The following is a 57,671-nucleotide window of genomic DNA, read 5'->3' as shown; positions in this document are numbered from 1 at the left end:
TAAAAATTCGATGTCAGCAGGAATAACACCGCCTTCACCCTGGATCGGCTCAACAATAACTGCACATGTTTGTTCATTAATGACCGCTTTTGCAGCTTCTAAATCATTAAAGGCAACATGGTTGATACCATTTGGAAGTGGTGCAAAGTCTTGTGAATATTTAGGTTGACCACCCGCCGAAACGGTAAATAAGGTACGGCCGTGGAACGCATTGTTAAATGCCACAATGCCGCTTTTGCCAGCAATACCGCTGTCTAGACCAACTTTACGAGCCAGTTTTAATGCTGCTTCGTTCGCTTCAGCACCTGAGTTACAGAAGAATACTTTATCTGCAAATGTATTTTCAGTGAGTTGTTTTGCAAGACGTAGAACGGGTTCATTTGTATAACCATTGCCTACATGCCAAAGTTTTGTTGCTTGTTCTGTTAAAGCATTTACTGCCACTGGATGCGCATGACCTAATGCGTTTACTGCAATCCCGCCTGCAAAATCGATATATTCTTTATTTTCTTGATCCCAAATACGTGAACCTTCGCCACGTACCGGAATGAAATTTGCCGGTGCAAAAACTGGAACCATCCAGTCGTTAAAGTTGCTTCGAGTTACAGAAATTGGCTGTTCCATGCTTACCTCAGTATTTATTTAATATATTCGATAACACTTAAATTTGAATAATTCAGAAAAAGGGAATGAGCAAATAAACCCTATAACATCCTTTATATTTGCTCAAACCACTTTTTCTAAAGTAATTTCCGCAGATTAGCCTGGGAAAATACCGCGTTCTTTACGAGCTTTTAAGATACGCTCACATGCCAAGATGTAAGCTGCTGTACGTAAAGTACAAGCGTTGCTGTTCGCTGTATTCCAAACGTCATCCATAGCTTGAACCATCAACTTGTCTAAACGTTCGTTGATTTCTTCTTCGCTCCAGAAGTAGCTCGCCATGTCTTGAACCCATTCGAAGTAACTTACAGTTACACCGCCGGCGTTACATACCACGTCAGGAACTACAACAATGCCACGCTCAACCAATACGTCTTCAGCTTTAGGATATGTCGGGCCGTTTGCGCCTTCTAAAATCAACTTAGCTTTAAGTTTTTGAGCACGTTCAACAGTAATTTGGCCTTCCAATGCAGCTGGAACAATAATGTCAACTTCAGCTGTCCAGAAATCTTCGTCAGCAATTGATTGCGCGCCGGCAAAGCCACCAACACCTTGATTTGCATTTACGTGATCACGTAATGCTTCAAGATCAATACCATCAGCATTGAAAATTGTGCCAGTGTGGTCTTGAACGTGTGTAACTTTCGCTTTTGATTCAACAAATAAGAAAGCTGCTTCACTACCTACGTTACCAAAACCTTGAATAGCAACTTTCGCGCCTTCAATTGGTAAATTAATTTTTGCTGCTACTTCACGACCTGTAACGAATACGCCACGACCAGTTGCTTTCACACGACCTAAAGAACCGCCTAAGTGGACTGGTTTACCAGTTACAACACCAGTTACAGTGTGACCTTGGCTAGTAGAATAAGTATCCATCATCCAACCCATGATATTGGCATTCGTACCAACGTCTGGAGCAGGAATATCTTTTTGAGGCCCAATAATATGACCAATTTCAGTCGTATAACGACGAGTCAAACGCTCTAATTCACGAGTTGATAATTTACGTGGATCAACACGGATACCACCTTTTGCACCACCAAATGGCAAGTTCAAAACAGCAGTTTTAATTGTCATCCATGCAGACAATGCCATTACTTCATTCAAATCAACATTCGGATGGTAACGAACACCGCCTTTACCCGGACCACGAGACAAGTTGTGTTGTACACGGTAACCTTCAAAGTGCTGAATAGAACCGTCATCCATCACGATTGGCACGTCAACAATAAGGGCACGCTTAGGACGTTTTAAAGTATCGATATAATCAGCTAAGTGTTCTAAATATGGCGCTACACGGTCAATTTGTGCCAAGTAAGTTTGCCATGCATCGCTATGTTCGTTTACGTATGAAAGATCTGACATCTTTTTTCCTATATACCTTCATAGACTCAGATTTGATAAATCTGTAGTCTTTATTATTCAGCAACCAAAACCTTGCAATAACAAAGTCTTAGTTTATTTACTAAACCTTCTGCTCTTCTAAAGCATTAGATTTTTTAAATTCCATTTGTTGATACTAAAAGTATGATCTACTTTTATATATCGATATCTTTTACAAGCTTTCTTTCATGTAACTTACTGTTTATAAAGCTATCTTTATAAAAGCAAAGTTTAACCACAACCCACTTAATCCAGTCGGCTGAAATATAAATACAAAAGAAATGGCATAACCGTTTGGGAGTTAAAAAGAACGATGATTTATAAAAAAATCATATGTCCATAAAAATTATTTTGACTAATCGATAGATCCCTCCATTAGTCTTTTTAAAAATAAACATTGTTCAATAATGCTACAGATTAATTATCTCTACACATACCGCTTAAAATTAAGCCGGAACATAGCTATAAAATCTTCCAATAAATATAGCATAGAGCACACTCATTTAGAACATTTTAAAATAAATAAGCAGAGAAAAAATAATCAAATCGCACTAATCTTTATAATAAAAAAACAACAAATATTAAAAAAAGCTTAACTTTAATAAAAAAATTTATAGAAAACATAAAATCATAATTTAAAAAAATACACCAAATTAAAATTATAAATAACAATAACTTAAAAATTAATCACCTTCATGAATTTGTCAAAAAATTATACCACCTCTACATTAAATCTATAATAAGTCCATTTCTAATTCATATTTTATAAAAACCCAAAAACCTCTTTATCAAATAACCAAGCTAAACATAGACTTAATCAACTATTAATAATAAATAAATATTAATAAGAATCCGATAAATGGTAATTTTATAAAACAATATTTGTTTTCATGATTAAAAATAAAACTTCATTTTTAAAAAAAATACAGAAATTCTTTCTTTTGCAGTTCCTTTAAGGCACAAAAAAGGCCCCTTTCGGGACCTTTAAAAACACATTTCGACTAAAAAGCTTAGCTTTACACTAGATCTTTCTTTCGATAAAAAATGAAGTAGCTTGCATAGCATAAAATGATAAAAATAATGCAGCAGATAAAACCAACTTGCATAGATGGGTCAAACACCATACTGATACAGGTAACGATACAGAACAGCCCACCTACAATTGGAGTAAGAGGGAAAAGAGGTGCCGCGAAGCGTAAATCTTTTGCTGTTTTACCCGACTTATACCACTGTCTACGGAAGTTAAACTGTGAAACGCAAATCGCAATCCAAACCACAACCATTGTAAAAGCTGCAACGCCCAACAAATTCTTAAAAATTGTTTCTGGCGCGAATTGTTCTGAAAGCAATCCAGGAATTGCACCAAACATAGTTACAGTAATGGCAACAATCGGTGTTCCAGAAGGAGTTAATTTAGAAAATATTTTTGGTAATTGATTTTTCGCCGAAAGCGACCACATCATACGCGAAGCAGCAAACAACCCAGAATTTGCAGCAGAAAGTAAAGCCGTAATAATTACAAAGCGGATAATATCTTCTGCGTATGGAATACCAATATAGTTAAATACCGTCACAAAAGGACTATTACTTACTTCATTTGCACTAAGGCCTGCAAGCTGGAACGGCAGTAATGAACTAATCACCACAATTGTACCAACAAAGAAAATCAGTAAACGCCAAATAGCCGCATTGATTGCTTTAGGAACTGTCTGTGCTGGATTCTCAGCTTCCCCCGCCGCTACTCCAATTAATTCTGTGCCCGAAAAAGCAAAGTTAACAATCAGCATAGTAGCAAAAATTGGGAAGAGACCGTTTGGGAACCAACCGTGAGCAGTCAGGTTACTAAATAATGGCGCTGTTTCATGTCCGTGGTAAGGAATAAAACCAAAAATTGCCAGCAAACCTAAACCAATAAAACAGATGATTGTAATAACTTTGACGAGTGCCAACCAGAATTCAGATTCGGCAAATAATCGAGTTGAACTGATATTAAGGAAAAAAACTAAGGCGCCAAAAAAAAGAGTCCAAGCCCATACCGAGGTAGATGGAAACCACTCCTGCACCAATAAAGCTGCCGCAGTAAACTCAGTCCCCAAAGTTGCAGTCCAAGTTAACCAATAGAGCCAAGTAATCATATAGCCCGTACCCGGACCAATATAACGGCGGGCGTATTCACCAAAAGAACCTGATTCCGGTACATGAACCGCAAGCTCACCAAGACATAACATCACGGTATAGGCAATTAAACCGCCCAAAAAATAAGAAATAATTGCGCCAATTGGGCCTGCTTGGGAAATTACATCACCAGACCCTAAAAAAAGACCTGTACCTATGGCACCGCCAAGGGAGATCATCACCAAATGTCGAGTACTCATTGCTCGTTTCAAAGGTGCAGAACTTCCATGTTGCGATGCATCATTATTCCGATAATTTAATGATTGCATATAAAAAACTGTAACGACAATTTAGTAAAAAATCATTTTAGGAGAAAAAAATAAATATGCAATTATCTTTGAATAGTGAACTTATTTTAACCAAGCTCTTCAGATAAAAATAAAATATATAGTAAAAACATTTAGTTATATTTTTTTGTAGCTATAACTGTATTTTAATTAATCTTATATTATTTCTATAATTTATGTATTAGAAAAACCCATTTATTTTCAAATATAATATTTATATACATTACTGGTTATGTCTACTTTAAATACAGCAGATCACCATATAATAAACCTACTATTTATTTAAATAATGAATTTTAAAATAATATACAAATAAGTTTATAAAAAAATATTTTTTAAGCAAAAAATAAAGCCCAAACCTAAAGGTCTGAGCTTTATTTAAACACTATAAAGTTTTAATAGCTGATGGTGGTCAACTGTTCTGTAGGTTGAATTGAACCTTCCGTAAATTCACACAGCCCTTGTTCATCACAAGATAAATTTAGTTGCTTATAGCTAATCGCAAAGCAGTCGGAATATTTTTTGATTACAAATGGGCTCATATCAGATGTTAAAGGCTCTTCACTCTTGAACAATTTAATGACTTTGCGATCATTCATCGCTAACAAATAAATTTCATTATTTAATTCAATATTCACTACACCAGTTTGCTCAGCCACAATTGGAACCAAATAAGGTTTATTCGCCAGTAGAGTGTCTACCGTGTAACTTTCAAATTTTGAGTTGATGAGGTTGAATACCAAAATTAAACCAAAGCTAGTCTGCAAGCCTTCTTTGTAATTTGCATCTTCTTGAATTCGTTGTACTTTAACCCCAAGCTTTTGAAAGTCCAATTCAGTTGCTTGCTTTGTTTTTATCAGACTACGTGTAATAGCCTGTTTAAGTGGGTTATCAAAATAACGTTCATCTAGCTGAAAATCATTTTGACGTAATATTTTTAACAACATTTCATCATGTTGGGTAAGAACATGCGCAAGTACATTACGGAAGTAAAACTTACTTTGTTTTTTGACCTTACGAACTTGCTGATAAAAATAGATTTCATCGAAATCATGTTCAATAAAATCATGTAATAAACTTGAACTAGCCAATACAGACAATGCTTCATGACCAGTAAATGGCAAATGAATCGTATGTAAGCTTGGTAACAGTTCTTTTATTTTTAAGTAATGTTCACGGTCAATCGAGAAATATGGGTCATAAACAATAACGTATTCACGCGCTGCATCGACATCTTGCGGCTGAATCTGCATGTCTTTATTTGCTATAGCATCAAAAAACTCAGCATAGCGTCGGTCTTCAACGTGTTCAGGGTCAATTGAATATTGAGGCACAAATGCAATCACACGGTTCATATTCAATAAATTAGAATATTTGATTGCCGCATAGCCGCCCATTGAACCGCCATAACCCACAATATTTTTAAAGCCTTTTAGAATAGGCGAAATTGCTTTTGCCAGCTCAATCATGCTTGCTTGAGGAAACCATGATTTTTGTTTTGGCATTACCCCAATAACATTATATTGGTATTTAATTAGAGACTTTTCAGCATTGATAGATAAGCCACTCGCTCGGGTAATCAAATCGCCAAAAGAGAGAACCAATGTATTAGAATCGCCTGGTAAAAAAATGGCTCTAATGTGTTCGTCTTCAAAAATAATTTGCTTATCCATGCTCACACCGAAAGAAAATTTACTCCCACATACAACGTCAAAAATGAAACAAAATAGGTGTTTTGCCAATTTATGATTGCGGAGTATCTTATTTTATAGATGCCAGTCAGATTAAAAAGCGCAAAATATGACACAATCCTTACATCCTGCCGCTCAAAAAGGCTTCAGTTCAGCTGCTGAACTATATCAGCAAGTTAGACCCAATTATCCCGCAGAAATAGTAAGTTGGCTGCAAAATTGCCTACAAATACAGGAAAAATCTACTGTTATTGATCTTGGATCGGGTACTGGCAAATTCTTACCCTACTTAAAACAAACACATGCTGATGTTATTGCAGTTGAGCCAATTGGCGAGATGTTACAGCAGCTTCAACAAGTTTATCCTGATATCAAAACATTACAGGCTTTTAGCAATTCAATTCCTATAGCAGACCATAAAATTGATGCCATTATTTGTGCGCAATCTTTTCACTGGTTTGACAACCTCGATACCCTAACAGAAATGCATAGAGTATTAAAACCAAAAGGACATTTAGGGCTAGTCTGGAATCAACGTGATGAACGTACAGATTGGGTCAAGGCTTTAGCTGACTTCCTACTTCCTCTTGAAGGTGACACACCTCGTTACCATAGTGAAAAGTGGAAACGCGTATTTGAACAACAAGATTTATTTTTATTTGATAGCCTACAAACATTCACACAGTCACAACACGGTTCTGTCGAACAAGTCGTGAGTAAACGTTTACTCTCTACGAGTTTTATTGCTGCAATGACTGAAAAAGATCAATTACAACTCAAAGCACAGTTTGAAAAAATTGTTTATGATTTTACGGGATTAGGTCCTCAAGATCAGATTGATTTTCCATATATTACGTATGCATATCACTTTCAAAAAAGTACGTTACCCGTTAAATAATTAGTGAATAGGTTTGGTTGAAAGTTATGAACAAGAAAACACCTCAAATCATATTAATGTCTTTGCTTTGCTCTAGCCTATTTCTGACTGCTTGTAAAAAAGCGGAAGAGCCTGCTAAGACGGAGCAACCTTCTGCCACCTCATCTACCGATCAGGTTTTAGAAAAACTGAATGAAAGACCTGTTAAGACGTTCTCTGCCACTGCTGATGATGCACACGATATTGCACTGTTAGAGGATTATGATCGTCGCTTTACAGAAATGAGTGACGAGATGGAAAGTGAATTAGCAAAAATGCATGAAGCTGGAACCCTCACTACAGAGTTTGAGCAACAGCGTACTCTCGATAATGTGCGCTCTGCTCTAACCATGTTAAAAGATTTAGATCTAAAAACTGAGCAAGGCCGTTACATTCAGGGTCTACTTTATCAGTATTGGGAAAACCAAGAAAAACACTTGAGTGATAAGCAAGCCAATAAAGATGAACAGATCAATGATCTTGCCGACTATTTACAAGCACAAAATCAATTAAAATATTGGAAAGCATCGCAACAGAAATAAGCAATGTAGTGCTTATAAAAAAGCCTTCAAACTTATGAAGGCTTTTTTTCAAATTATATATTTTGCTTTTCAACCCAATGAATTGCCTGAACGCGAAATAACTCACATGCACCATCACCCGTATCAGTCGGCGTAAGTGAAGATTTCCAGACCAAATTTTTGTCCTTAATCTCGACAAGATCACCTTTTAGATAAACTAAATCACCGCGTTTAACCTGTTTAATCTGCTCTGCAATTTTCGGGTTGGCAGGAATGATGTGCATGTTAGACACCATTTGCATTGCTTGCTCTGCTGGAACAGGTAATTTAGGAATCTTCCAGTTTAAATAACGGTCATATTGTTTCACTGAAATATGACGTGCGATTTCAGGCTGTGCAAACAATCCCCAACTTACGGCATAGTCAATAGGAGAAAATTTAGCTTGTTCATCATTTTGATAAACTTTTGAACCCAAGATTCTGAAATTGCCTTGAAAAGGTTGTAATACAGAAATAGATTGATCTTTTTCTATCGGGCTCAAACCATTGGCAATATTATATTCACTTGAGGTCGATGCAAATGTTGAACTCATGCCAAGCGCGGCGAGTAAGCCCATCATCAAACTTTGTTTTTTCATCGTGTTACACCTCAAATATTGCTAGATCAAAGTGAATAGATCTTCAATTTATAATAGCTTTAAGCGATGAAAAAAATATCGAAATTTAGTAACAATACAGATCAATTTCGTCTATTTTTGTGCTGAATTAAACAGCTTGTTAATCTTCGAAATCTATTCTCAACGTTTCAAAACGAACCTTACCTTGGTGGACCGCTTGTGCAATTGCCTGTTGACCTTTCGTAAGTCTAGCTCCACCACTTTTTACATCGAGTAAAATAATATTGATGTCTTCTGCCGTACCATCGCCATCGCGAAAATCGGTATATCCATCAAAAATAATATAGTCCACCGGATCGCCCATGAATTTTGCATCGCTTGGTAAATACTGAAATTCAGGTAAAACCGGAGCAAATTGTTCTGCCATTTTTCCTTTCAACACCGCACGACTTGTATTTACACTTCTCTTTTGTGCTTGAGTAAGCGCTTGTTGATGCTCTAATTCAAGTTCAGCAATATATTGCTCATATTCAGCCTTAATTCGTCCATTACGTGTATTTGATAAAATAAGAGTAGTGATAATGATGCCAATTCCAGCACCAATAAGCATGGCAAGCCATACAGACATAAATTTTCCTTAAAAAGCACGAATTAAGATTACAGATCTAATCATATCTAAAATAACGAAACAGCTTAAACTTTTGTCAAATGTGGTCATCTCCTTCACATAAAAAGATGCTAAGGTATAAAACATAAACAAATGTGCTGCTGAAAATAATTGGATTTATGAAAACGATACTTATTGCAAATCAAAAGGGCGGATGCGGAAAAACCATGACGGCCATTACGTTGGCAACAGCATTGGCACAAAAAGGATATAAAGTAGCATTAGCAGATTCGGACAATCAAAAATCGGCTTTACAATGGTTAAAACAGCGCCCTAATACCGTTGTAACGATTCAAAGCCTAGACTGGCGTCATGAGAAATCAATTGGTGATGCACCCAAGAATCTGGATTATTTAATTATTGATGCGCCTGGTGCTCTGTCAGGTGAGCATGCTGAACAACTTATTAGTGAAGCTCATGCCATTATTACTCCGCTTCAGCCATCTTTTTTTGACATAGATAGTACTCGTCGCTTTTTGAAGCATTTACAAGATATTAAACGTATTCGCAAAGGCAAAGTACAGATTTTGCTTCTTGCTAACCGTGTAAAACCAAACAGTGCAAGCTCAAAAGATATCCAGCAGTTCTTTGAAAAAATTGAACAGGAACCTGTTGCATGGATTGCTGAACGCACTGCCTATGGCAGCTTAGCAATGCAAGGTTTAAGCATTTTTGATAAACCGCAAAAGAACTTTATTAATATCCAAAATCAATGGCAACCTGTGCTAAACAAGTTGATTGAAGATAAAGCTGAGTGGTTTTAAAGGAATTTTAGCCTTTGAAACTGGATGTATAAGGTTCTTTACATTACGGCCTTAAAATTTGCCTCAGGTTATTTTTCAGTTAATATGACTTTATTCTATGTAGAAAATTAGAGAAATATTGTTCGTGCATCCATACGCTCCTAATTTACAGCGCGTTTTATTGTTTGGGCTGTTTTTTATTTTGATTTTTTTAGGATTTAATATCCTGAAATATTTTATTGTTCCTGTACTTTGGGCTGCCATCATTGCATATATGACTTGGCCTATTTATTTAAGAATTCAGCGTTTTTTTGGAGAATCACGTAATACTTTAAACGCAACCCTAATGATTAGTCTGGTCATTTTGGTAGTTGGTATCCCCTTTACATGCGCGGTTTTTATTTTGCAGCATGAGGGACGTAACTTATATTTTGATTTACAACGTCAGGTTTTTTCGGGTCATTTAAGCGTTCCAGATTTTATTCGTGATCTTCCTTTTGTAGGAAAAGAGATTTCTCGTACACTCAATGAGTTAAATAACGATCCTAATAGTACGATTCAAAATATCGCAGCTTGGGTACAAAGCCATTTAAGTTATGGCCGTGTGCTGCTTGGTGAAATTAGTAAAAATATTGTCAAACTTGGCTTTGCAGTATTTAGCCTATTTTTCTTCTATCGTGATGGTCAAATGATTTTATCTCAAGTGAGTAAAGCTTTAGAAATGGTCATTGGCCCTCGTATTCATCATTATCTCGATACAATTTCTGAAACAACTCGTGCAGTCGTATATGGTGTGGGTTTAACTGCAATTGCTCAAGCCGTTTTAGCTGGATTAAGTTACTTCGTAGCAGGTGTACCAAACCCTATGGTACTCACGATTGTTACTTTCTTATTGGCTTTAATTCCATTTGGTACTCCAATTTCTTATTTAGGCGTTGGCTTATGGTTGTTCTCTCAGGGACAAACCATGGAAGCAATTGGTGTTGTGGTTTGGGGTGTGCTGATTGTTAGTAGCTCGGATAATGTGATTAGACCACTCGTCATTTCTGGTGCCACCAAAATTCCTTTCTTATTAATTATGTTTGGTGTATTAGGCGGTATTGCGAGTTTTGGCTTAGTCGGTTTATTTATTGGCCCTGTAATTTTGGCTATTTTACTGGCAATTTGGCGTGAATGGTTACATGAAACGATTGAACCTGAACCTATGCCAAAAACGACCATGATTTATGATTCTGAGAGTGAATCCTCCAATGACAAAGGGTGACATAGTTATTTAATTTAAAAATGTTTCTAGATACAAATTAACTATTTAAATTAACTTGTAGGTCAGACCTCTGTTTGTTTGAATCAAACGATCATATATATTTATAAGGACATCCAATCATGCAGATGTTTAATAAAATTGGCGCAGTCTGTGCGCTTACAGCCCTTTTTACCGTTGGCTGTAGTTCGGTAACTAAAACTGTATCTGACACAGCCCAAGCATTAACCTCAATGCATACTAAAAAAGTGGTCGACGTAAATGAAGTGACAGCTAACGGTATTGGAAAAAAAATAGGTACGATTAGCTTTCAAGATAGCGACAAAGGTTTAATTATTACCCCTGCTCTTGCTGACTTACCAAGTGGTACTCGTGGTTTCCATATTCATGAAAACGCTTCTTGCGCACCTGCTGTAAAAGATGGAAAACCTGGCGCTGCTTTAGCTGCGGGTAGCCACTACAACCCGAACCAAGCCCCTCATCACGGTACTCCAACGACTGGCCATTTAGGCGATCTACCTGTTTTAGTTGTCGATAATACAGGTGTTGCAACAACTGCCGTAATCGCACCTCGATTAAAACTTGCTGATATTCAGGGTCGAGCGATTATGATTCATGCGGGTGGCGACAATTATTCAGACTCACCTCAACCTCTTGGCGGTGGTGGAGCACGAATTGCATGTGGTGTGATTAAATAATTTATGTATTTTACAAATTGTGGGTATCTAAAAAGATATCCACAATTCTGTTAATTTATTGATCGTTACAACTTGGTTTAAGTCTAATAAAATCTTAAAAAACGACTGACTTTTGTAGATAAAAAGAATAATATTTTTGAAGTAATAAAAATTTAAAGTTACATACTGCTTTCTCACGTATTCTCTAATTTAGAACAAAAGCCGTGAATTATCTGACCCAAATATTTAATAGCTTTAAGACAAACTCTATTTTAATTTATTGCCTGCAAATTCTGATTGTACTCACTGGCACAACTTTAGGTTTGCTGTGGCTGGGCTATAATCAACTTATTGTTCCTGTAACCTTAGGCGCAATTGCAGCAGCATTAACAGACTTTGATGATCGTTTAAGTATTCGATTACGCAACTTGGTCTATGTCTGCCTGCTCTTTTTTACAGTCAGTAGTATTCTTGGCTTTTTAGCTCCTTACAAAATTTTCTTTATTTTATATCTCTCTATCTCAAGCGCTTTTTTCATATTACTAGGCGCCTTAGGGCAACGTTATGCCACGATTTCTTTTGGCACGATTCTGCTCTCTATTTATAGTATGTTCGGTTTAAGCGAATACGCACATTGGTATCAACAACCTACTTATTTTGTTTATGGTGCTCTGTGGTACGGTTTAACTTCTATTTTATTTTTTATTATTAAACCGACACTTCCCTTACAAGATAAGCTCTCACAAATTTTTAAAGAAATTTCTGTTCTACTACAAGCAAAAGCTCGTTTGTTTGATCCGGACAATAAAGAGAATGTTGAGCAGCTTTTATATGAATTATCGCTACAAAATACGCAAGTTGCCCAAAGCCTCAATCAAATACGCAGTTCACTACTTACTCGGCTCAAAGCTTCCAGAGTCAGTAATAAAAGTATCTATTGGCTAAACCTATATTTTTTCGCACGAGATATTCACGAGCAAGCCACTTCAAATTATTTACATTACGAACATATTCAACAGAATTTTAGCCGTAGTGATCTTATTTTCCGTTTCCAAAAAAACCTGCGTCTACAAGCACAAGCATGCCAAGACTTAGCTCAATGTATTTTATATAACCAGCCATATCAGCCTTCGCAAGAAAGTCAGAAAGTATTAGGACATTTGGAAAGTTCTTTAAAAGATTGGATACAACAACATCCACAAAATTTTGAAGTTAAGAATTTAAAACTTATTTTTGATAATTTGAAAGGAATGCATGAACAGTTTGAACAACTGCAATATGCCCAACCTGTTCCTGAAAATAACACTCAAACAAGACAAGAACACTTAAATTTACTTGATGATGATATTCAAGGATTTTCAGATCTTATCTTAAAACTTCGGCAACAACTTACGCCACAGTCAGCACTGTTTAGGCATGCCATACGAATTGCTGTGGTTTTCGCCGCAGGTTATGCAATTTCATTATTACCGTTTGCGCAGCATGGTTACTGGATTTTACTGACCAGTTTGTTTGTTTGTCAGATTACTTATTTTGCGACTAAAAGCCGTCTTAAATTAAGAACGATTGGTACCCTACTCGGCGTTTTATTAGGAATACCAATTTTATATTTTGTACCGAGTATTGAAGGCCAGCTCATCATTACAATTATTTGTGGAGTCTGCTTTTTTTACTTACGTCAAAAGAAATATGCTTTGGCTACGCTCATGGCCACCCTTATGGTGCTATTAATTTTCAACTTAAAAGGCGCTGGCTACAGTATTATTTTGCCTCGACTGATAGATACCTTATTAGGCTGCTTTATTGCATGGCTCGCCGTAAACTTTATTTGGCCCGACTGGAACTTTCGGAACATCCCCAACAATATTAATAAAAGCAGCAAAGCGACCTTAGATTATTTCAATGTGATTGTTGAGCAATATCAATATGGCAAAAATCAGGATATAGAGTACCGCCGAATTCGTCGTGCTGCGCATAACGCTCAGATTGAGCTATCCAACATGATTTCAAGCTTAAGTGCTGAACCGAACCCGAACCCTCAACTCATCCATTATGCTTTTCGTTATCTGGTTTATAGCCACAGCCAACTAAGTTACGTGGCAGCGTTAGGAAGTCAGCGTCAAAAAATTGATGATCAACAAGTATTACAACTCTTACTGGATTGTCAGCAAATTCTTAAACAGAGCTTATTTGATCCGGCTTATATTGATTTCAATTTCCTTGAGCAGACTTTAGCGCAAATTCAAAGCCTAACTACTCATGAGCACTTTTCAGAGAATTACACACTCGTGTTAAAACAAATCAGTTTATTGCTAGAAACCTTGCCAGAATTATTAATTCTCAAGGGTAAACTTTTAGAACAAGAGATTAAATAGACATAGATTTTTATTGAGGATAAAAATGCATTTCCCAAAAATTCCTTCGATTCTTTCCGTGATTTTAATAATGCTGAGTAGTAATTCTTATGCGTTTGAAAGGAATGATTTAAAAAAGATTATCGAGTGTCAATCTGATTACGCGACCTATTCAGATTTTGGTTCCGAATATGACGAGAACTTAACAGCGCTTGGTTTTAAAAGAGTTGAAGATTCAGACCAACCTTTCATTTATTTGTATAAAACCAATCAACCTATTGAGCTATTTGGCTTAAAGACAAACGAGATTGCTTTGGCTGGTCAAGGTATAACTGCTGTTTTTCGTAATGTAAATGTTCAACAACTTTCAAAGAAATTTGATATCCCACAACATCCTGATTTTACAATGCTGCCTCTGTTTAGAGGGGTACGTACAATTAAAACAGAACCCGCTACTTCAGATTCGGTTACTTTTTACCATAATTTGAACTTATCAGAAATGAAAGGGAAAAAACCAATGGTACTGTTAGGTTGTACCTATGAAGCAGACCGTGAAGAAATGGAAAAAATGTTACAAGAATAAAAAAATACCGGAATATCAATTCCGGTATTTTTTTATTTAATTGTTGCCTTGTTGCAGTCTTTCTTGCATTTCCTGCTTCAAAGCACTTCGCGGTTGGCTAAACCAAAGAGCAATAAAGGTAAATGCAGATAATGCAAAAGCCCATAAATGAAATTGTGTATAGAGATAACGTACAAGTTCAATCATTGCAAAGAAGCTCATCATCAGTAACATTGAAACTGCTGCTGCCACAGTTCCTTTTGATACCTCAGATGACATGAGTGCAAAGCGATATAAGACTGAAAAGCTAATTCCCTCACCAAAACAGATGAGCGTCATCCCTGTAAGCAAACAAGGTATGAGATAGGTTTGCCACACTACACCTAATATTAAAATGAGTGTACCGGTTAGCATAATCGGCAAACCCATCATGACGGTTTTACCCAAAGGCAAACGGTCAATAATTTTGATTAAGACAATGTTGCCTACAATCAAACCCCAAAATACAGGGAATTGAGCTAAGCCATATTGCACACTGGTGAGCTTTAACTCATCTACTAAAATGATTGGAGACAAAGCAATCCATAGCATTAAAGGCATACCCACTAAAGGTAATGCAAGGCTTAAACCTAAAAACCGGCGGTTGGTAAACACCTTTTTAAAATCATCAAAAAGATAACTAAAAGGTTGCTTGGTTACACTGACTTGCTGGCTCGGCATCTGTTTTTTCAACCCGATCCAACTGAGTAATGCCAATACAGCGATGGCGACAAAGCCCCAGTGCCAAGACACATAATCAATTAAGAAAGCGCCAAGTACAGGTCCTAGCAAAGGTGCAAGTAATGAGATATTTGCCATGAGTGCCATGACTTTAATCGCATCACGTTCAGCAAAACTTTCTTGAATAGCCGCATAACCAACGGCTGAAATTACGGTTAAGCCAATTCCCTGCAAAAATCTTAATGCTAAAAATTGCTCCATTTGCCTCGTAAATAAAATTAAAAAACAGCATAGAGCAAAGAATAAAACTCCTGCTAATAGTACTTTTTTACGTCCGAGACGGTCCGACAAAGGACCGAGTAACCATGCAACAGATGCGCCACCTAACAAATAAAATGACATCGAAGATGGTGCCCAAGTTGCACTTACACCAAAGTCCTCAGTAATTGCCAACATAGCTGGCTGAATCAGGTCATTACCAATATAAACCGCAAATTCAAATAGCACTAAGGCCAACGGAAACATCAACGTTGTAAGGTTCAACGTTGTCGTTTGAATATTTTTCATGAGTTGTACACTTCAAAATAGCGGCCATATGTCTGTACGACTATCTATAAAATAAGATGTAGTCATGACGATGATATGTATGGTCAATCAATCTTTAGTTAAGTTGTTATATGCCGTGAGAGTGCATGTTTAGAATGTGAAACACCGTATTCACAAGGTGTCTAAAACGAGAAAAAATATATGACGTGAGATTCGGTAATTTTTACCAATTGGCACAATTGCCGAGCGCAACAATAGCACTTTTTAAATTGATCAGCAATCATGCAATTTCAAGAAGCTTAAATTTTAGTTTTTACACAAAAAGGCCTGCAAATTATGGTTGTGCACAAACTCAAAGTTATCCACATATTCGATAAAAAATTAAGCATTATGGACAGGGGTTAACTTGAAAGTCTGTGATTTCCTCTCCTTTTGTACATTGATAGCTTTGTTTTTTATTCACAATTTTCCAGATTTGCTGATCTCGTTTTAATAAATATTCAGTACGTGTTTTCGACACCGCATCTGGACTAGGCTCTGTTTGCAAAATAGTAACTTGCGCATTGGAAGGATCATCCGAAGCATTCATTTGCTGTGAAATATCTAAATTGCTTGCATTATTTAAAAGATCAGGTTGATCGAGTAATACAGCCTGTATAGGACTATCGGCGAGTTGAGCAGAAGAATTTTGAGGTGGAGCACAAGCTGTTAATATGCTTAAGCTGAAAATAATCAACAAACCTTTCTTTTTCATCACTCTTCCCCTCTATTTACTCAAAATTAATGCTAAAGATAATAGGCCACTTTTTCCTTTTGAGCTTTGTAAATAGACATAAATTTATTAATATTAATGAGATAGATTAATTTTAAATAGAAAACCCACAATAATTATTGATTTTTTATCAACAATATTTTTCCTATTCATGCATTTTTCTACAACAGTAAATCTCATAGAGTATGCGTCAAATACAGGAATTTAATGAGAGCAACCTCCATGAGTAAGATTTTAGTGATTAATGGTGCTAAACAATTTGCCCACTCAAACGGTGAATTAAATGACACATTAACCACCCTAGCAACCACACATCTCACGGAACTCGGCCACGAAGTTCAAGTCACCCGTGCAGACAGCAATTATGACGCTGACAGTGAAGTTGAAAAATACTTATGGGCAGATGTTGTTATTTATCAAATGCCAGGCTGGTGGATGGGTGCACCTTGGACAGTCAAAAAGTACATTGATGATGTCTTTACCACTGGTCATGGTTCACTTTATGCAAGTGATGGTCGTAGTCGTTCTGATGCCTCAAAAAAATATGGTTCAGGTGGTTTAATTCATGACAAAAAATATATGCTGTCTTTGACTTGGAATGCTCCAATGGAAGCATTTGAAGATGCAGATCAATTCTTCCACGGCGTAGGTGTAGATGGCGTTTATTTACCATTTCATAAAGCCAATCAGTTCTTAGGCATGAGCACTCTTCCGACATTTATTGTAAATGACGTGATTAAAATGCCTGACGTTGATAGTTATGTTGAAGAATATAAAGCACACTTAAATACTGTATTTGCAGCAGCCTAATAAGGAGAAATCCATGCTAACCATTATTGCGGAAATTCGTACTAAATCGGGTGGACAGCATCGCCAGAACGTATTGGATGCCTTTCAAAAAATCATTCCAACTGTTTTAGCAGAAGATGGTTGTCATGGTTATGAACCTTTAGTTGATCACAAATCAAATGCGAGCTTCCAAACCCAAGAGCCTGATACGATTGTCATGCTAGAAAAATGGGAAAGTGTTGCTCATCTTGAAGCGCATTTAGCGACGCCTCATATGCAAGCGCATCATGCAGCCGTTAAAGATGATGTAGTTGACGTCAAAATTAAAATTTTAGAAAGCGGCGTATAATTTAGACTATAAAAAAGACGATATATTTATCGTCTTTTTTATTTTTAAGAGCAAAGTTGTGTTTGGAAACCTCTAGAGCCTTTCCCTCTCGCACATTGGTAGCTCTTTTGCTTATTTTGCAATTGCCACTTTTCATCAACCAGCTTAAATGAATATTCTGTTCGGATTGCAGAAACAGAATCATCCATTAAACCTGTTTGGATAACGGTAATACGGGAAACTGTTGGAGATTCTACTTGGTTAAATACTTGCTGAACTGAGGTATTATTGTGCTCTTTTACAATCTCAGGCTGGGCTTTAAGTACTTGTTGCATCGGGGTTTCAGAACCCACAAAAGGAATTAATTTACTGGTCGTCGCACACCCAGTGAAAAGTCCAGCACAGAGCGCTGAAATTAAAAATAAACGTTGCATTTTTATCACCAAAAACAAAAGCCATAGCTTTATGATGCTATGGCTTTGTTGGTTACTCTGTAGAAACTATGTAGTTCTACAAAATAGATCTAATTTAAAGATCAAACAATTTACCTGGGTTCATTAAACCATTCGGGTCAAATACTTTTTTCAAAGCTTTCATATATTCGATTTCTTCAGGCGAACGTGAATATTCCAAATATGGCTTTTTCGTCATGCCTACACCATGTTCAGCAGAGATTGAACCATCGTATTTTTTAACGGTATCAAACACATATTTATTAACCACCTGACATTTCGCAAAGAACTCATCTTTGGTTAAGTTTTCAGGTTTTAAAATATTTAAGTGTAAGTTACCGTCACCGATATGTCCGAACCAGCAAATTTCAAAATCTGGATAGTTTTCTTGAACAATCGCATCAATTTCACGAATAAATGCAGGTACGTGAGTAATTAATACTGAAATATCGTTTTTGTATGGAATAAATGGCGCGATTGATTCAGAGATATCTTCGCGTAAACGCCATAAGCTTTCTACTTGGTCAAGGCTCTGGCTCATTACGCCATCAAGTACCCAACCCTGCTCCATACAATGCTCGAAAATTTCCATTGCTTTATCGAGAATCGGCTCATATGGAGCTTCAAACTCAAGCAATACATAGAACGGGCATTGAGTTTCAAATGGGCGTTGTACATGTCCATGATCTAAAACTTTTTGCATTGCAAGTTCACCAAAGAACTCAAATGCAGTTAAGTCGATGTCTTTTTGGAATGCATGTAATACAGGCATTACCGCATCAAAATCAGGAACACCTAAAACTAAAACTTGTAAGTTTTGTGGTTGACGCTCAAGTTTAATTTCAGCTTCGGTCACTAAACCTAATGTACCCTCACCACCAATAAACAAATGCTGTAATGCATAACCAGTTGCATTTTTAACCATGCCTTTGTTTAAACGCAGGATGTCACCTTTACCAGTCACTACGGTTAAGCCAAGTACCCAGTTACGTGTCATGCCATATTTAATGACTTTAATACCGCCGGCATTTGTTCCGATATTACCGCCAATCTGACTAGAACCCGCTGACGCAAAGTCCACCGGATAATACATGCCTTGTTCTTCTGCATAATTCTGCAATTGCTCAGTCACAACACCAGCTTGCACTCGAACCATGCGGTCTGCTGGGAAGAACTCAAGAATTTGGTTCATTTTGTCCATGCTAATGACAATTTCACCATTGGTTGCTACCGCACCAGCAGAGAGACCAGTACGACCACCTGACGGTGTAATCGCAACATTAAACTGGTTCGCAAGCTTTACAACCGCCTGAACTTGTTCAGTCGTTGACGGAAAAACGATGACCGATGGGTTCGGATTAAAATGCTTGGTATGATCTTTACCCCAGTTTTCGAGACTATCAGCATCAGTTTTAATACGGTTTTCACCGACAATTGCTGTTAATTGGGTGAGTAACTCAGGTGTTAAAGCGACTGGAGCATTCATCGTTTGCAGACCTAGCAAGAAGTAAACTGTGGTGGGACTATGACCTCATAATTCTCAAGGTTCTCACCTGAGCAAAGCCATAATGTTCAAGGAACTCCTATATTCTACATGTATCCGCGCAAGCGATAAAGTTCAGAATAGAGATACTGTCACTACAAAACATGTTTAACGTAAATAAATACTTTCTATGGGGCTTTCAGAGAAAAATCACATTTATCCCCCTACCAAGCATATTTTAAAATGCTCGACAAGCCATAAACAGAAGTGATTAGACATAGATAAAATTGCCATAAGGCGATGGTATAAACGAAATATCTATAGCGCTGCCCAGTATGTTATTATACCGCCACCAAATTTGGCCTTTGTAGCGGAGCCGTAATGAGCCAACATCTTTCACTACCTAAAGATAAAATCCGTTTCCTTTTGTTAGAAGGCGTTCACCAAAACGCAGTCGATACTTTAAACGCTGCGGGTTACACCAATATTGACTATCGTAAAACTGCTCTTGAAGGCGAAGCGCTTAAAGAAGCAATTAAAGATGCTCACTTTATTGGTATTCGTTCGCGTACCCAATTGACTGAAGAAGTTTTCGAAGCTGCAAATAAATTGATCGCAGTAGGTTGTTTCTGTATCGGAACAAACCAAGTTGATCTTAAAGCAGCAATGGCACGTGGTATTCCTGTATTCAACGCACCGTATTCAAATACGCGTTCGGTTGCAGAGCTTGTACTTGCTGAAACGATTCTTCTTCTTCGCCGTGTTCCTGAAAAATCGGCGGCTTGTCATCGTGGTGGTTGGGACAAGTCTGCTGTCGGTTCTTTTGAAACTCGTGGCAAAACTTTAGGTATTGTGGGTTACGGTTCCATCGGTTCTCAACTTTCAGTTCTTGCTGAAAGCATGGGTATGCATGTGATTTATTATGATGCAGTAACGAAATTACCAATGGGTAATGCTCGCCAAGTTGGTTCTTTAGATGAACTTTTAGCAACTGCAGATGTTGTAACGTTGCATGTGCCAGATGTTCCGTCTACACGTAACTTCTTCACTAAAGAACAATTTGCGAAAATGAAAGAAGGCGCGATCTTCTTAAATGCTGCACGTGGTACATGTGTAGTGATTGAAGATTTAGCTGATGCAATCAGGTCTGGTCATATTGCTGGTGCAGCGGTTGACGTATTCCCGAAAGAACCAAAAGCAAATGGTGAAGAATTCCAATCTCCACTTCGCGGCTTAGACAACGTGATTTTAACTCCTCACGTTGGTGGTTCAACCATGGAAGCGCAAGCAAACATCGGTTTAGAAGTTGCAGAGAAATTTGTTGCTTACTCTGACAAAGGTATGACACTTTCTGCGGTGAACTTCCCGGAAATCGCGTTACCATTGACAGCTGGCCAACACCGTTTATTGCACATCCACAAAAACGTGCCAGGTGTATTGTCTAAAATCAACAACTTGTTTGCTGAACAAGGCATCAACATTTCTGGTCAGTCACTTATGACTAAAGGTGACATCGGTTACCTCGTAATGGATGTTGACGCTTCTGCTTCTCAAGAAGCTTTAGATATGTTGCATGAAGTTGAAGGTACAATTCGCGTGCGCGTATTGTTCTAATACGAACTGTAAATTCAAAAGCCACAGCATTGTCTGTGGCTTTTTTATGGGCATTTACATTATCATGTGAAAAGTATACCAATTGATCAAATAATAAAATGTCCACTTTAAACCAGAAATCTCAGCTACATGCTTTGGGTTTTCTTATTCTTGCTATGTTAAGCGTTCAAAGTAGCGCATCTTTAGCTAAAATTTTATTTCAGAACTTCCCTGTACTGACTGTTTCAGCAATGCGCCTATGTTTAGGTGCTATTATTCTTGCCTTTATTTTTAGAATTTGGCGAATTAATTTTAGTCAGGTTCGATGGAAAGCAATTTTAGCTTATGGATTTGCGCTTGCAGGCATGAACGCCTTATTTTATCTGTCGATCGAACGCTTACCGATTGGGATCGCGGTTGCTTTTGAATTTATTGGCCCTTTAAGTGTAGCGTTATACCACGCACGCCAAAAATATGATTTTGTTTGGGTCAGCTTCGCAATTATTGGGCTGATTTTACTTTTCCCTTTTAATCAGGCACATAGTCTAGATTGGATCGGCGTTTTATTTGCAATTAGTGCAGGGGCTTGTTGGGCGCTTTATATTATTGCCGGCCAGAAACCTTCTGGTATTTCAGGTAATCATACGGTGTGCTTGGGAATGAGTGTAGGTGCATGCATATTATTACCCATTACCTTTTTTTCAGGCTCAATTGCACAAGTTATAGAACTTCCCTATCTTTTTTATTTTATTGGTTTGGCCATTTTAGCCAGTGCTCTTCCATTCTCTTTAGAAATGTTAGCACTGCGCAATTTGACACCTTTAAGCTTTGGAACATTAATGAGCCTAGAGCCCGCAGTTGCAGCACTATCTGGCTTTATCTTATTGGGTGAATATCTTTTATGGAACCAATGGCTAGCACTTGCAACCATTATCACTGCCTCTGTTGGTTGTACCGTAACCACCCAAAAAGCTCGCCAAGAACGTGAAAAAGTAGCAAGTTAATTTAATGAAATTTGCCAGCTAAAACACAGTATTCGTTATAATTGTCCACCATTATTTTTAGACATCAGATGAAGCGCTAGAGTATTTTCCATGCAAAATCTTCCAATTATTGCTGTGCTGTATATGATTTTGTCGATGGTCTCATATCAAATCAGCGCTTCATTTGCTAAGCAGCTCATTGCGACATTAGACCCGCTCACCGTTACAATTTTAAGGCTGAGTTTTGCAACAGTCATTGTCGCGATCATGTTCCGATCTTGGAAAATCTGGTCACGCTTACCCTATTTAAAATGGCGTGATTTATTGATGTACTGCGCTTCTTTAGGGTTAATGAATATCCTATTTTATACCTCACTTGGAAAACTACCCCAAGGTATTGCTGTTGGATTAGAGTTTATTGGTCCATTAGGTCTTGCGCTTCTTTCTATCAAACAAAAGAGCGACTACATTTGGGTAGCACTTGCCATGTTAGGCATTGCACTCATGGTACCTTGGCAAAACCCTATTCAACACCATTTCTCGTATGTAGGCGCAGCATGTGCACTAGGTGCCGGACTTTGCTGGGCTTTCTATATCTATTTCGGTCATAAAGTTGTGACCCAAAATATCGGGATGCACGCATTAACGATTGGGATCGGTGTATCTGCACTTGCCTTATTGCCAATTGGAATCTGGCACAATGCTCCTGCATTACTTGAAACACAGTACTGGGGTAAAGCCTTACTTATTGCGGTGTTAGCGACTGCAATTCCATATGCACTCGATTTAATGGCTCTCAAACAACTCAATAAATTAACTTACGGGACTCTAACGAGTTTAGCACCAGCATTGGCAGCATTAACGGGTTTCTTATTGCTTCACGAAGAAATCAGTATGCTGCAATGGGTGGCTTTGGCTTGTGTAATGTTGGCCTCGATTGGGGTTACTTTAAGAAGTACTAAAAAAGCTGCGTAGGTTTAATCTACTGCTGCTTTTTATACTTTTTGTATTCCTTTAAATATTTATTACCCAGCGTTTCTTTTTCGCTGTCTTTAAGAATTTTTCCGGCTTGTTGAAAAAACTTATGTTCTTCTTCTTTTAAATGATGATGGACTTTTTCACTCAACTGTTTGGCGGTTGCTAACCAGCTTGGGCTACTCATATCGGTCTTTTCGAGCTGTTCAACCAACTCATCCATTTCATGATGTTCTGATAAAGCATGTCTCGTAATATCTAAACCGACATCATCAAACATTAAAGGAATATAGAGGAAACGGTCTTCGGCAACTGAATGGGCATAAAGTTCATTTTTTAATGCTTCAAATAATTCTTTTCTTTCTTCGGTTAAACCGTGTGTCTGAATGAGTTGTTCAGAAAGGTTACGTTGATTTTCATGGCTTTCTCTTAATGCTTCGAAAATATTCATTCTCTTCCTCATTTTTTAGCTAAAAAATCTTTTTTATTTCAAGGTTTATCATACGTTGAAATTTATAATGTTTAAGTAGCTTAAAATGAGACTATTTTTTACACAGTTTTCTTTCTAGTAAATTTCTGTAATGATTTTTATATTTCTAGCTTTAAATGATACATAAAAGTATGAACTGCATTTTAGGGACAGCTCATACTTTCAATCTGGTTTAACCTGTAACAAACATTTGATAGCCCAAACGGCAAATCAGAATACTCACCAAGATTAAAAAGATAATACGCACAAAACCACTACCGTACTTAAGCGCGGTACGTACCCCAACAATAGAACCAAGTACGTTAGCCGCTGCCATCATCAAACCAATATGTAAAATAGCGTGACCAGTTGGGATGAGGAAACTCAGCGCAGCTAAGTTAGTCATAAAATTACCGATTTTTGACAAAGCTGAAGCATGCAAGAAATCAACTTGTAAAAAACGGATAAAGAAGAAAATAAAGAAACTACCTGTACCTGGCCCAAAAATACCGTCGTAAAAACCAATCGCCAAACTACCGATACCAGCTAAAATTAACATTTTCGTGGTAATTTTTTGCTCGGTATGGACTTGACCGAAGTTCTTTTTAACTAGGGTATAAATCGCAATCACAATCAACATTACGAAAACGAAAGGACGCAATACCGATTGAGGAATAAGTGATAAGCATGCCGCGCCAGCAAAAGAACTAATCAAGGCACAAATGGCAATAACGGCTAAAAGCTTCCATTGCAATTTTACTTTTTTAGCAAATGTATAAGCCGCCGATGCCGTACCAAAAATGGATGAGACTTTATTGGTACCAATCACCGTAGCAGTCGACATGTTAGGAAAAGTGCTCATGATCCCCGGAATCTGGATAAGTCCACCGCCGCCTACAGCAGCATCAATTGCTCCTGCAGTAAACGCAAAAAAGATCAAACTAAGGATAATATCCCATTCCATGCCCATGCTCTATACTCTACATCTACTACAAATTTAAGATACGCTTAGGTACCAACCGTTTTTTATCGGTAATCTCGGCTAAGCCTAAACAGCGCTCACCCGAAAACACCAAAACTTCTGCTTCTGCAGAATGCTCAATATTGCTTTCTAAACCGTTGCAAAAATATTTTTCACGCCCTTCTGGAACCTGAATTTTTAAGAAATGGTCAACTGGTGCATAAACTGGAAGTAGCAAAGCTTCTCTTTGCTCTTCTGTTAAACTTTCCAGATATTCAATGGTATAACTCGGTATAAGCTCAAAATGTCCTGTTTGAGTCCGGTTCAGCATCGTTAAATACCCACCACAACCGAGTGCTTCACCAATATCTTCACCTAATACACGGATGTATGTACCTTTAGAACAGGTTACATCCAGAGTGATACTATTTTCGGTAAATTCAATAAGCGCTAAAGCATAAATCGTAACTGGACGCGCTTCTCGCTCAATCTCAATACCTTTTCTCGCCAACTCATATAACGGCTTACCTTCTTTTTTCAAAGCCGAATACATGGGTGGAACTTGTTGAATATCGCCTCTAAACTTTTCTAAAGTTTGTTCAATAAGTTCTTGGTTAAGAACAGGAATAGGACGCTCTTGTAGAATATCCCCTTCCACATCACCTGTTGTTGTGGTCTGTCCCAATCGAACAGTGGTTTGATAACGCTTTGTTGAGTCCAGCAAATAATGTGAGAACTTAGTCGCCTCTCCCAAACAAATCGGGAGCAAACCTGTCGCCAAGGGGTCTAACGCTCCAGTATGGCCTGCTTTTTGGGCGCGGTATAACCAACGCACTTTTTGCAAAGCCGCATTTGAACTTAAGCCTAATGGTTTATTTAATAGAAATACACCACTGATATGGCGACGAGAAATTTTTTGATTTTTTGTCGTCATTTTTACTGGAACACAAAGCTAGAAAAAAGTGCCGACATGTTAGCAAATTCGGCAAGATATTTTCACAATATTTAGGTGCCTTTTCACTTATTTTATGGCACATTAATGATCGAGTAAAAAAACAACAAATTAAAACTTAAGGAAGATATCTTTATGCAAGGAATGCAGAAGAAGGTATTGTGGTGCGTGCTCGGATTTTTTATTTTGAGCCTCATTGCATGTGTCTATTGGTTAAGCCCTGATACAAAAAACACACCAACCCAAGTCAGTGACAAGACAGCTCAAAATTTAGCATCAGCTCCACCCACAAATAACTCAACGCTAAATGCAGATGCTTATTACCATAGTAAAAGTCAGCTAGATACCGAGGTTAACTGTCAGTTAAAAATTGATAGTTCCCAACATTTGGTGGTTAACAGTCAAACACGTGACTGCTTTGAATATTTTATTACTCAATATGGAGAAAATGATTTAGAGCAAATTAAAAATCACTTTGGACAATTTATTCAGGGAAAATATTTAGAGCCAGCTCGCTCACAGATTCTGGATTTATGGACCCGTTACTTAAAATACCGTGAACAGCTTGCTCAAATCCAAACGCCTCCATCAAAACAACAAGATAAAAATTATTTTCAAAAGATCTTTAATTCAATTCAAGATCTAAGAAAACGTTTCTTTTCGACTTCTGAAATTGAAGGCCTTTTCTCGAGCGAAGATATCTACCAGAGCTATACGCTAGATCGAATGCGGATACTTGAGGACTCTTCTCTAAGCGAAATTGAAAAGGCTCAAAAGCTTAAAGAACGCTTTGAACAGCTACCAGAAGACTGGCAACAAAACCTACAAGAACTCTCTAAACTTGATGACTTACATACACTGACCAAACAAATTAAAGCACGTCATGGTTCAGCAGAAGAGCTTAGACAAATGCGTACAGCACTTGTTGGAGCTGAAGCAACTCAAAGGCTAGAAACTTTAGACACACAGCGTAGTGCTTGGCAGCAAAGGGTCACAAGTTACTTGAGTGGACGAGATGAAATTATTAGAAGCAATATGAGCGATAGTGCTAAAAACCAAGCTATACAACAATTACGCCAACAACAATTTAACTCATCACAAGAACAATTAAGACTTCGAACTTTTGAAACGGTCCATGATCAGGGAGGTGAACTGCCATTTAATTATTAAGCCTTTTCTTTTAGGAACTGGCTAAACAAGCACTAGCAGTAAGAAGCTGCTTTTCATACAAAATAAAAATAGTGAGTAAAAAATGAAAAGGAAGTTAACGTTTTTTTGTGCTGCAATGCTCTCAGGACTGAGTATTTCAGCGGCCCATGCCACAAATGCTGAACAAGTTAAAAACTCGTTCGTCTATTCATCTTATGCACAAACCAAATATCCGCTGGTTTTTAACCACGGTATGGCAGGTTTTAACCGAGTTGGAACAGATACTCTTGGTCTCGATTACTGGTACCAAATCCTTCCTGATCTGGCACGTAATGGAGGAAATGTCTGGGCAACCAGAGTGTCACCTTTTAACTCAACAGAAGTGCGTGGTGAACAACTTGCCCAGCAAGTAGAAGAGATTATTGCTATTACTGGTAAGCCTAAAGTCAACTTGATCGGTCATAGCCATGGGGGCCCGACAATTCGTTATGTGGCCGGTATCATGCCAGAGAAAGTTGCCTCACTCACTACAATTGGTGCGCCTCATAAGGGATCACCAATGGCAGATGTGATCCTGAACGTTGAGGGTACTCCTCTGTCTGGAATAGCAACATTAGTAAACTGGTTTTCAGCAGCCATTACTTGGGCAGGAGGGCTAGACCCTACAAGCTATCCGCACGACTCTTTAGCAGGTGCTCATAGCTTATCAACTCAAGGTTCAGCTCAATTTAATGCTCAATTTCCTATGGGTGTACCAACAACTTCTTGTGGTGAAGGCACATATCAAGAGAAAGGTATTTATATGTATTCTTTCTCGGGGAATAAAGCGCTGACCAACCCATTAGATCCATTTGATATTGCTCTTACAGGCAGCAGTTTAGTGGTCGATCCATTTGGTGATAATGATGGACTTGTTTCCCGATGCAGTGCCAAATTTGGTAAAACAATTCGTGATGATTACAACTGGAATCATTTAGATGAAGTGAATCAAATACTTGGTATACGTTCTATTTTCGCTTCCGATCCTGTCTCGGTTTACCGTCAACATGCAAACCGTCTGAAACTTCAAGGACTATAGTTTTTAAACAAAAAAATGCGCCAAAAGGCGCATTTTTTTACTCGCTATAAGCTTACGCTTTACGAGCTGGTAATTTTTCACGAATACGTGCAGCTTTACCAGACAAGTCACGAAGGTAGTAAAGTTTAGCACGACGAACGTCACCACGACGTTTCACTTCGATTTTAGCAACAACTGGTGAGTGAGTTTGGAATACACGCTCAACACCAACACCGCTAGAAATTTTACGTACTGTGAACGCTGAGTTCAAACCACGGTTTTTCTTAGCGATTACAACACCTTCAAATGCTTGAAGACGTTCACGATCACCCTCTTTTACTTTTACTTGAACGATGACAGTATCACCAGGAGCAAAAGCAGGGATATCAGATTTTAACTGTGCATTTTCAACAGCTTGAACTAAAGGATGTTTACCACTCATTGTGGGAATCTCCAATATGTGCGGAGTCAGAAGAGGTCTGAATTTCCGCTGGGGATAGAGGCTAAAGCGCATATCAACCCGTTTATCTTTCCCTTTACGACAATATATCTATAAAGAGCCTTTAAATTTACATAAAACTATTCAATAAATAGAATTATGCTTTAACTCGAAGCATTGCTTCTCGTCTTGTTGCAGAACTTTCGTTCTTGAGAATAACGATTAAGAGTTACCGTTATTCACTTGCGTATCTTTTAGCCATTTTTTTTGCTGCTTAGTCAACTCAACCTTTTCGACCAACTCTGGTCGGCGCTCTAGAGTTCGTTGATATCGCTGCAAAAAGCGCCATTTTTCAATGTTGCCATGATGTCCAGATTTTAATACCTCTGGCACATCCAGGCCTTCAAAATGGTCAGGCTTTGTATATTGCGGACAATCTAAAAGACCATCAACAAAAGAATCTTGTACTGCTGATTGTTCATCTGACATTACATTCGGCAAACGGCGAATAATACTGTCAAGCAACACCATAGCGGGCAGTTCACCACCAGATAGAACATAATCACCAATTGACCATTCTTGATCAACATAATGCTGGATCAAACGTTCATCTACCCCCTCATAACGTCCACACAGTACAATTAAGCCGTCATAATCAACAAACTGCTGTACTGCCTGTTCATTTAAGGTTTTGCCTTGTGGGGACATATACACCACAGGAACATGAACACGTCCTGCTTGTGAGGCAAGCTGTTTGGCATGTGCAATTGCTTTCGCCAAAGGCTCAGCCATCATCACCATACCGGGGCCACCACCAAATGGACGCTCATCCACTCTTCTGTAGTTTCCCTCAGCAAAATCACGAGGATTAATACAAGTGACTTGTACAATATCTCGTTTTGCCGCACGTCCGCTGATGCCGTAGGCTGTAATCGCTTCAAACATTTCAGGAAAAAGCGTAATGACTGCAAAAAACATCACAGACTCCTCTATTTTCCTGCTGTATTAATCCTAAAAGGATTAATAATCTACGCCCCAATTGACGTAAATACGACCAGCTTCAAGATCAACACGTTGTACTACATCTTTATGCCAAGGAATCATGCGCTCTTCTGAATCAATGCTGTCTGGGGTAGCATGCACCACCATCACATCATTAGCTCCAGTTTCAAACAACTCATGAATTTTCCCTAAGTTTACTTCCTGTTCTTCTTCATCAAGACCTAACACAGTTAAGCCCTTTAAATCAGACCAGTAGTATTCATCTACATCTGCTTTTGGCAGTTGAGACTTAGCAATCCAGATATTAGCGCCAACCAAGCTTTCCGCCCCAGTGCGATCACTCACACCTTTCAACGCAACAACTAGGCCTTTGCCATGTGGTTTCCAACGTTTTACATCTATTGTTTGCCAACCGGCCTTGGTCTCAATGTACCAAGGCAGGTAGTCAAACATGTTGCTCATAGGTTCTGTATTTGAATACACCCAGAGCCACCCATTCAATCCATAAGCTGAACGTAACTGTCCAATCTGAATACGATCTTCGGGAACATTCTGTGTTGATGTCATGGGCTACCTACTACAAAAATTATGCAGTAGCTTTTTTAGCTTGAGCAGCTAAAGAAGCAACACGTTCAGAAGGTTGAGCACCTTGAGAAACCCAGTGAGCAAAACGGTCTGCGTCTAAACGAAGTTTTTCTGCTTGACCTTGTGCAGTCGGGTTAAAGAAACCGATACGCTCGATGAAACGACCATCACGTGCATTGCGGCTGTCAGTCACAACGATTTGATAGAATGGACGTTTTTTTGCGCCGCCACGTGCTAAACGAATAACAACCATGATAAAAGCCTTATAATTCTTACGGATTATCCCTGCACCGACCATCGGCAACACTTCAAACCCCTTTCATAGAGGGCGACATTCTACGTGATTTTCGCCCTGAAAGAAAGATTATTTTTTGAGTTATCCGCAGTTTTAAATTTAAATTAGCGACCATCCCAATTTGATGTTCCGGAAGGAACACAAGCGGTACCACTATTAATATCAGTCCCTTTTGTCCAGCAACGCTCACCACGATAATTTAAAACGATATCTCCATCACCCGACTGTGAAGTCTTTACAATTGGAGTCGCAGTTAACACCCATGTTTCAGCAGTTAAAGCACCAGAGGTAACAGGTGCCAAATCGACTGTATACAGAGGATTGCCCTGTACTGGATAAGATTCTGCTATATTGAAATCAGAACTTGTTGCACCTATTACTTTAAAATTTGCGATTTTGTAGCGTTGGATCTGCATAGCGATCTGTTGCAAAGTAGCTTGCATTTCCATACGTTTAGTACGACGAATATGCTCTTGATAAGAGGGATAAGCTATCGCTGCTAAAATCGCAATAATTGCTATAGCAATCATTAACTCAATTAAGGTAAAGCCTTTTGTTTTAATTACCATGACTCCCCTCCCGTACCACAAGTTGTATAAGTAACATTATCAGCAGCTTTATTCTTACAACGTAACCCGCTACTTTTAAATAAAAAAGTAAAATTATAAGGATCGGAAGCCTCTGCCCGAATAACCCAATTTTGCCCTAAAACCGAAGTATCCATTAAAGTTTTCGTCGTATCGTCACCATCTCTTACCGTTATTTGATATTTAATAGCGCTACCAATCGCTCCAACAGGTAAAATTACTGGTGCGGTAGCACCAGTAGAAAAACCTCTATAATTAAAATTTCTAGATTTCTGACGCGCGAGTTGCATGGCGATTTGTTGAATTTTTTGTTCTGCACGCGAAGCATCAGCACGCAGAACATATGCTTGATATGAGGGCAATGCAATTGCAGCAAAAATAGCAACAATCACTACTACAACCATTAGCTCAATAAGAGTAAAGCCGAAAGAATATGTGAATTTACTTTTCATCACCCATTCCTTCTTAACGGACATACCAGCGCTGTGGTATTAAACACATTTTACTACTATTCGAGGCAATAATACCGCCAATAGTCGTGACACCACGATTACCCATATTTACACAATAATTTTTATTGTTAGTAGTATTACGATTTTCAGGAGGGGGAGGATCATCATCATTATTATTCTGATTCTCTTTGCCATCATCTACTACTGTAGTACCCTGAATACCAGCACCTTGTGAACAATCCGCACCTGGCGCACATTCCACATGACTATTTTCAGCTGTTAGAATAGATTGACTACATTGTCCAAAAGGCATACAGAACTGCGTTAAAAAGCTTTCTCCCTTTACCCCTGCTCCACAATCGCCAGATAAACCATCTTTACTTCCATCAAACGTTGAAACAAATAAACGATGATTTAGAACAATTGGTGTAAAAAATACTTTTGTTTGGCTACCGTTATAACGATAAAACCATCCACGTTTAGAGGAAAGTAAAGCTATTGCACCTGCATCATATGTATTCCAATTATTATTAGTAATTTCACCAAGCTGACTAGTACTAATTACAGTTGAATCTTGATATTCATAATTTGATTGATATAAATTTCTCGCTGCCACATCCCGATCATAGATATTGTATACAGCATCATAGTTGCCTAAAGTTTTAGATGCCAAAGGAGTGCTACGATCTCCACTACCAATTGAAATAACAGCAAATGTTACTCCATTATAATCATAAATAGAAAAAGCTGGCATTTCATAAAAACGAGGACCAGTCCCACCATTATGTAAATTCAATAATAATTTTGGCAGCTTGGCAAAGCTTGAATTTGTTGCAGCAGCATTATCCAAATCGATACGGAATAGTTGTCCACCTAAATCGCCAAAATAAAGATGATCTACTAAACCATCACCATTTCTGTCTTCTGTCCGGATTTCACTTACAACACTATATTGCAAGTTAGGAGAATACATTTTTTCCACACCTGATGATGCAGTTACACTATTAGTATTGGCACTTGCCCACCATAATAATTTACCATTATCCGCATCAAACATATATACGCCTGCGCCTTTGCTAATAGAGGGGTTATATGTCTCACTTTCATAACCTTCATCATAACCACCGCCTACGAACATTACGCGCTTCCGTTTCGTTTGTAATATTCCTTGACTATTCTTTTCTTTCCAATTCACCCATGCAATAGCAGGTTTTGACCAACTCCCTCCCATATATTGTAATTCTGGATAGCTAGTAGTTGTGGCGTTAGAATAAACTTTCTGATCTTTAGGAGAAATCTGAAACATTAGTTTTGGATTATTCATATCTTGCAAGTTTAGAGCATAATAACTACGCCCCCCCATACGCAAACCGCCATAAACCATCTGTTTACCTGTCTCAGACTGATAACCTGCTCCTACAGTTAATCCTTCTCGATTACTATCTAATACATATTCAGTATAACTAGTCCACGGTGCATCAATACCATAATAAAGGCTGTCGATCCCAGCATCTGTAACATCATTTTTGAGAAATGCAGCAGGTTGATTTTCAACCATTTCATTTGGCACGAAGGTAAATACCTCCTTTCCACCTTCACTGTCCGCATCATTTTTTCCAGCTTTTACTACATGTAATAAACCTTGTGTTGTCCCAAAAAGCACATAATCATCTCTATCAGTAGTATCAATTTTACCGTCAAGATAAGTAATTTTTCCGCTATTCGTAAGTAGTAATGGTGAAGAATGCATAACTGCACCAATCTGGCGAAGTTCTGTAGTCATTGCATTTAATGAAGTTAATGTAATATTAGCGGGGTTTTCAGCATCTATTTTAGTAATTGGATACCCCAACAACGCCATTAAATAACCTCTATAACTATCAGTTTGATAATCTCCAGCGAGTAAACTAGCACGGGAGATTTTTTTTAAATCACCACTACTATTATCAAATGTCTTTGTTGAACTGTTATAAAAACGATTAGTTACTAATTTACGTTGCGAATCTGAATTATCGCTATTCATTTTTAATAAAAGCTTTGACCAAGCTCCACCTTTTAAGGCAAATTTTTTACTTCCGATTGTACTATCATCAGCATTAATATTAGTACTAGTGACCACCTCTGACCAAAGATCATAATTAGCTCTAATAGTACCTGTACTTTCAATAATATTGGTTCCATCCCTATCTTTTAACACGCCATTAACAACATTATACTTTTTCAGGTTACCTGCCCAAAGTTGAAATTTCTTATCTGGTGTAGGCTGAAATTGGGGGAAATATGCTTCTTTTTGCAATACTGCCGGATTCAAACTATCTTTAGGAATTGTGGGTGAACCTGTTGTTACTGCCGGAATATCACTAGATAAGATTTTAATAAAGTTATTTACACTATTAACGACATCTTGTGAGCTAGAGCCAGAGTACCACCCTCCCTGTCCATAAATCCCCCACGCAGCAGCTTTCTTAACATCGCTATTGAATAAGGCAGATGTAATATCACTTATTCTAGTTTTATAATTCGCTGTATTAGTGCCAAAAAGCATCTTATTTAAGTTCAATAAGCGATTAGCTTCTACAGAAAGATCTGTTCCATCATATGAAGTCATATTATTATAATCATTACCAAAACCCACTACAGCAGTTCTAATCTTTAATCCCAGTGGATTCATTGGCGTATTTGAAACATTTCCTGCTGTAGTATTATTTAATAGTAGCTGTGAAAAATCACTAATACATTCCCAAGCACTCTGTGATGAATAACTAGCATTCGCAGCATTAAATAGTGTGCCTGAACAAGTTAAAGCACTACTATAACCACTAGTCAAAGCTGTTTTCATTAATTCTTTTGCAGTTGTCACACTAGAACCATTGGGTTCACCATCTGTCAACATATAAATACCTTGCGCACTACAAGATTTATTTGTATTAGTACCAGTATTATTTACCTGTGCTCGAATAGGCCCGGGCATCTCATATAAAGTTTTATCAATAATTTTAGTATTATCTGCTGAATAAGCAAAACCACTACCAGTTGAACTAACCGATTTATAATAATAGGTTGTTACTTTAGAACGGCCACTTCCTGTTTGCATATAATAATAAACCGTCCCATTAGACGGAGAAGACGTGGAATAGTTAGATATACTAGGTGTTGTTGTTAAAAGAGATTGACAATCATATTGGTTGGTAGAACCACTGCTACCACAGCCATACCATTTAACCGTTCCAGTTATTTTTCCCATCATGTAAGCAGCAACCTCAGCATAAGCATTAGCTGTAGGAGTACTACCCGTTCCTTTAAAATCTGCTACAGCCTTTAATAAAGCGTCACGTTGAGTAGCATAGGAAATACCCTTATAAATAACATTGGGTGTATTTAAAGGTTGAGCTGGTAAAATAATATAACCAGCTGAGCTATTATAAAAACTAGATAGACCGATTACCTTATCATCTGATAATTTAGTGACTGTATTGCTTCCTTGTAATAAGTCCACCATAGCATTTTGAACTCGCTGTAAACGAGTATAACTTGTACCATCATAACTATTGGAGTCCGTCATACTCCCTGACGTGTCAATCATAAGTGTCAGGGTAATATTACCAGCTGTCGCTGCCTGATAAATTTTAATATCGCTAGCCTGACTTACGCTACTCGCTACTAATCCAGTGCATAAAGCGGCTACTGCACTTGTTAGAAGCTTTGAATGATATAAAAGTTTTAAGCCTTTCTTATCCATTATTATTTCCCCAATTAATTAAAATCTTGTGCAATAGTGTATTCAGTGACGTTCGTAGTGAATGGAACATTTAAGCTGGTTAAGCACTCTGCTACTGACTTTAGAGGATTATCTAAGTCGGATTTATTAGTAACATCTGGTGCTGGCGTTCCATCTGGGAGTGTCACTTCACTCATGTGTTGTTGTAAACACTTGTTAATATCAACCCGATTAACACTACTTAAACTTGGCATTAATGACACAGCAAAGATCTTGACTCGTTTGGCTTCCTGAACTTGTCCTTCTTTTTCATCAAGGCCACGAGTTTGAGCATAAAATGGATCATCCTCCCCAATAGTCGAAAATTTAATCGCAACCTGAGTCATGACTGCTTTACGACCACTGGTAAACCAGTTCTTGGTTGTATCGACTGCATCACAATATCCATCTGTACCTAAAGCATTATTAGTAGGTGTACTATTTCCATCTACCCACTGCATTAAACTGGCACGCCCAATATTAAAAAAGTCGCGTTGATCTCCACGATAACAAAAGACTAATTCTTTATTTTTGTCATTTTCATTGCTGATATAACCAAAAAGACCTGTCGCACTTAAGCTCTGAATTAGGTTAGTTGGATTCTCTATCTGAAAAAAAGAAGCATCCGAATTTTGCAATATCAATTGTTGTACTTGACTATTTGTCGCTATATTTAGATTAATCAAACCTTTACGAATTGCTATTGTGCCAATAATCATAATTGCGACTAAAAAAATTAGTACCATAATTAATGCCGAGCCACTCTGCTTCAGTTTCATTCACCACGCTCCCCAATTACATTACGCAAGGCAATAGTTTGTGATATCACTTGACGTACATATTTCTTGGTCGAATTCTCAGGCTTTTTTACTGTGATAGTTTGATCTAATACTGAAAATTGCTGGTCATCTTTAATTGCTACTTCTGCACCTACAGGTTGCAATGAGCGGGTTAATAATCCAATTTGTACAGAAACAATACGTGGACGGGGAGCTGTCAAATTCAAATAATCATGTATTGAAATATAACGTCGTCCAGTTCCCCCTTGAACATTAAGTAAAACCCGAAGATAATCCACACGTTTCATTACGATTTCACCTGCATCCCCATAACGAGTTATAGCAGTTGGATTACCGGTTAATGAGTAATAACCAGCATCACAAGCAAGTGCCAAGGGTTGATTAGGCTCATCAATATTATTTTTGGCGTCTTTACGTAAAAAATAACGCTGAACAATAACTTGACGACCACTAGCAAGAGGAAAACTCAGATTATTTCCTTCACAATCTATACCACCTTTATATTCATCATCATTTTGAGTTGTTGTACCTTTGGTATCAACTATATATTGCGGTATATATTGAATAACGAGTTGGTCACTAGTGATATCACTTCCATTACTTTGGGCATTTGATGCTCCAGTCCAAGCATTACCACTACCAACACTATCCCCGTTACTTCTTGAAAGTAAATTAGTATTAGCAGTTACACCAACAATAGTTTTATAAAGATTGCTAAGTGGTTCATTAGCCGCATCTTTAGCTGAATTAATTGCGGAGGTTAAGACAATACCACCATAAGCAGTTTGGTCATTAATAACTGCTTTGGGATTATTTAAGTTGGCAAGACGAATATCTTGCGTTAAATAATTAAGACCAAAATTAGCATTATCCTGTATATCAGAAACACCTAGTTGCATAGATAAACTTTTTTGGCTTGTTAAAAATAATAGTATGGCCGCTGCACTAATTATAAGTCCCAGGGCTAAAGAAAGCATGAGTTCAATTAATGTAAAACCTTGATTTTTTATCATTTTAATAGGTCTCCATAATCACACAAGTTGAATTATCGCTATACGAAGTATCTTGAGTACAATCTCCCGGACTAGTGCCATTTGTTGCACTCGTATCGCCCCATGCAATATAAACACATTGACGATTATTAGTTTTTGGACAAGCAACCATATTCACAGTCATGCCTACAGAAGACGCACTTTTAACAACCTGTGCAACATCGAAATCTGCTAAATCTGTATCATTACAATTGTCCTGAAAGCAATTTTTAATAAAGTCTTTTTGCTTAGCAGGATCTTGAAGTTGCTGGTTATAAATAGATAAAGAATTACGATTAACTCTAATCCGTTCGGCTATATCCCGAGCGATCGTAATTGCTTGTACACGTGATGTGCTCTCTGCACTTGCTTCCAAAGCTCTATATTGCAAAGCAATAAATCCTAAAATCCCAATCGCCAAAATCAGTAAAGCAACTAGAATCTCAATCATCCCCATACCCTGTTGATACTTAATATTCTTCATGAACATGTTCCCATCATGGTTAACTGAATTACCCCCATTCTTGAAACACTAATAATTTTTGATTTATCACCACCTGCTTTATTACAAATTTCAAATGTAGTATCTCCGGTTGCATCTTTTACTAAACCAGACATCAAAAATATTAAAGAGGTATTAGATCCCGTCCTTAATTGAGCTTTCCCACTTGGCATCCAATTGATTTGATTATTAGTATCCGCAGTATAAGTAGAGTTTAATTGCACTTTTATTTGTCTACGCTCTAATACAGCTTTCATACGAGCTTGATCTATACTTGAAATTAGATCTTCCGTACTTTTATTCAAGTTTTGGTTAATCAACATATCCCCAAATAGTGGTGCAGCCATCATCGCGATAATAGCCATAACCGCAATCGTCACTACAAGCTCCACCAAGGTGAACCCTTCTTGCGGAAAAACTCCCCTCATCCCCAAAACCCCAAATAACTTAAAAATTTTTATTTATTGTTTAAATTTTACGTCTTATGTTTACAAAACAAATACAAAGCAGATAAAGGGTATAAAAAAACAGATAACTGTCATATCAACAATTATCTGTTTAACTTTTTTAAAATCAGTATGTTAAATAAATCACACTTTACGCTTGAGTCACATGAATGCGTAATTCTTTAGGGAGACTAAAGGTTATGTTCTCTTCACGCCCATCTAATTCTTTCGGTGCTTGAGCACCCCAATCTTGTAAACGTTGAATCACTTGCTTAATTAAAATTTCTGGTGCAGAGGCACCAGCGGTAACACCAATTTTACACGTCTCATTGAACCATGACTGCTCTAACTGATCAGCATTATCTACAAGGTAAGCGGCTTTACCCATACGCTCTGCAAGCTCACGTAATCGATTTGAATTTGATGAGTTAGGTGAACCTACAACTAAAACCACATCACACTTTTCAGCTAAATCACGCACAGCATCTTGTCTGTTTTGAGTTGCGTAGCAAATATCATCCTTACGCGGACCTTGGATCTGAGGAAATTTTGCACGCAAAGCATCAATAACTTTAGCTGTATCATCAATAGATAGCGTTGTTTGAGTTACAAATGCAAGTTTTTCAGGATGTCGAACGGTAAGTGCGGCAACATCTTCTTCATCTTCAACCAGATAAATATCACCGCCTTTTAATTTGTCATATTGCCCCATTGTGCCTTCGACTTCTGGGTGGCCTTCATGACCAATTAAAATAGCTTCAGTACCTTCACGCGCATATTTAGTCACTTCAATATGAACTTTAGTCACTAACGGACAAGTCGCATCGAAAACTTTTAAGCCTCGGCGTTCAGCTTCTTGTTGAACTGCTTTTGAAACACCGTGCGCACTAAAAATTACAATTGAATCATCTGGAACCTGATCTAACTCATCAACAAAAACGGCCCCTCTTTGACGTAGGTCGTCAACCACAAATTTATTGTGTACAACTTCATGACGTACATAAATAGGAGGATTAAAACATTCCAAAGCCCGATTGACGATTGCTATGGCTCGATCAACACCGGCACAAAAACCACGCGGATTAGCTAACACAATTTCCATAACAGCCTCAAAATTAATAAAACAGGGGAATTTCTCTTGAATATTTGCAATTAAAACTATTCAGTTTAAACGCACGGTACACTACAATAGCGAAGATATTTTATCATATCAGGAAAAATATCATGTCGGGTCTATTGTTTGTCGTTTCTGCTGCATCAGGAACAGGCAAAACATCTTTGGTGAAAGCCCTGCTTGACCGTGTAAGCAATTTACATGTTTCAGTCTCGCATACTACCCGAGGTCAACGTCCCGGTGAGTTAGATGGTGTTCACTATCACTTCACTACAAAAGATGAATTTCTAGACCAAGTCAACCATGATGGCTTTATCGAATACGCTGAAGTATTTGGTAACTACTATGGCACTTCTCAAGCTACGGTAAAGCAACAGTTAGCTCAAGGACACGATGTCTTACTTGAAATTGATTGGCAAGGTGCAGAACAAGTCCGCAAACTTTTCCCTGAATCCAAACAAATATTTATTTTACCTCCAACTCAATTTGATCTACGCCAGCGTTTATCTAATCGCGGCACTGACTCAGTTGAAGTCATTGAGCATCGTTTAAGCTGTGCCGTAGAAGATATGCAGCACTACACGAACTTTGATTACATCATTATCAATGATGATTTTAATAAAGCTTTACATGAGCTTGAAGCTGTGATTACAGCAAACCGTTTAGTGCTATCTCAGCAAGCAAAACGTCACCAAACTTTAATTCAAGACTTGATTACTCCTCAACCAAAACAGGAATAACTTGAGTCTAGATCGAAAGCCTTTTATACTATTTAGTCTGTTCAAATTTACCATTCCAGAACGAGAACTTTTATGGCACGCGTCACCGTTGAAGATTGTTTAGATCATGTAGACAACCGTTTTGAGCTTGTGCTCGTTGCAAGTAAACGTGCTCGTCAATTGGCACGTCAAGGCATGGAGCCAACTGTAGAATGGGATAACGACAAACCGACTGTAGTTTCTTTGCGCGAAATCGCGGCAGGGCACGTTACGAAAGAAATTCTTAAACAACGTGAGCAAGATTACCAAACTTCTAGTCTTGATCTTGCCCTTTCTACAAACAGCTTGAATTTAGAAGGTTTTTCTTTCTAATTCACCCTGTTTCATAAAAAAACCATCGTTTTTCTGCGATGGTTTTTTATTTGGCTTTGTCCCATATTTAAACATATTGAGAAAAGCAATTATTTTCATTGAAAAAAAAATACACTTTTTCAAATGAAAAAATTGACAAGTTCCGCAATATGCTTTTCATTAAGAAGCAGATAGATTTAGTTTTTCAGCAATAGGAAAAAGGGTGATTTATGCCAGGCGAAGAGGTCAGCCAAGCCAAGCAACAGCTCAAATTAATTATCGACCCTTACTTATCGGTAAGTGAAGTCGAAAAAGTGCTTGCTGCCTGCGATTTTGCCGATCTAGCACACACTGGCATTACGCGTAAAAGTGGCGAACCCTATATTCTGCATCCGATTGCTGTAAGCTGTATTCTTGCAAACATGCGTTTAGATGCTGAAACTTTAATGGCAGCACTTTTACATGATGTTATTGAAGATACTCAATATACAAAAGAAGATATTATTGAGAAGTTTGGCCTAACAGTTGCAGAGCTAGTCGATGGTGTAACCAAACTTAGCCAATCAAGCGATAAAGAATATAACAAGGCAGCTTCATTCCGAAAAATTCTGCAAGCAACCTTACAAGATCCACGTGTCATCATTATTAAATTAGCAGATCGCTATCATAATATGACAACTCTAGGTGCTTTACGTCCAGATAAACGTGCCCGCATTGCTCAAGAGACCTTTGATATATTTGTACCGATGGCAAGATTAGTCGGCATGAATGAAATGGGCGATAATCTAGAGAATCTCTGCTATCAAAACCTTGACCTTGATATGTTTGATAACGTTCAGAATGCTCTGCTACAGACAAAGCCAGAACGCTGTAAATATCAAAGTATTTGGGAACAAAACCTCGCTGAACTTCTGCATAATTATCATATTCAAGGCCGTATTAAAAAGAAAAATAACAATATCGAATTATTACGCCATTTCGTTAAAAACGAAATGGATCTCCAAGAGCTTACCCATAGTCATGCTTTTGAAATTGTTCTACAAAGCATTGCCGACTGTGACCGCTTAGAAGAAGCATTAAGAGAAAACTTTCAGGTTATCCAGTACCAAGACCACATTCGTCGACCATTACCCGGCGGTAATCAGTCTTTATTGATTAAACTTAAAGGCGAAAAAACAACACTATCTCTTACCATTCAAACCGAGCTCATGCGTAAAGCTGCCCGTTTTGGGGTAGTTTTAGGTGAAAATGCGCCGCAAACTTGCCGCTCTGCCATTCAGGCTTCAATGCAGAACTTAAATACATTGATTGACGGCGAATGTGCTAAAACAACTTTTAATGATTTGCTGGATTATCTACACCAAGAAAAAATCTGGGTATATACACCACACGGTCAACTGCATGAGCTACCGCAAGGCGCTACCGTAGTTGATTTTGCTTATTCAGCAAGCTTATTTTTAGGTAACCATGCGGTTGGTGCAAAAGTCGATGGAGAGATTAAACCACTCTCTACCCCATTAGTTAGTGGTCAGGTTATCGAGATTATTACGGATGTTTTAGCGACACCAAACCCAGACTGGCTAAGCTTTATTAATACGCAAAAAGCACGTCGTGCATTACAGCATGTACTAAAAGATCAAGATATCGAAGAACAACGTCTAGTTGGTGCACAAGCCCTTTCTCGTGCACTGAAACTTTTTAATCGTTCAATCAATGATCTTTCTGAAGCTGACTGGCTAGATCTATTGCAATGGCGCCATATCGATAATAAAAATACATTGTTTGAACAAATTGCGGTTGGCGATTTACTACCTCAACTTGTAGCAAACCACCTGTTTGCTCATGATAAACATCCACAAGTAGAAAACTCAGATCGACTTATTCAAAGCACTGAAGGAGTTGACGTTAAATATGCACATTGTTGCAATCCAATTTTAGGCGATCCAATTCAAGGACATTTAACACGTCGAGGGTTAATTGTGCATCGAATTCGCTGTCATAATTTACTACATGAGCAACATTTACATCCTGAAAATATTATGCCGCTTCAATGGAAAGCAGATGATGTAGATGATGTACGTTTTACAGCCTACCTCGCTATTTATATGGCAATGAATGATGAACAAGTATCAGACCTGATCTACCAATGTCGTAAAAATAACGCTGGGGTAGAGATGGTTCACTCAAATGAGCAAAGAACTTTTGTGAATATTGTAGTGAATAACCGTAAACATATTGCAAAAGTCATTCGTGATTTACGCATGCACTATGGTTTCCCACGGATTGAACGTTTAGACGCTCCTGCTCCGCAAATGGAAATTTCAAAAGTAAGCTAAATCTTTATAGAGACTATTGGTTATAAATTTTTGTTTCCTTAACAAAATCAAACTTTCCAAATTCACTTAATCAATTAAATCGATGATACTTTTGTCCAAAGCTATCATCGATTATGATGGAAATAGATTTAATCAAGGAGAACCAAATGTCCCGCCAAGTCATTCATACTGAAAATGCCCCTGCTGCTATCGGCACCTATTCTCAAGCTATTTTAGTAGATAATACGCTATATCTTTCAGGGCAAATTGGTTTAGACCCATACAGTATGGAACTTGTAGAAGGTATTGAAGCTCAAATTCGCCGTGTATTTGATAATTTAAAAGCAGTTTGTGAAGCTGCTGGTGGTTCACTTGCAGATATTGCTAAGCTCAATATTTTTTTAACAGATCTATCAAATTTCCAACTCGTAAACCAAATTATGGGTGAATATTTTGCTCAGCCCTACCCTGCACGTGCAGCGCTTGGTGTAGCAAGCTTACCAAAAGGTGCATTAGTAGAAATGGACGGAATTGTAATTATTAATCAATAAGATATAAATTTTTAAACCATCCAACTTTAAAATATTTAATTTTTAAAATACGAACCACCTTTGTATAAAAATCTAAATTCTTTTTAGATTTCCGCTTAGGTGGTATTTTTTTATCCAAAATCCCAATAATGATAAATGAGATTTTAAATGAATTTCATTGACAAACGATAATAATTATCAATAATATCAATTATCGCATTTATATTTGGGGATCACTCCCATGTACGTTTGCTTGTGTCGTGGCATTACCGATCAGGATATTAAAGACGCTATTGAAAATGGCGCTGAGAGCTATCGTGAAATTCGCGACTTGCTTGATCTTGGTACATGCTGTGGACGCTGTGCACCAGAAGCCCGCGCTATCATTAGCGAAGAATTAGCAGAAATCGCTGCTCGCATTTCTGTAGCTGCATAATAAAAATTAATATTTAACAAAATTTATTGACTCCTCCACCGCTTTTTGCGGAACCTTTATAGTTCCTCATTCAAGCGGTTTTTTTTGACATAAAAACATCCTTTCTAATACTGTGTTGTTTTTGATTGCGATTTTCATTTGCTGTTCCATAAATTACTCGCCATCTCCGTGATTGTTCACTAAAATGGATTTATAGATTGCCTTAATTAAGTTTGAGGCAGAAATTGTTTTGGAGTAGCTACAATGAAAGGCAATCGTGATGTCATTAATCAGCTCAATCAAGTGCTGTATCATCATTTAACTGCAATTAATCAATACTTTTTACATTCGCGTATGTTTAATGACTGGGGAATTGAGCAGCTTGGATCTGCTGAATATAAAGAATCAATTCGTCAAATGAAACATGCCGATAAAATCATTGAACGTATTTTATTTTTAGAAGGACTACCTAACCTTCAACATTTAGGTAAGCTTTATATTGGTCAACACACAGAAGAAGTTCTGCACTGTGACATTCGTAAAGTAAAAGAAAATATAGAAGCAATTCAAAAAGCGGTTGCTTTAGCTGAAACAGAGCAAGACTATGTCACTCGTGACCTTGTTCAAGAAATTCTAGAAAAAGAAGAAGAATACTGGGACTGGATAGATACTCAAATTGATCTTATTGGCAATGTTGGTATTGAAAATTATATCCAGAGCCAAATGTAATTTCTCATAAAAAAAATCCCCTTATACTTAAGGGGATTTTTTATTACTTCTCTTTTAGTAATTCCGATAACGTTATTTTTTGCTTATAAAGATGTTGCAAAATTAATATCTGCTGCTGTGCTTGCTCCACTTTTCCATTGTAAGCGAGTAGTTTTGCGTATTTACGTAAGTTGTATGGAGTTGCTTTGTTCTTTACTAAATTTCCCCATTCTACTAAATCATTCTCAGATAAGGTAGTTCTAGGATTAAGTTCAATCCAACGTAAACGCTGCTCAAACTGTGTTAAAACAAAAATTTTATCACTTCCCATAAATTCAGCATTTGGACGTTTATTATTAAAAAGCAAATTACTATTCAGAACATAGACATTGTAATCACGTAGAATTGCAATAATAAGCAGCAAGCCTACAACCCATGTTAAACGAAAAAGATGTTTACTGAGGACAATTCCTTTAAGCACAGGAGTCTGAGCTTGCACTATACCAAGCAGGAATCCACAGGTAAGCAAGAAATAAGCGTAGCGCTGTGGAAACTCAAACATAGCATGAATAAGCACTGCGCATACCATCATAATCGCTATAATTGAGATAGTATTTTTAGCCTGTTGATTTAACCAAAGAAACCAAAAAACAAAGTAAGTAATGATTACAGCGCCTAATGGGATACCATTCCAGATGATGATATCCAGTAGCACATTATGAGCACTATTAAACCATACATGTACTGTCCCATATTGAATACTATCAACTACAGCAACGCTAGTTTGACTCCATCCATACCCTAACCATGGCTGCTTAGCTATAGCGTGTAATATTTGTATCCACATCCCTATACGCTCATGCCCCGACCCCGCACGCGCAACAAACGAACTTGTTTCAGTAATTTCTGTATTTGTAGAGAATTCAATAAATTGAGTGATATAAGGTAAGATTAGTCCCGCAATTAGAAAAAAAGCTAAGCACCACAAGAAGCCTTGACTAAATCCAAATCTTTTTTGCTTTTTAAATTGCTTAACCACCCAGTAGATGAATAGGAATGGAAAAACGATCCATGAAGTTCGAGACTGACTCAATGCAATGGTAAATAAAATAATCAATGCTGAAGGCAATAATAACCACAATGTTACTTTATTCTTTTCATATAAATACAAACATCCTAACAACCCGATAATTAAGAATGTTGCCATGTTGTTGGGTTGACCAAAATTTCCGTAAGGACGGTTACCAATTAAATGAAGTATATAAATTAAATGCGATTCAATATTCAGCCACTGGAAAATTGCTATAAGACTAGTTAATAGCGATGTAATAATTACTAATAAGCTAAAACCTGAAAAAATTTGATCTCTCTTTTTTTGATCTAAAGATAGGTTGTAGCCAGCCAAGACCATAAACCAAAAACCTAATAAGTAAAATGTACTTAATAAAGCCGTACTTAAATCAAAAACTAAACCAAAGCCCCACTGGACAATAGGAATTAAAGTAAATGGCAGCAACAATAGTTGTGCTCTAGGAATTTTAATATTTTGTTGAATTAGAGCCGCCAATACACATAACCCGGCCCCAAAAGTACTGACTTCACTTGAGAACATCACCCAAGGGCTATAATGAAATGGAGACAACCATGCAAAACTCAACAGGATTGCAGCGAGGAATAGGAAGAATACTTGCATAGTAAAAGGTTAAAGGCCAAAACTTGGGAGAATTATACATGGAAGAGGATGATAAGAATTAAGTCCTATTTATATTCCCTCATCCTATGTCTTACTTTTACTTCCAAGGTCTTAGATCAACAATTTTAACAACCTGAGCAGAGCTCTTATTCATCAACACAACCATATCTATAGCATTCGCTTTTAAAGGAACCCAAGCATCAGCTGATGGATATTTTTTTAGAATTTCTTTTACTTGCTGTTTAGAATTAAATTTTTCAAGCTCATTTAAGTTTTGAACTCTATGCTGTATAAGAGGCTTAATTTGTACTAAATCTACATAAAGTTCTGGCCGTTGAGCAGAAGAAATACCACTAAATATTTCATCAAACATACTTTTATTGCGCTCTTCCTTATTTTTTGGCACTTCAACAGCGGCAAAGCTGGGCTTAAACCAAGAAGGATAACGGAATTGTGGCCGAACTGTTTGAAGATTGGTATTAGTAATTTCATTATTACGTACAAGCTCAAAACGATCAACATTATAGATCACCCAAGCAGGTCGACCTTGAACAATGCTATATAAACCATATCCTAAAGCTAAAATTTGAATTAGGATGATTACTGTTAAATCAAATTTAAGTGTTTTCTTTTCTTCTTTATATACAAAGAAGCTTAAGGCAGGGCCTAATATAACATCTATAGCTATTATCATTATAAAGAGGTGAATAGCTCCTACAGCTTTGGCTAAAGGTTCTGGATACCAAACAAGAAAAAAACAAATGAGAATAATTAAAGCTACTATCATCGAAATAGATAAGTGGCTTAGAAAGAACTTAAAGCGCTTAGACATCTTAATACTCTTAACTATTCTGTACTTAATAAAAAAGACCGAAAAAACGGTCTTTTTTATTCATCTAAAAATTAACGGCAAGCAGCTGGAGCAAATTTTGCTTCTAATGTACCAGTACTTAAACCAGTCTCTAGTTTTGCATCTGTAGCAGCACTATGTGTAGCAGATGAACAACCCCAATCAATTGCTCCAGTCTCACCAGATGCTAATGCGGCATCTAATGCTACGCCAGCTTCACCAGCTTTCTTAGAACGAACATAAGGTTTAAGGTATAACTTGTTTGCTGCTGCACCAATACCAACGGCTGGCGCATTATAAACAACTTCAATTTCGCCTGTCTTTTCATTAATCTGTACAGAGTTAACATATTTAGAGTTTGCACCACTGCCTTCAGCTTGTCCATTCCAAGTAGTAGCTACCGACTTTAAATCGTTTACTGAAGCAGCGTCTGATGCAATCATTTGTTTTGCACTATCCGCTAAATTTAATCCCTCAGAAATACGTGTACGTACGGTATAATCTGAATAAGCAGGAATCGCAATTGCAGCCAAAATACCAATAATGGCAACTACGATCATGAGTTCAATTAAAGTAAAACCTTTTTGTGCATTCATAGCCTTTTCCCCAAAGATTGTATGTATGTTTTTATATAAGCTTTTTCAGCTATTAACTATATTGCAGCATCCATGCCAACTTTTATTTTAATTAAAAAACAAATACTTATGCTAGAATTAAATATTCTTAAATATTAAACAGGTGTAAGTAATTGACAAAAAATGTCATATAAATTTTTATGAAAACAATTCACACATTAAAAAAAATAAATTACACAATTCAAATTTTATGTTTATTTATGTGAAAAAAATCTCTTTAAAAATAAATAAGTAGGTGACATTTTTTGTCAATCACCTTTAAAAGTAAAATTATGAAATTAGCTAATACTGGAATGTTACAAGGCTAGTTAATTAAGAATAATCGGAGCATTCCCCAATTCATTGGATTGATCAGGCATGTTTTCGTCATAAAACCGTGACATCACCTCTCCAATTTGCTGCACACCCATCACGACAGCTTGTTGGTATTGCTTTTGCTTCAGCTTTTGTACTATTACTTCACAAATCTGTTGCCAGACTTGATCGTTAGTCGCATTTCGAATTCCACGATCAAATATAATTTCTACTGTTCGCTCACATAAATTTAGGTATAACAATACACCACTATTTAATGCAGTATCCCAAACACCTAATTCTGCAAATAATTGCTGTGCTCTTAAACGCGTATTTTGTCTGTAGGCTTGTGATACTGGAATATGGCCTTCAATTACAACCTGTATTTCTCCAACATGGCCATGTTCTGCTTGTTGTACAGCATCTGCAATAGCTTGCTTATCTTGTTTTGAAAAATAACGACTACTAGCAGGTAAATAGCATAGATGTTTAAACCAACGTTTTATGCTTGGCTCTACAGATTCCTCAATTTTTGGTTGAGTAATAATTTGTGTTGTTTCTGATGTTGTTACCATGAGCCTGAAGCACCTCCACCGCCAAAACGACCTCCGCCACCACCATAGCCTCCGCCACCTCCGCCGAAGCCTCCTCCGCGTCCACCACCGCCAGAACCACTTAAAATGGCTTGTAAAATAAGTTGGGCAATTGATGTAATGAGTAAAAAGAAAATACCAAAACCAAGTAGTAAGCTAGTCACTAGACCTGCGCCATTTACAAATCCTGCTACCGCAGCAGCCACACCTGCTGTAGATGCACTAAGCGGACGACCAACAATAAACGAACCCACAATTCCAGCAACAAGGATAAATAAAGCCATTGTCAGCGTTGTTTGCTTAGCTTGCTGTTCTTCTGCAGCTTGATGCTGACGTTCTTTTAAATCTTGGGCAGCTTGCTGTGCTACTTCCGGGTCAAGATTTAAAATTCTTCCGATTTCATCAAGACCTGCACTCAAACCTTGGGCATATTGGGCTTGTTTAAAATAAGGTGTAATTTGGTTTCGAATAATCCGACTTGCCACAATATCCGGCAATACTCCTTCTAAGCCATAACCGGTTAGTATTTGTATACGGCGGTCATTTACCGCAACCGCAATAAGTAACCCATTATCTCGTTTACTTGAACCGAGTTGCCATTTTTCACCTACTCGTAAAGCGTAATCAAAAATATCTTCTTGGCCAGTGGTAGGAACAATCACAATGCCTATTTGCGCCTTACCCTGCTGGTATAAATTTAAAATTTTCTGATTAAGTTGCTGCTTCTCAGCTTCGCTTAAGATATTGGCTTGATCAATAACAGGCTGGTTTAAAGTTGGCAAACCACGAATTGATTCCCCATCAGCCATATCATTAGTAACTTGGACTTGAGGAGCAGGACTTGAAGCAGCTTGCCCCTCTAGTTTAGTTGCAGCAGTTTGAGTTTGTTGCTTTTGAATAATTTTGCCAGCAACTATTGCATCAGCCTCATCGGTAGCAGTTGCAATATTAGTTTCACTCCATGCCGTATTCTGAAAAAGAACACCACAACAGAGCAAAATTAAGGTCGAAATAAAGACCTTAATTTGCTTTGCTTGAAGCAATAGAGTATTTCTCATACGGCACTCCTTTGATTTATAAAATTAATCAAAAGAAACTTTTGGAGCCTGTTGTGCAGATGCTTCTGCAGAGAAATTGGCTTTTGGATGCATACCAATTACTTTTGCTGTTACTGCCTGCGGGAACTGACGCACATATGAGTTATAGTCTTGTACTGTTGTAATATAACGATTACGTGCAACAGCAATCCGGTTTTCAGTACCTTCAAGCTGAACTTGTAATTCTTGGAATTGAGTATTGGCTTTCAAATCTGGGTAATTTTCCGAAACAGCAATGAGTCGAGATAACGCCCCTGTTAACTGACTTTGAGCCTGTTGATATTTTTCAAGTAAAGCTGGGTCTTCTAAAACTTCTTTATCAACTTTTAAACCTGCTACATTAGAACGTGCCTGTGTTACTTCGGTTAATACTTGCTCTTCATGCTTAGCATAGCCTTTAACGACGTTTACAAGATTTGGTACCAAATCTGATCGACGTTGATATTGGTTCTGTACTTCAGACCACGCTGCTGTTACAGCCTCATCTTTTACTTGTAGAGTGTTATAGCCACACCCCGAAAACAGTAAGGTACTGGCAAGTGTTGTTGCGATCGCAAATTGTTTCAACGTTTTCATCGTCACATTATCCTCAAGTTTTTCTTTATATTTTTAACCTCTTTACCTGATTGTATGATGAATTAGGCATTATTGTGTTGCTTTTATTTTATTGATTTTAAAAAACCGGACTTTTAAATCCGGTTATCTATTAGCTCAATCGCTGATCTTTTTCTTGTTCAAAACTTGCCATTTGATATTCTTCTGCCAAAGAGCTTTTCCAATAATTAACCATCCTGCCATAATCTTTTTGACTCGGATGAAAGTCTTTTTTGTAATATGCGAAGTATTCAGGCATTAACTGAACAAGCATCTTCATCAGCAAATATAATCCAAATAAATTACCCCCAATTTTAGGTAAGCTATTCCATTTATCTTGCCAAAATAAACGAGTTGTCCCATAAAAAGCGAGACTCGCAAATCCAGTAGTGACGCTACGCATGAGTAAGCGACGGATACGATCATCACCATATACATGTTGATAAACATCAAATGCAACCGAACGGTGTTCAATTTCTTCAATCGCATGCCATACCCAAAGTTTTAGCGCATCTTCATCTAGGGTTTTTAATAACTCTGGATGTTGTAAAACATATCCCCCAAGTAAAGCAGTGAAATGTTCAAATGCACAGGTGAGTGCCAATTGCAGCTTAGGTGGAATTGTTCTTAAATATTTATCGCGCTCATTTAGCCAATTTTGAAAACTGTCCAGATTATAATCATCCCTTCGCCAAGCTTCATTAAACTCGCCATGTGCTTTGGAATGCATGGCCTCTTGTCCAATAAACGCCGCAATTTGTGCTTGTAGCTGAGGATCTGAGACTTTGTCACGTACATTACGTACGCTATTTACAAAAAATTGCTCACCCACCGGAAACGTTGATGAGAGTGCAGTTAAAAAATGCGACATGAGGGGTGAATTTGCAAAATAGTGCCGCTTGATCGCCTTTGGATTAAATTCAAGACGACGCACTGTAATACCCAACGCTTTTCGACGATTTAAATATGATTTTTCTGCCGTCATACCTGCGATGTTCATATTCAACACCTACTGTATTGAAGAAGGAAGTTTCAAGTATGTCGCGAGCTTAAAAAGCTAAAAAGGGCAAAAAAGCTTATTATATTTGCCAAAAACATCAAAGTGACTAATGGTAGACAATAAAAAAGCCTACTTGAAGTAGGCTTTTTTGAGTGTTTTAACAAATATCTTTATTAAACACCAAGATAATCCAAAATACCTTCGGCAGCTTGACGGCCTTCCCAGATCGCAGTAACGACAAGGTCTGAGCCACGTACCATATCACCACCAGCAAAGATTTTCGGGTTTGAGGTCTGGAATTTGAATTCTTGCTTTTCAGCTGCGACAACACGGCCTGAACCATCAAGATTAATATTCACATTACCAAACCAGTCTGCTGGGCTTGGGCGGAAACCAAAAGCAAGTAAAACTGCATCAGCTGGTAATACTTCTTCAGAACCAGGGATTGGCTCAGGGCTACGACGGCCACGACTATCTGGTTCACCCATTTGTGTCGTTACCACTTTTACGCCTGTCACTTTGCCATTTTCCCCAACGATTTCGACTGGTTGACGATTGAATAGGAATTTCACACCCTCTTCATAGGCATTTTTTACTTCACGTGCAGAACCCGGCATATTGCTTTCATCACGACGGTATGCACAAGTTACATCGTGAGCACCTTGACGTAAAGAAGTACGGTTACAGTCCATAGCGGTATCACCACCACCTAGAACAATCACTTTTTTACCATCTAGGCTAATGTATTCACTTGGATCTTTTTCCCAACCTTGGCAACGGTTCACGTTAGAGATTAAGAAATCAAGTGCATCATAAACACCATCAAGATCTTCACCCGGGAAACCACCTTTCATGTAGGTGTAAGTTCCCATACCCATGAATACAGCATCATATTCTGCAAGTAATTCATCAATCGTGATGTCTTTACCAATTTCAGTATTCAAACGGAATTCGATGCCCATACCCGTGAAGATTTCACGACGGCGTTTCATTACGTCCTTTTCCATTTTAAATTCTGGAATACCGAATGTAAGTAAGCCACCAATTTCAGGACGCTTATCAAATACAACTGGTTTAACACCACCGCGAGCTAGAATATCCGCACAGCCTAAACCAGCAGGACCAGCACCAATAATTGCAACTTTTTTGTCAGTCCATTTTACGCCTGACATATCTGGACGCCAACCTAAAGCAAAAGCTGTGTCATTGATATATTTCTCAGCATTACCAATGGTTACTGCACCAAAACCATCATTTAAGGTACAAGCACCTTCACACAAACGGTCTTGTGGGCATACGCGACCACATACCTCAGGTAGTGTGTTGGTTTGATGACAAAGCTCAGCAGCTTGGAAAATTTGGCCTTCAGCGATCAGTTTTAACCAATTTGGAATGTAGTTATGTACAGGACATTTCCATTCACAATATGGGTTACCACAGCCTAAACAACGGTGAGTCTGATTAGTGACAGTTTCCGATGTAAAAGGCTTATAAATTTCCACAAATTCTGCTTTGCGGACAGTAATATCTTTTTTCTCTGGATCTTGGCGTGGTACATCCAGAAATTGAAAGTCATTATTTAGGCGTTCTGCCATGTCTCTCTCCGTGGGTAGGCGCGGATTTCCTTGTTGCCCGCACCTGCCTATGTCTTTGCAGTCGTGGAATTATTGTGGGTCAGCTTGTGTTGTTTTCAAAAGCGTTTGCAAGTTAGCAGCTTTTGGTTTCACAAGCCAGAATTTACGGCTGTAGAAATCGAACTCATTGCGGATTTTATAAGCCCAAGCACTACCAGTTTCTTTGATATGCTCATCGATAATACGCAACAAGAACTCTTTATGATCTTCCATAGATTCTGTTGAAATACGATTTAAATCGATCAATTCGTGGTTGTAGTAATCTACGAAGTCATTATCGAGGTCAAGTACATAAGCAAAACCACCAGTCATGCCCGCACCAAAGTTATGGCCTACTTTACCAAGTACAGTCACAACACCACCTGTCATATATTCACAGCAGTGATCACCCGCACCTTCGATTACAGCAAATGCGCCAGAGTTACGAACTGCAAAACGCTCACCCGCTGTACCTGCTGCAAAAAGCTTACCGCCAGTTGCACCATACAAACAGGTATTACCAATAATTGCTGTGTTTTGTGTTTGGAAAGGTGAACCTTGTGGTGGGAAAATCGAAATACGACCACCCGCCATACCTTTACCTACATAGTCGTTTGCATCACCTTCAAGACGGATGTGTAAACCACCAGCATTCCAAACACCAAGCGACTGACCAGCTGTACCAGTTAAGTTCATTACAACTGGATGAGCTTCCATACCCAAGTTGCCGTAGCGACGAGCAATTTCACCCGAAACACGAGCACCGATTGAGCGGTCACAGTTCACGACGTTGAAGTTGAACTGACCACCAGCGCTTGACTCAATTGCAGGAAGCATTTCAGCGACCATTCTCTCAGCCAATACACCTTTATCAAATGGTGCATTACCTTCTACTTGACAGTATTGTGCTTTACCTTCAGCAGAAGGATGAGAAGTTAACAGAGCACTTAAATCAAGGTGAGCATGTTTTTCAGTTTCGCCCGGTAATACTTCAAGCAAATCAACACGACCAATTAAGTCTTTCAATGAAGCAACACCTAATGCAGCCAACCATTCACGAGTTTCTTCCGCAATAAAGTGGAAGAAGTTGATGAGCATTTCTGGCTCGCCAATGTAGTGCTCTTGACGTAAATGATCTTGTTGAGTTGCAACGCCGGTTGCACAGTTATTTAAGTGACAAATACGGAGGTATTTACAACCTAGAGCGATCATTGGTGTTGAACCAAAGCCGAAACTTTCAGCACCTAAAATTGCTGCCTTGATTACATCAAGACCTGTTTTTAAACCACCATCAGTTTGTACACGTACTTTTCCACGCAAGTCGTTTACACGAAGTGCTTGATGCGCCTCACTCAAACCTAATTCCCATGGAGAACCCGCATGGTGAATTGAAGAAAGTGGAGATGCTGCGGTACCGCCGTCATAACCTGAAATGGTAATGAAGTCTGCATAAGCTTTTGCAACACCAGCAGCAATCGTACCTACACCTGGCTCAGATACCAATTTCACCGATACCATTGCTTTCGGGTTAACTTGTTTCAAGTCAAAAATTAACTGAGACAAATCTTCAATTGAGTAAATGTCGTGGTGTGGAGGAGGTGAAATTAGCGTTACACCCGGTACAGAGTAACGTAAACGTGCAATTAAGCCATTTACTTTACCACCCGGTAACTGACCACCCTCACCTGGTTTTGCACCTTGAGCAACCTTAATTTGCAATACTTCAGCAGAAGTTAGGTATGCAGGAGTTACACCAAAACGACCAGATGCGATCTGTTTGATTTTCGAGTTACGAATTGTGCCGTAACGAACAGGATCTTCACCGCCTTCACCAGAGTTAGAACGACCACCAATCGTGTTCATCGCGATTGCGATTGCTTCGTGTGCTTCTGGGGAAAGAGCGCCTAAAGACATACCTGCCGAGTCAAAACGAGGTAAGATATCTTCAACAGATTCAACTTGCTCAACTGGAATTGAGTTCGTTGTTTTTAACTTAAATAAGTCACGAATAGTCGCTACTGGACGGTTATTCACCAGCTCAGCATATTCTTTAAAGTCTTCGTATTTACCAGAGCGAACGGCTTTGTGTAATGCGTTAATCACATCTGGGTTAAACGCATGGTACTCTTTATCAAATACGAATTTAAGTAAACCACCCTGATCAATTGGCTTACGATTTGACCAAGCTGTCGCTGCTAATTTTTTCTGGTCTTTTTCAAGGTCAGCAAATGTTGCACCCTGAATACGGCTTGGAACACCTAAGAAGCACTGATCTACCACTTCTGATGATAAACCTACTGCTTCAAAAAGCTGACCGCCACGATAAGAAGCAACTGTAGAGATACCCATTTTTGAAAGAACTTTTAATAAGCCTTTCTCAATACCTTTACGGAAGTTTGCTTGCGCATGAATTGGGTCACCTAAAAGCTCACCTTTAGCTATCAAGTCATTAATTACGTCATATGCAAGGTATGGGTAAACAGCCGTTGCACCGAAACCAAGTAATACTGCAAATTGATGCGGATCACGTGCAAAACCAGTTTCAACCATGATGTTTGCATCAGTACGCAGGCCAGTTTTGATGAGGTAATGATGTACCGCACCTGTTGCAAGTGCTGCGTTTGCTGGCAGTAAACCTTGACGGATATTTTTATCTGTTAAAACAATTAAAGTTTTGCCATCACGAACCGCTTGCGCCGCTTCTTCACAGATACGCGTGATCGCAGCTTGCAACCCTTCTTCTTCGGCATAGTTTAAATTGATATCAACTGCTTCATAACCCGGACGCTCAATGCTACGGATTTGCTGCATTTTTGAATTTGACAATACAGGGCTAGAGATGATGATACGGTCAGCATGCTCAGGGCCTTGCTCAAATACATTCTGCTCACGACCCAAACAGGTTTCAAGCGACATTACAATTGACTCACGTAGCGGGTCAATTGGCGGGTTCGTAACTTGAGCGAACTGTTGACGGAAGTAATCTGTTACGTGGCGTACTTGACGAGACAATACAGCCATTGGCGTATCATCACCCATAGAACCAACAGCTTCTTGTCCACTTTCAGCGATTGGACGTAACAACTGGTCGCGTTCTTCAAATGTCACCATAAACATTTTTTGAGCCGCTTTTAAAGCGTCGCCAGTTAAGCCTTTATCGACTAATTGCTCTTCAAGTTCTGGGTTTGCATTTAAACGGATCGCATGATCACGCAACCACTCACGGTACGGACGCATGTTTTTCAAATGTGTACTAACATCTTTAGTATCAAGTACTTTGCCTGTTAAGGTATCAACTACCAAAATTTGGCCAGGACCTACACGACCTTTAGAAACTACGTCTTCAGGCTCATAACCCCAAACACCGATTTCAGATGCCAAAGTAATGTAATCATTTTTAGTAATTACCCAACGCGCAGGACGCAAGCCGTTACGGTCAAGCATACAGATTGCATGACGACCATCTTGAATAACAAGACCTGCTGGGCCATCCCAAGCTTCCATATGTTTAGAGTTGAACTCATAGAATGCGCGTAAGTCTGCATCTAAAGTTTCTACGTTTTGCCAAGCTGGTGGTACGAGCATACGTAAGGCACGGAATAAATCCATACCACCACCAACTAAGATCTCAAGCATGTTATCTAAGCTTGAAGAGTCCGAACCCGTACGGTTAACGATTGGGTTAAGCTCAGTAAGACCTGGTAATAATGGGTTTTCAAATTTAGGAGTACGCGCCAACGCCCAGTTACGGTTTGCTGTAATTGTGTTGATTTCACCATTATGAGCAAGGTAACGGAATGGTTGAGCCAACGGCCAACGCGGTAATGTATTAGTAGAGAAGCGTTGGTGGAAGACCACGATATGTGATTTTAAGCGCTCATCTGCTAAGTCTGTATAGAACTCAGCAATTGCAGCCGGCATCATCAAGCCTTTATAGCTGATTACTGTCGAACAAAGCGTAGTCACATAGAATGACGGATCATTTTGTAATTGTTGTTCTGCACGACGACGTGCCAAGAATAATTTACGGTTAAATTCAACTTCAGTTACGCCCATTGGACAGTTCACAATGACCTGTTCAAAAGCTGGTAAAGATTGAAGCGCAATTTCACCTAATGCATCGTTATTTGTAGGGACAACACGCCAAGCCAGTACACGTAGGCCATCTGACTCGATTTCTTTCGTTAAAATATTTTTAGAATGTTGCGCTAATGCCGGATCAGTATTTAAAAATACAGTACCCACAGCAAAAATTTCACTCAGTGTAATATCACTCAGTTTTTTTGCTTCATCACGGAAAAATTGCTTTGGCATCGCCAATAATAAGCCGCAACCATCTCCCGTCTTGCCATCTGCGGCAATACCACCACGGTGCGTCATGCAACTTAAACTGTGAATCGCGGTTTCAACTAGATGATGACTTGATTCACCCTTCATATGGGCAATCAGTCCAAAACCACAGTTATCCTTAAACTCATCAGGTTGATATAAACCTTGAGCGGGAGCTACAGTATTAGGCGATGGCATGTGCATAGCGTACCCTTCTTTCAATAAGGCTCTTTCGAGCGTCAAACAAACAACTTCTTTTTGCGATAGTGCCTACGGACGACAGTTAGCTCAATGTTTCACAAAAAAAATTTTTGGGCTGATAAGCCAATATACGCTGTTCCATTTTTACGTACACTGGTTTTTGCTAGAAAAATGTTTTGACTTATTTCGCACTCTTTTAAAGCAGTTCGACCCCTCGACCCTGCATAGAATTTACTCTTTCAAGCGCTAAAATAGTTTACAGCACATTAATAAGCACAAGAATAAAGCAAAAACTATGCCAATGTTGTTTTTTGCAATTAAGTATTTATAATTATTGAAAATAGATCGATTTTATTCGCGTTATCATTTTAATAAATGACTAAATATGCACCACAGGTGATCAAAAAATATATATACCTATTATTATTGCACCATATTTGTGCGATACATCCTTATAATTAATTACCTCTTGTGCCCTCATTTGTTGCATTTTTTGCTGTAGGGTCTGCTGTATGATTCTGTTGAGCCTTTTTAGCCACATCAACTGCCGAATTAGACTGATGTACATCCACAACATTCCCCTCAGCATCTCGACGAATAATCGTTGTACGAGTTGTAGAGTTTGTTGCTGGAGCCGCTACTTTAGGTTGTGTAGCCACGCCACCCCCTATGAGTAAGGACTCATCAATTTTAGGCAGAGCAGCTGGACGTAACCGCACTTCATAAGTTTGGCTAATACCACCCTTCATTTCATCCGCCCCTAAATCATTGACTAATGGCGCATAGGTCGAAAATTGTTGCGGTTGGGGTTTAATTGATTCAGGTAAATCAAGATTAAGTTGGGTTAACTGCTGAATTGCATCTTCAGAACGTTTAAATACACCGTATGTCAAAACATATTGTTCAGATTGCTTATCTCCGCTTAAACGGAAGTAGATAAATTTATTTCGTTCTGGACGATTTTTTAAAAAGTTT

Annotated in this window: 56 protein-coding genes and 1 pseudogene (2 of these 57 running past the window's edge); 21 read left to right on the top strand and 36 right to left on the bottom strand. The window is 38.2% G+C overall.

Going from position 1 to position 57,671, the window contains the following annotated elements; genetic code table 11:
• The 4 genes from KIP84_RS01905 to KIP84_RS01890 all read right to left on the bottom strand — a co-directional run.
• A protein-coding gene (locus KIP84_RS01905; protein ID WP_213689227.1) for an aspartate aminotransferase family protein crosses the window boundary here: on the bottom strand, positions 1-624 show its 5' portion. The gene continues 591 nt to the left of window position 1, outside the view; only the first 624 of its 1,215 coding nucleotides appear in the window; it begins with the start codon at positions 622-624; its stop codon lies off the left edge, out of view.
• Positions 625-759: 135 nt separating this feature from the next.
• A complete protein-coding gene (locus tag KIP84_RS01900) occupies positions 760-2,031 on the bottom strand; it encodes a Glu/Leu/Phe/Val dehydrogenase (protein ID WP_017481698.1) in 1,272 nt (423 codons plus the stop codon).
• A 1,034-nt stretch (positions 2,032-3,065) separates the two neighbouring features.
• Positions 3,066-4,493, bottom strand: a complete 1,428-nt coding sequence (locus KIP84_RS01895) for an amino acid permease (RefSeq protein WP_005078414.1) — start codon at positions 4,491-4,493, stop codon at positions 3,066-3,068.
• Between the two features lie 413 nt (positions 4,494-4,906).
• Complete coding sequence (locus KIP84_RS01890) at positions 4,907-6,184, bottom strand: hypothetical protein (protein ID WP_151747278.1); 1,278 nt, start codon at positions 6,182-6,184, stop codon at positions 4,907-4,909.
• 127 nt (positions 6,185-6,311) lie between these two features.
• On the opposite strand from KIP84_RS01890, the gene KIP84_RS01885 reads away from it, so the two are divergent.
• Both KIP84_RS01885 and KIP84_RS01880 read left to right on the top strand, forming a co-directional pair.
• On the top strand, positions 6,312-7,100 hold the full coding sequence (locus KIP84_RS01885; protein WP_213689226.1) for a class I SAM-dependent methyltransferase: 789 nt from the start codon (positions 6,312-6,314) through the stop codon (positions 7,098-7,100).
• A gap of 26 nt (positions 7,101-7,126) precedes the next feature.
• Positions 7,127-7,660: a hypothetical protein gene (locus tag KIP84_RS01880; protein WP_064784642.1), complete on the top strand. Its 534-nt coding sequence runs from the start codon at positions 7,127-7,129 to the stop codon at positions 7,658-7,660.
• Positions 7,661-7,713: 53 nt separating this feature from the next.
• Here KIP84_RS01880 and KIP84_RS01875 read toward each other — a convergent pair whose 3' ends face one another.
• Positions 7,714-8,277, bottom strand: coding sequence for a hypothetical protein (locus KIP84_RS01875; RefSeq protein ID WP_213689225.1), 564 nt, complete (start codon positions 8,275-8,277; stop codon positions 7,714-7,716).
• 139 nt (positions 8,278-8,416) lie between these two features.
• On the bottom strand, positions 8,417-8,884 hold the full coding sequence (locus KIP84_RS01870; RefSeq protein ID WP_213689224.1) for a Holliday junction resolvase-like protein: 468 nt from the start codon (positions 8,882-8,884) through the stop codon (positions 8,417-8,419).
• A 158-nt stretch (positions 8,885-9,042) separates the two neighbouring features.
• Here KIP84_RS01870 and KIP84_RS01865 point away from each other — a divergent pair, with 158 nt between their 5' ends.
• The 5 genes from KIP84_RS01865 (at position 9,043) to KIP84_RS01845 (ending at position 14,541) form a co-directional block, all read left to right on the top strand.
• Positions 9,043-9,687 (top strand): ParA family protein, encoded by a 645-nt coding sequence (locus KIP84_RS01865; RefSeq protein ID WP_213689223.1) that lies wholly within the window; start codon positions 9,043-9,045, stop codon positions 9,685-9,687.
• Between the two features lie 124 nt (positions 9,688-9,811).
• Positions 9,812-10,930: an AI-2E family transporter gene (locus tag KIP84_RS01860; protein WP_213689222.1), complete on the top strand. Its 1,119-nt coding sequence runs from the start codon at positions 9,812-9,814 to the stop codon at positions 10,928-10,930.
• A 125-nt stretch (positions 10,931-11,055) separates the two neighbouring features.
• Positions 11,056-11,625, top strand: coding sequence for a superoxide dismutase family protein (gene sodC / locus KIP84_RS01855; protein ID WP_075383285.1), 570 nt, complete (start codon positions 11,056-11,058; stop codon positions 11,623-11,625).
• 203 nt (positions 11,626-11,828) lie between these two features.
• The gene (gene yccS, locus KIP84_RS01850; protein ID WP_213689221.1) at positions 11,829-13,979 is read left to right on the top strand and encodes a YccS family putative transporter; all 2,151 of its coding nucleotides are present in this window, start codon (positions 11,829-11,831) and stop codon (positions 13,977-13,979) included.
• A 25-nt stretch (positions 13,980-14,004) separates the two neighbouring features.
• Positions 14,005-14,541 carry a hypothetical protein gene (locus KIP84_RS01845; RefSeq protein ID WP_213689220.1) on the top strand — a complete coding sequence of 179 codons (537 nt, stop codon included), beginning with the start codon at positions 14,005-14,007 and terminating at the stop codon, positions 14,539-14,541.
• A 36-nt stretch (positions 14,542-14,577) separates the two neighbouring features.
• Here the strand turns inward: KIP84_RS01845 and KIP84_RS01840 are convergent, their stop codons facing one another.
• Together KIP84_RS01840 and KIP84_RS01835 are read right to left on the bottom strand one after the other, a co-directional pair.
• Complete coding sequence (locus tag KIP84_RS01840; RefSeq protein ID WP_213689219.1) at positions 14,578-15,807, bottom strand: MFS transporter; 1,230 nt, start codon at positions 15,805-15,807, stop codon at positions 14,578-14,580.
• A 367-nt stretch (positions 15,808-16,174) separates the two neighbouring features.
• On the bottom strand, positions 16,175-16,543 hold the full coding sequence (locus KIP84_RS01835; RefSeq protein ID WP_170249160.1) for a hypothetical protein: 369 nt from the start codon (positions 16,541-16,543) through the stop codon (positions 16,175-16,177).
• Positions 16,544-16,780: 237 nt separating this feature from the next.
• Between KIP84_RS01835 and KIP84_RS01830 the strand changes: the two genes are divergently transcribed.
• Both KIP84_RS01830 and KIP84_RS01825 read left to right on the top strand, forming a co-directional pair.
• Positions 16,781-17,368, top strand: a complete 588-nt coding sequence (locus KIP84_RS01830) for an NAD(P)H-dependent oxidoreductase (RefSeq protein ID WP_213689218.1) — start codon at positions 16,781-16,783, stop codon at positions 17,366-17,368.
• Between the two features lie 13 nt (positions 17,369-17,381).
• Positions 17,382-17,696, top strand: a complete 315-nt coding sequence (locus tag KIP84_RS01825; protein WP_174723203.1) for a putative quinol monooxygenase — start codon at positions 17,382-17,384, stop codon at positions 17,694-17,696.
• A gap of 44 nt (positions 17,697-17,740) precedes the next feature.
• Here the strand turns inward: KIP84_RS01825 and KIP84_RS01820 are convergent, their stop codons facing one another.
• On the bottom strand, positions 17,741-18,109 hold the full coding sequence (locus KIP84_RS01820) for a hypothetical protein (protein ID WP_213689217.1): 369 nt from the start codon (positions 18,107-18,109) through the stop codon (positions 17,741-17,743).
• Positions 18,110-18,203: 94 nt separating this feature from the next.
• A complete protein-coding gene (locus tag KIP84_RS01815; protein ID WP_002116692.1) occupies positions 18,204-19,613 on the bottom strand; it encodes an FAD-binding oxidoreductase in 1,410 nt (469 codons plus the stop codon).
• A gap of 378 nt (positions 19,614-19,991) precedes the next feature.
• Here KIP84_RS01815 and serA point away from each other — a divergent pair, with 378 nt between their 5' ends.
• The 3 genes from serA to KIP84_RS01800 all read left to right on the top strand — a co-directional run bounded on the left by serA (position 19,992) and on the right by KIP84_RS01800 (position 23,161).
• Positions 19,992-21,224, top strand: a complete 1,233-nt coding sequence (gene serA, locus KIP84_RS01810; protein WP_068526928.1) for a phosphoglycerate dehydrogenase — start codon at positions 19,992-19,994, stop codon at positions 21,222-21,224.
• Between the two features lie 98 nt (positions 21,225-21,322).
• Entirely contained in the window at positions 21,323-22,207 is an 885-nt protein-coding gene (locus tag KIP84_RS01805; RefSeq protein WP_213689216.1) for an EamA family transporter, read from the top strand.
• A 90-nt stretch (positions 22,208-22,297) separates the two neighbouring features.
• Positions 22,298-23,161 (top strand): EamA family transporter, encoded by an 864-nt coding sequence (locus tag KIP84_RS01800; RefSeq protein WP_014207805.1) that lies wholly within the window; start codon positions 22,298-22,300, stop codon positions 23,159-23,161.
• 7 nt (positions 23,162-23,168) lie between these two features.
• Here KIP84_RS01800 and KIP84_RS01795 read toward each other — a convergent pair whose 3' ends face one another.
• The 3 genes from KIP84_RS01795 to truB form a co-directional block, all read right to left on the bottom strand.
• The gene (locus tag KIP84_RS01795; protein WP_174723207.1) at positions 23,169-23,612 is read right to left on the bottom strand and encodes a hemerythrin domain-containing protein; all 444 of its coding nucleotides are present in this window, start codon (positions 23,610-23,612) and stop codon (positions 23,169-23,171) included.
• Positions 23,613-23,823: 211 nt separating this feature from the next.
• Positions 23,824-24,600: a TSUP family transporter gene (locus KIP84_RS01790; RefSeq protein WP_213689215.1), complete on the bottom strand. Its 777-nt coding sequence runs from the start codon at positions 24,598-24,600 to the stop codon at positions 23,824-23,826.
• A 19-nt stretch (positions 24,601-24,619) separates the two neighbouring features.
• The gene (truB, locus tag KIP84_RS01785) at positions 24,620-25,525 is read right to left on the bottom strand and encodes a tRNA pseudouridine(55) synthase TruB (protein ID WP_213689214.1); all 906 of its coding nucleotides are present in this window, start codon (positions 25,523-25,525) and stop codon (positions 24,620-24,622) included.
• A gap of 153 nt (positions 25,526-25,678) precedes the next feature.
• On the opposite strand from truB, the gene KIP84_RS01780 reads away from it, so the two are divergent.
• Positions 25,679-26,713, top strand: a complete 1,035-nt coding sequence (locus tag KIP84_RS01780; RefSeq protein ID WP_213689213.1) for a lipase secretion chaperone — start codon at positions 25,679-25,681, stop codon at positions 26,711-26,713.
• Between the two features lie 115 nt (positions 26,714-26,828).
• A complete protein-coding gene (locus KIP84_RS01775) occupies positions 26,829-27,770 on the top strand; it encodes a triacylglycerol lipase (RefSeq protein ID WP_213689809.1) in 942 nt (313 codons plus the stop codon).
• Positions 27,771-27,822: 52 nt separating this feature from the next.
• Here the strand turns inward: KIP84_RS01775 and rplS are convergent, their stop codons facing one another.
• From rplS to ispH, 12 genes are all read right to left on the bottom strand, one after another.
• Positions 27,823-28,191, bottom strand: coding sequence for a 50S ribosomal protein L19 (gene rplS, locus KIP84_RS01770; protein ID WP_002116654.1), 369 nt, complete (start codon positions 28,189-28,191; stop codon positions 27,823-27,825).
• A gap of 219 nt (positions 28,192-28,410) precedes the next feature.
• The gene (gene trmD / locus KIP84_RS01765; protein WP_213689212.1) at positions 28,411-29,166 is read right to left on the bottom strand and encodes a tRNA (guanosine(37)-N1)-methyltransferase TrmD; all 756 of its coding nucleotides are present in this window, start codon (positions 29,164-29,166) and stop codon (positions 28,411-28,413) included.
• A 42-nt stretch (positions 29,167-29,208) separates the two neighbouring features.
• Positions 29,209-29,757, bottom strand: coding sequence for a ribosome maturation factor RimM (gene rimM / locus KIP84_RS01760; RefSeq protein WP_002116736.1), 549 nt, complete (start codon positions 29,755-29,757; stop codon positions 29,209-29,211).
• Between the two features lie 19 nt (positions 29,758-29,776).
• Positions 29,777-30,028 carry a 30S ribosomal protein S16 gene (gene rpsP / locus KIP84_RS01755; protein WP_000260334.1) on the bottom strand — a complete coding sequence of 84 codons (252 nt, stop codon included), beginning with the start codon at positions 30,026-30,028 and terminating at the stop codon, positions 29,777-29,779.
• Between the two features lie 146 nt (positions 30,029-30,174).
• The gene (locus tag KIP84_RS01750) at positions 30,175-30,639 is read right to left on the bottom strand and encodes a type IV pilin protein (protein WP_068563932.1); all 465 of its coding nucleotides are present in this window, start codon (positions 30,637-30,639) and stop codon (positions 30,175-30,177) included.
• Positions 30,633-31,109 (bottom strand): type IV pilin protein, encoded by a 477-nt coding sequence (locus KIP84_RS01745; protein WP_213689211.1) that lies wholly within the window; start codon positions 31,107-31,109, stop codon positions 30,633-30,635. Before KIP84_RS01745 ends, KIP84_RS01750 begins: the two co-directional genes overlap by 7 nt.
• A 13-nt stretch (positions 31,110-31,122) precedes the next feature.
• Positions 31,123-34,848, bottom strand: a complete 3,726-nt coding sequence (locus KIP84_RS01740) for a PilC/PilY family type IV pilus protein (protein WP_213689210.1) — start codon at positions 34,846-34,848, stop codon at positions 31,123-31,125.
• Positions 34,849-34,862: 14 nt separating this feature from the next.
• Positions 34,863-35,645: a pilus assembly PilX N-terminal domain-containing protein gene (locus KIP84_RS01735; protein WP_069124535.1), complete on the bottom strand. Its 783-nt coding sequence runs from the start codon at positions 35,643-35,645 to the stop codon at positions 34,863-34,865.
• Positions 35,642-36,679, bottom strand: coding sequence for a PilW family protein (locus tag KIP84_RS01730; RefSeq protein WP_213689209.1), 1,038 nt, complete (start codon positions 36,677-36,679; stop codon positions 35,642-35,644). The genes KIP84_RS01735 and KIP84_RS01730 overlap by 4 nt, the downstream gene beginning before the upstream one ends.
• 1 nt (position 36,680) lies before the next feature.
• Positions 36,681-37,181 carry a type IV pilus modification protein PilV gene (pilV, locus tag KIP84_RS01725; RefSeq protein WP_199113508.1) on the bottom strand — a complete coding sequence of 167 codons (501 nt, stop codon included), beginning with the start codon at positions 37,179-37,181 and terminating at the stop codon, positions 36,681-36,683.
• Positions 37,178-37,627, bottom strand: coding sequence for a GspH/FimT family pseudopilin (locus KIP84_RS01720; RefSeq protein WP_068563940.1), 450 nt, complete (start codon positions 37,625-37,627; stop codon positions 37,178-37,180). The genes pilV and KIP84_RS01720 overlap by 4 nt, the downstream gene beginning before the upstream one ends.
• A 169-nt stretch (positions 37,628-37,796) precedes the next feature.
• Positions 37,797-38,747, bottom strand: a complete 951-nt coding sequence (ispH, locus tag KIP84_RS01715) for a 4-hydroxy-3-methylbut-2-enyl diphosphate reductase (protein ID WP_069124532.1) — start codon at positions 38,745-38,747, stop codon at positions 37,797-37,799.
• Between the two features lie 122 nt (positions 38,748-38,869).
• On the opposite strand from ispH, the gene gmk reads away from it, so the two are divergent.
• From gmk to KIP84_RS01690, 5 genes and pseudogenes are all read left to right on the top strand, one after another.
• Positions 38,870-39,499: a guanylate kinase gene (gmk, locus tag KIP84_RS01710; RefSeq protein WP_002116973.1), complete on the top strand. Its 630-nt coding sequence runs from the start codon at positions 38,870-38,872 to the stop codon at positions 39,497-39,499.
• Positions 39,500-39,571: 72 nt separating this feature from the next.
• Positions 39,572-39,850: a DNA-directed RNA polymerase subunit omega gene (gene rpoZ / locus KIP84_RS01705; protein WP_002116990.1), complete on the top strand. Its 279-nt coding sequence runs from the start codon at positions 39,572-39,574 to the stop codon at positions 39,848-39,850.
• A 38-nt stretch (positions 39,851-39,888) separates the two neighbouring features.
• Positions 39,889-40,044, top strand: a pseudogene (locus tag KIP84_RS01700) (hypothetical protein).
• Positions 40,045-40,059: 15 nt separating this feature from the next.
• Positions 40,060-42,165 (top strand): HD domain-containing protein, encoded by a 2,106-nt coding sequence (locus KIP84_RS01695; RefSeq protein ID WP_002116807.1) that lies wholly within the window; start codon positions 40,060-40,062, stop codon positions 42,163-42,165.
• A 146-nt stretch (positions 42,166-42,311) separates the two neighbouring features.
• Positions 42,312-42,695, top strand: a complete 384-nt coding sequence (locus tag KIP84_RS01690) for a RidA family protein (RefSeq protein ID WP_002116996.1) — start codon at positions 42,312-42,314, stop codon at positions 42,693-42,695.
• Here the strand turns inward: KIP84_RS01690 and KIP84_RS01685 are convergent.
• Positions 42,685-42,813 (bottom strand): hypothetical protein, encoded by a 129-nt coding sequence (locus KIP84_RS01685; protein WP_014207817.1) that lies wholly within the window; start codon positions 42,811-42,813, stop codon positions 42,685-42,687. The two genes, KIP84_RS01690 and KIP84_RS01685, sit on opposite strands and share 11 nt — an antisense overlap.
• 102 nt (positions 42,814-42,915) lie before the next feature.
• On the opposite strand from KIP84_RS01685, the gene KIP84_RS01680 reads away from it, so the two are divergent.
• Together KIP84_RS01680 and bfr are read left to right on the top strand one after the other, a co-directional pair.
• Positions 42,916-43,110 (top strand): bacterioferritin-associated ferredoxin, encoded by a 195-nt coding sequence (locus tag KIP84_RS01680; protein WP_000289091.1) that lies wholly within the window; start codon positions 42,916-42,918, stop codon positions 43,108-43,110.
• Positions 43,111-43,353: 243 nt separating this feature from the next.
• Positions 43,354-43,818 (top strand): bacterioferritin, encoded by a 465-nt coding sequence (gene bfr, locus KIP84_RS01675; RefSeq protein ID WP_213689208.1) that lies wholly within the window; start codon positions 43,354-43,356, stop codon positions 43,816-43,818.
• Positions 43,819-43,861: 43 nt separating this feature from the next.
• Here bfr and KIP84_RS01670 read toward each other — a convergent pair whose 3' ends face one another.
• The 10 genes from KIP84_RS01670 to KIP84_RS01625 all read right to left on the bottom strand — a co-directional run.
• Positions 43,862-45,490, bottom strand: coding sequence for an O-antigen ligase family protein (locus KIP84_RS01670; RefSeq protein WP_213689207.1), 1,629 nt, complete (start codon positions 45,488-45,490; stop codon positions 43,862-43,864).
• Positions 45,491-45,587: 97 nt separating this feature from the next.
• The gene (gene tfpZ / locus KIP84_RS01665) at positions 45,588-46,322 is read right to left on the bottom strand and encodes a TfpX/TfpZ family type IV pilin accessory protein (protein ID WP_068563944.1); all 735 of its coding nucleotides are present in this window, start codon (positions 46,320-46,322) and stop codon (positions 45,588-45,590) included.
• A gap of 71 nt (positions 46,323-46,393) precedes the next feature.
• Complete coding sequence (locus KIP84_RS01660; RefSeq protein WP_068563946.1) at positions 46,394-46,936, bottom strand: prepilin-type N-terminal cleavage/methylation domain-containing protein; 543 nt, start codon at positions 46,934-46,936, stop codon at positions 46,394-46,396.
• A 347-nt stretch (positions 46,937-47,283) separates the two neighbouring features.
• On the bottom strand, positions 47,284-47,844 hold the full coding sequence (locus KIP84_RS01655; protein WP_068563948.1) for a TPM domain-containing protein: 561 nt from the start codon (positions 47,842-47,844) through the stop codon (positions 47,284-47,286).
• Positions 47,838-48,920, bottom strand: coding sequence for a TPM domain-containing protein (locus tag KIP84_RS01650; protein WP_213689206.1), 1,083 nt, complete (start codon positions 48,918-48,920; stop codon positions 47,838-47,840). Before KIP84_RS01650 ends, KIP84_RS01655 begins: the two co-directional genes overlap by 7 nt.
• 24 nt (positions 48,921-48,944) lie before the next feature.
• On the bottom strand, positions 48,945-49,535 hold the full coding sequence (locus KIP84_RS01645; protein ID WP_002117090.1) for a LemA family protein: 591 nt from the start codon (positions 49,533-49,535) through the stop codon (positions 48,945-48,947).
• Positions 49,536-49,665: 130 nt separating this feature from the next.
• A complete protein-coding gene (locus tag KIP84_RS01640; RefSeq protein WP_014207824.1) occupies positions 49,666-50,553 on the bottom strand; it encodes a metal-dependent hydrolase in 888 nt (295 codons plus the stop codon).
• A 173-nt stretch (positions 50,554-50,726) separates the two neighbouring features.
• On the bottom strand, positions 50,727-52,148 hold the full coding sequence (locus KIP84_RS01635; protein WP_002117101.1) for an FAD-dependent oxidoreductase: 1,422 nt from the start codon (positions 52,146-52,148) through the stop codon (positions 50,727-50,729).
• 69 nt (positions 52,149-52,217) lie between these two features.
• Complete coding sequence (gltB, locus tag KIP84_RS01630; RefSeq protein ID WP_213689808.1) at positions 52,218-56,693, bottom strand: glutamate synthase large subunit; 4,476 nt, start codon at positions 56,691-56,693, stop codon at positions 52,218-52,220.
• Positions 56,694-57,154: 461 nt separating this feature from the next.
• A protein-coding gene (locus KIP84_RS01625; protein ID WP_060464990.1) for a hypothetical protein crosses the window boundary here: on the bottom strand, positions 57,155-57,671 show its 3' portion. 353 nt of this gene lie beyond the right edge of the window; the window shows 517 of its 870 coding nt (coding positions 354-870); the start codon falls outside the window, past its right edge; the stop codon is at positions 57,155-57,157.

This window comes from Acinetobacter sp. BHS4 (genome assembly GCF_018454425.1).
Lineage (GTDB): Bacteria > Pseudomonadota > Gammaproteobacteria > Pseudomonadales > Moraxellaceae > Acinetobacter > Acinetobacter pittii.
Note: the sequence above shows the minus strand (reverse complement) of the source record. Positions and strands in the feature narration are given on the sequence as shown.

Coding starts and splice junctions, on each gene's coding strand:
- KIP84_RS01695 (WP_002116807.1), top strand. CDS start 40,060: ATGCCAGGCGAAGAGGTCAGCCAAGCCAAGCAACAGCTCAAATTAATT.
- KIP84_RS01800 (WP_014207805.1), top strand. CDS start 22,298: ATGCAAAATCTTCCAATTATTGCTGTGCTGTATATGATTTTGTCGATG.
- KIP84_RS01780 (WP_213689213.1), top strand. CDS start 25,679: ATGCAAGGAATGCAGAAGAAGGTATTGTGGTGCGTGCTCGGATTTTTT.
- KIP84_RS01670 (WP_213689207.1), bottom strand. CDS start 45,490: ATGCAAGTATTCTTCCTATTCCTCGCTGCAATCCTGTTGAGTTTTGCA.
- KIP84_RS01680 (WP_000289091.1), top strand. CDS start 42,916: ATGTACGTTTGCTTGTGTCGTGGCATTACCGATCAGGATATTAAAGAC.
- trmD (WP_213689212.1), bottom strand. CDS start 29,166: ATGTTTTTTGCAGTCATTACGCTTTTTCCTGAAATGTTTGAAGCGATT.
- KIP84_RS01865 (WP_213689223.1), top strand. CDS start 9,043: ATGAAAACGATACTTATTGCAAATCAAAAGGGCGGATGCGGAAAAACC.
- KIP84_RS01900 (WP_017481698.1), bottom strand. CDS start 2,031: ATGTCAGATCTTTCATACGTAAACGAACATAGCGATGCATGGCAAACT.
- KIP84_RS01895 (WP_005078414.1), bottom strand. CDS start 4,493: ATGCAATCATTAAATTATCGGAATAATGATGCATCGCAACATGGAAGT.
- KIP84_RS01640 (WP_014207824.1), bottom strand. CDS start 50,553: ATGAACATCGCAGGTATGACGGCAGAAAAATCATATTTAAATCGTCGA.
- rpoZ (WP_002116990.1), top strand. CDS start 39,572: ATGGCACGCGTCACCGTTGAAGATTGTTTAGATCATGTAGACAACCGT.
- KIP84_RS01690 (WP_002116996.1), top strand. CDS start 42,312: ATGTCCCGCCAAGTCATTCATACTGAAAATGCCCCTGCTGCTATCGGC.
- rpsP (WP_000260334.1), bottom strand. CDS start 30,028: ATGGTTGTTATTCGTTTAGCACGTGGCGGCGCAAAAAAACGTCCATTC.
- gmk (WP_002116973.1), top strand. CDS start 38,870: ATGTCGGGTCTATTGTTTGTCGTTTCTGCTGCATCAGGAACAGGCAAA.
- gltB (WP_213689808.1), bottom strand. CDS start 56,693: ATGCCATCGCCTAATACTGTAGCTCCCGCTCAAGGTTTATATCAACCT.
- KIP84_RS01645 (WP_002117090.1), bottom strand. CDS start 49,535: ATGAAAACGTTGAAACAATTTGCGATCGCAACAACACTTGCCAGTACC.
- KIP84_RS01815 (WP_002116692.1), bottom strand. CDS start 19,613: ATGAATGCTCCAGTCGCTTTAACACCTGAGTTACTCACCCAATTAACA.
- KIP84_RS01890 (WP_151747278.1), bottom strand. CDS start 6,184: ATGGATAAGCAAATTATTTTTGAAGACGAACACATTAGAGCCATTTTT.
- truB (WP_213689214.1), bottom strand. CDS start 25,525: ATGACGACAAAAAATCAAAAAATTTCTCGTCGCCATATCAGTGGTGTA.
- KIP84_RS01875 (WP_213689225.1), bottom strand. CDS start 8,277: ATGAAAAAACAAAGTTTGATGATGGGCTTACTCGCCGCGCTTGGCATG.
- KIP84_RS01660 (WP_068563946.1), bottom strand. CDS start 46,936: ATGAATGCACAAAAAGGTTTTACTTTAATTGAACTCATGATCGTAGTT.
- KIP84_RS01730 (WP_213689209.1), bottom strand. CDS start 36,679: ATGATAAAAAATCAAGGTTTTACATTAATTGAACTCATGCTTTCTTTA.
- KIP84_RS01795 (WP_174723207.1), bottom strand. CDS start 23,612: ATGAATATTTTCGAAGCATTAAGAGAAAGCCATGAAAATCAACGTAAC.
- KIP84_RS01740 (WP_213689210.1), bottom strand. CDS start 34,848: ATGGATAAGAAAGGCTTAAAACTTTTATATCATTCAAAGCTTCTAACA.
- KIP84_RS01655 (WP_068563948.1), bottom strand. CDS start 47,844: ATGGTAACAACATCAGAAACAACACAAATTATTACTCAACCAAAAATT.
- KIP84_RS01820 (WP_213689217.1), bottom strand. CDS start 18,109: ATGCAACGTTTATTTTTAATTTCAGCGCTCTGTGCTGGACTTTTCACT.
- bfr (WP_213689208.1), top strand. CDS start 43,354: ATGAAAGGCAATCGTGATGTCATTAATCAGCTCAATCAAGTGCTGTAT.
- serA (WP_068526928.1), top strand. CDS start 19,992: ATGAGCCAACATCTTTCACTACCTAAAGATAAAATCCGTTTCCTTTTG.
- KIP84_RS01870 (WP_213689224.1), bottom strand. CDS start 8,884: ATGTCTGTATGGCTTGCCATGCTTATTGGTGCTGGAATTGGCATCATT.
- KIP84_RS01790 (WP_213689215.1), bottom strand. CDS start 24,600: ATGGGCATGGAATGGGATATTATCCTTAGTTTGATCTTTTTTGCGTTT.
- KIP84_RS01830 (WP_213689218.1), top strand. CDS start 16,781: ATGAGTAAGATTTTAGTGATTAATGGTGCTAAACAATTTGCCCACTCA.
- tfpZ (WP_068563944.1), bottom strand. CDS start 46,322: ATGTCTAAGCGCTTTAAGTTCTTTCTAAGCCACTTATCTATTTCGATG.
- KIP84_RS01775 (WP_213689809.1), top strand. CDS start 26,829: ATGCTCTCAGGACTGAGTATTTCAGCGGCCCATGCCACAAATGCTGAA.
- sodC (WP_075383285.1), top strand. CDS start 11,056: ATGTTTAATAAAATTGGCGCAGTCTGTGCGCTTACAGCCCTTTTTACC.
- pilV (WP_199113508.1), bottom strand. CDS start 37,181: ATGAAGAATATTAAGTATCAACAGGGTATGGGGATGATTGAGATTCTA.
- KIP84_RS01735 (WP_069124535.1), bottom strand. CDS start 35,645: ATGAAACTGAAGCAGAGTGGCTCGGCATTAATTATGGTACTAATTTTT.
- KIP84_RS01840 (WP_213689219.1), bottom strand. CDS start 15,807: ATGAAAAATATTCAAACGACAACGTTGAACCTTACAACGTTGATGTTT.
- ispH (WP_069124532.1), bottom strand. CDS start 38,747: ATGGAAATTGTGTTAGCTAATCCGCGTGGTTTTTGTGCCGGTGTTGAT.
- KIP84_RS01880 (WP_064784642.1), top strand. CDS start 7,127: ATGAACAAGAAAACACCTCAAATCATATTAATGTCTTTGCTTTGCTCT.
- KIP84_RS01805 (WP_213689216.1), top strand. CDS start 21,323: ATGTCCACTTTAAACCAGAAATCTCAGCTACATGCTTTGGGTTTTCTT.
- KIP84_RS01635 (WP_002117101.1), bottom strand. CDS start 52,148: ATGGCAGAACGCCTAAATAATGACTTTCAATTTCTGGATGTACCACGC.
- KIP84_RS01885 (WP_213689226.1), top strand. CDS start 6,312: ATGACACAATCCTTACATCCTGCCGCTCAAAAAGGCTTCAGTTCAGCT.
- KIP84_RS01845 (WP_213689220.1), top strand. CDS start 14,005: ATGCATTTCCCAAAAATTCCTTCGATTCTTTCCGTGATTTTAATAATG.
- KIP84_RS01650 (WP_213689206.1), bottom strand. CDS start 48,920: ATGAGAAATACTCTATTGCTTCAAGCAAAGCAAATTAAGGTCTTTATT.
- rimM (WP_002116736.1), bottom strand. CDS start 29,757: ATGACATCAACACAGAATGTTCCCGAAGATCGTATTCAGATTGGACAG.
- KIP84_RS01825 (WP_174723203.1), top strand. CDS start 17,382: ATGCTAACCATTATTGCGGAAATTCGTACTAAATCGGGTGGACAGCAT.
- rplS (WP_002116654.1), bottom strand. CDS start 28,191: ATGAGTGGTAAACATCCTTTAGTTCAAGCTGTTGAAAATGCACAGTTA.
- KIP84_RS01750 (WP_068563932.1), bottom strand. CDS start 30,639: ATGGTAATTAAAACAAAAGGCTTTACCTTAATTGAGTTAATGATTGCT.
- KIP84_RS01745 (WP_213689211.1), bottom strand. CDS start 31,109: ATGAAAAGTAAATTCACATATTCTTTCGGCTTTACTCTTATTGAGCTA.
- KIP84_RS01720 (WP_068563940.1), bottom strand. CDS start 37,627: ATGAGGGGAGTTTTTCCGCAAGAAGGGTTCACCTTGGTGGAGCTTGTA.